At 35.5% G+C, this 57,671-nt stretch carries 44 protein-coding genes, 1 pseudogene and 1 CRISPR repeat array; of the genes and pseudogenes, 21 read left to right on the top strand and 24 right to left on the bottom strand.

Translation table 11 applies throughout. The annotated features are described in order from the left end of the window. Window positions 1-452 precede the first annotated feature (452 nt). The 4 genes from A9G28_RS09495 to A9G28_RS09480 all read left to right on the top strand — a co-directional run bounded on the left by A9G28_RS09495 (window position 453) and on the right by A9G28_RS09480 (window position 3,987). The gene (locus A9G28_RS09495; protein WP_141674732.1) at window positions 453-1,889 is read left to right on the top strand and encodes a hypothetical protein; all 1,437 of its coding nucleotides are present in this window, start codon (window positions 453-455) and stop codon (window positions 1,887-1,889) included. Window positions 1,890-2,232: 343 nt separating this feature from the next. Next, window positions 2,233-3,042 carry a pyrroline-5-carboxylate reductase gene (proC, locus tag A9G28_RS09490; RefSeq protein WP_065580509.1) on the top strand — a complete coding sequence of 270 codons (810 nt, stop codon included), beginning with the start codon at window positions 2,233-2,235 and terminating at the stop codon, window positions 3,040-3,042. A gap of 305 nt (window positions 3,043-3,347) precedes the next feature. Next, window positions 3,348-3,557, top strand: a complete 210-nt coding sequence (gene cspE / locus A9G28_RS09485; RefSeq protein WP_034909833.1) for a transcription antiterminator/RNA stability regulator CspE — start codon at window positions 3,348-3,350, stop codon at window positions 3,555-3,557. Between the two features lie 169 nt (window positions 3,558-3,726). Continuing rightward, window positions 3,727-3,987: a DUF5339 family protein gene (locus A9G28_RS09480; RefSeq protein WP_065580508.1), complete on the top strand. Its 261-nt coding sequence runs from the start codon at window positions 3,727-3,729 to the stop codon at window positions 3,985-3,987. 6 nt (window positions 3,988-3,993) lie between these two features. Here the strand turns inward: A9G28_RS09480 and A9G28_RS09475 are convergent, their stop codons facing one another. From A9G28_RS09475 to A9G28_RS09465, 3 genes are all read right to left on the bottom strand, one after another. Beyond that, window positions 3,994-4,518 carry a thermonuclease family protein gene (locus tag A9G28_RS09475; protein WP_255307564.1) on the bottom strand — a complete coding sequence of 175 codons (525 nt, stop codon included), beginning with the start codon at window positions 4,516-4,518 and terminating at the stop codon, window positions 3,994-3,996. Window positions 4,519-4,720: 202 nt separating this feature from the next. Beyond that, window positions 4,721-5,242, bottom strand: coding sequence for a bifunctional 3-hydroxydecanoyl-ACP dehydratase/trans-2-decenoyl-ACP isomerase (gene fabA / locus A9G28_RS09470; protein WP_065567471.1), 522 nt, complete (start codon window positions 5,240-5,242; stop codon window positions 4,721-4,723). A 116-nt stretch (window positions 5,243-5,358) separates the two neighbouring features. Next, on the bottom strand, window positions 5,359-7,131 hold the full coding sequence (locus A9G28_RS09465) for an AAA family ATPase (RefSeq protein WP_141673649.1): 1,773 nt from the start codon (window positions 7,129-7,131) through the stop codon (window positions 5,359-5,361). Between the two features lie 189 nt (window positions 7,132-7,320). Between A9G28_RS09465 and A9G28_RS09460 the strand changes: the two genes are divergently transcribed. Beyond that, window positions 7,321-9,093 carry a DUF3413 domain-containing protein gene (locus A9G28_RS09460; RefSeq protein WP_065580507.1) on the top strand — a complete coding sequence of 591 codons (1,773 nt, stop codon included), beginning with the start codon at window positions 7,321-7,323 and terminating at the stop codon, window positions 9,091-9,093. A 38-nt stretch (window positions 9,094-9,131) separates the two neighbouring features. On the opposite strand, the gene lipA is transcribed toward A9G28_RS09460, so the two are convergent. Together lipA and lipB are read right to left on the bottom strand one after the other, a co-directional pair. After that, complete coding sequence (lipA, locus tag A9G28_RS09455) at window positions 9,132-10,091, bottom strand: lipoyl synthase (protein ID WP_065567469.1); 960 nt, start codon at window positions 10,089-10,091, stop codon at window positions 9,132-9,134. Window positions 10,092-10,101: 10 nt separating this feature from the next. Beyond that, complete coding sequence (gene lipB / locus A9G28_RS09450) at window positions 10,102-10,722, bottom strand: lipoyl(octanoyl) transferase LipB (RefSeq protein ID WP_065567468.1); 621 nt, start codon at window positions 10,720-10,722, stop codon at window positions 10,102-10,104. Between the two features lie 373 nt (window positions 10,723-11,095). On the opposite strand from lipB, the gene aceE reads away from it, so the two are divergent. From aceE to glnE, 6 genes are all read left to right on the top strand, one after another. Then, window positions 11,096-13,762, top strand: a complete 2,667-nt coding sequence (aceE, locus tag A9G28_RS09445; protein ID WP_065567467.1) for a pyruvate dehydrogenase (acetyl-transferring), homodimeric type — start codon at window positions 11,096-11,098, stop codon at window positions 13,760-13,762. A 12-nt stretch (window positions 13,763-13,774) separates the two neighbouring features. Next, on the top strand, window positions 13,775-15,367 hold the full coding sequence (aceF, locus tag A9G28_RS09440; RefSeq protein ID WP_081301560.1) for a pyruvate dehydrogenase complex dihydrolipoyllysine-residue acetyltransferase: 1,593 nt from the start codon (window positions 13,775-13,777) through the stop codon (window positions 15,365-15,367). A gap of 16 nt (window positions 15,368-15,383) precedes the next feature. Then, entirely contained in the window at window positions 15,384-16,808 is a 1,425-nt protein-coding gene (gene lpdA, locus A9G28_RS09435) for a dihydrolipoyl dehydrogenase (RefSeq protein WP_065580506.1), read from the top strand. A gap of 372 nt (window positions 16,809-17,180) precedes the next feature. After that, the gene (locus tag A9G28_RS09430) at window positions 17,181-18,125 is read left to right on the top strand and encodes a CYTH domain-containing protein (RefSeq protein ID WP_065580505.1); all 945 of its coding nucleotides are present in this window, start codon (window positions 17,181-17,183) and stop codon (window positions 18,123-18,125) included. Between the two features lie 14 nt (window positions 18,126-18,139). Continuing rightward, window positions 18,140-19,132 carry a hypothetical protein gene (locus A9G28_RS13380; protein WP_141674731.1) on the top strand — a complete coding sequence of 331 codons (993 nt, stop codon included), beginning with the start codon at window positions 18,140-18,142 and terminating at the stop codon, window positions 19,130-19,132. A gap of 459 nt (window positions 19,133-19,591) precedes the next feature. After that, window positions 19,592-22,432 carry a bifunctional [glutamate--ammonia ligase]-adenylyl-L-tyrosine phosphorylase/[glutamate--ammonia-ligase] adenylyltransferase gene (glnE, locus tag A9G28_RS09420; RefSeq protein ID WP_065580503.1) on the top strand — a complete coding sequence of 947 codons (2,841 nt, stop codon included), beginning with the start codon at window positions 19,592-19,594 and terminating at the stop codon, window positions 22,430-22,432. Between the two features lie 590 nt (window positions 22,433-23,022). On the opposite strand, the gene ttcA is transcribed toward glnE, so the two are convergent. Then, on the bottom strand, window positions 23,023-23,916 hold the full coding sequence (gene ttcA, locus A9G28_RS09415) for a tRNA 2-thiocytidine(32) synthetase TtcA (protein WP_065580502.1): 894 nt from the start codon (window positions 23,914-23,916) through the stop codon (window positions 23,023-23,025). A 14-nt stretch (window positions 23,917-23,930) separates the two neighbouring features. Then, window positions 23,931-24,503: an elongation factor P-like protein EfpL gene (gene efpL, locus A9G28_RS09410; RefSeq protein ID WP_065580501.1), complete on the bottom strand. Its 573-nt coding sequence runs from the start codon at window positions 24,501-24,503 to the stop codon at window positions 23,931-23,933. A 117-nt stretch (window positions 24,504-24,620) separates the two neighbouring features. Between efpL and A9G28_RS09405 the strand changes: the two genes are divergently transcribed. Together A9G28_RS09405 and A9G28_RS09400 are read left to right on the top strand one after the other, a co-directional pair. Further along, window positions 24,621-24,887, top strand: a complete 267-nt coding sequence (locus A9G28_RS09405; protein WP_065580500.1) for a YkgJ family cysteine cluster protein — start codon at window positions 24,621-24,623, stop codon at window positions 24,885-24,887. A 205-nt stretch (window positions 24,888-25,092) separates the two neighbouring features. Next, a complete protein-coding gene (locus tag A9G28_RS09400; RefSeq protein WP_065580499.1) occupies window positions 25,093-26,535 on the top strand; it encodes an amino acid permease in 1,443 nt (480 codons plus the stop codon). 111 nt (window positions 26,536-26,646) lie between these two features. Here the strand turns inward: A9G28_RS09400 and infA are convergent, their stop codons facing one another. The 6 genes and pseudogenes from infA to bamD form a co-directional block, all read right to left on the bottom strand. Further along, entirely contained in the window at window positions 26,647-26,865 is a 219-nt protein-coding gene (infA, locus tag A9G28_RS09395; protein WP_025315083.1) for a translation initiation factor IF-1, read from the bottom strand. 221 nt (window positions 26,866-27,086) lie between these two features. Next, the gene (gene nadD, locus A9G28_RS09390) at window positions 27,087-27,740 is read right to left on the bottom strand and encodes a nicotinate-nucleotide adenylyltransferase (protein ID WP_065580498.1); all 654 of its coding nucleotides are present in this window, start codon (window positions 27,738-27,740) and stop codon (window positions 27,087-27,089) included. Beyond that, a complete protein-coding gene (holA, locus tag A9G28_RS09385) occupies window positions 27,734-28,738 on the bottom strand; it encodes a DNA polymerase III subunit delta (protein WP_065580497.1) in 1,005 nt (334 codons plus the stop codon). Before holA ends, nadD begins: the two co-directional genes overlap by 7 nt. 7 nt (window positions 28,739-28,745) lie before the next feature. Next, entirely contained in the window at window positions 28,746-29,240 is a 495-nt protein-coding gene (gene lptE, locus A9G28_RS09380; protein WP_065580496.1) for an LPS assembly lipoprotein LptE, read from the bottom strand. Between the two features lie 35 nt (window positions 29,241-29,275). Beyond that, window positions 29,276-31,858 carry a leucine--tRNA ligase gene (gene leuS / locus A9G28_RS09375; RefSeq protein ID WP_065580495.1) on the bottom strand — a complete coding sequence of 861 codons (2,583 nt, stop codon included), beginning with the start codon at window positions 31,856-31,858 and terminating at the stop codon, window positions 29,276-29,278. 385 nt (window positions 31,859-32,243) lie between these two features. Continuing rightward, window positions 32,244-32,966, bottom strand: a pseudogene (gene bamD, locus A9G28_RS09370) (outer membrane protein assembly factor BamD); the annotation flags it as partial. A 91-nt stretch (window positions 32,967-33,057) separates the two neighbouring features. Here bamD and rluD point away from each other — a divergent pair. The 3 genes from rluD (at window position 33,058) to A9G28_RS09355 (ending at window position 37,262) form a co-directional block, all read left to right on the top strand. Next, complete coding sequence (gene rluD / locus A9G28_RS09365) at window positions 33,058-34,032, top strand: 23S rRNA pseudouridine(1911/1915/1917) synthase RluD (RefSeq protein WP_065580494.1); 975 nt, start codon at window positions 33,058-33,060, stop codon at window positions 34,030-34,032. Window positions 34,033-34,040: 8 nt separating this feature from the next. Next, on the top strand, window positions 34,041-34,808 hold the full coding sequence (gene pgeF / locus A9G28_RS09360; RefSeq protein ID WP_065580521.1) for a peptidoglycan editing factor PgeF: 768 nt from the start codon (window positions 34,041-34,043) through the stop codon (window positions 34,806-34,808). Between the two features lie 1,233 nt (window positions 34,809-36,041). Then, complete coding sequence (locus A9G28_RS09355) at window positions 36,042-37,262, top strand: hypothetical protein (protein WP_065580493.1); 1,221 nt, start codon at window positions 36,042-36,044, stop codon at window positions 37,260-37,262. 247 nt (window positions 37,263-37,509) lie between these two features. On the opposite strand, the gene mmuM is transcribed toward A9G28_RS09355, so the two are convergent. The 5 genes from mmuM to mfd form a co-directional block, all read right to left on the bottom strand. Beyond that, a complete protein-coding gene (mmuM, locus tag A9G28_RS09350; protein ID WP_065580492.1) occupies window positions 37,510-38,451 on the bottom strand; it encodes a homocysteine S-methyltransferase in 942 nt (313 codons plus the stop codon). Further along, window positions 38,441-39,841, bottom strand: coding sequence for an S-methylmethionine permease (gene mmuP / locus A9G28_RS09345; protein ID WP_065580491.1), 1,401 nt, complete (start codon window positions 39,839-39,841; stop codon window positions 38,441-38,443). Before mmuP ends, mmuM begins: the two co-directional genes overlap by 11 nt. Before the next feature lie 89 nt (window positions 39,842-39,930). Next, window positions 39,931-41,448: a YdgA family protein gene (locus tag A9G28_RS09340; RefSeq protein ID WP_065580490.1), complete on the bottom strand. Its 1,518-nt coding sequence runs from the start codon at window positions 41,446-41,448 to the stop codon at window positions 39,931-39,933. A gap of 270 nt (window positions 41,449-41,718) precedes the next feature. Beyond that, entirely contained in the window at window positions 41,719-43,275 is a 1,557-nt protein-coding gene (locus A9G28_RS09335; protein ID WP_065580489.1) for a DUF945 family protein, read from the bottom strand. Window positions 43,276-43,310: 35 nt separating this feature from the next. Further along, the gene (gene mfd, locus A9G28_RS09330) at window positions 43,311-46,778 is read right to left on the bottom strand and encodes a transcription-repair coupling factor (protein WP_065580488.1); all 3,468 of its coding nucleotides are present in this window, start codon (window positions 46,776-46,778) and stop codon (window positions 43,311-43,313) included. A 159-nt stretch (window positions 46,779-46,937) separates the two neighbouring features. On the opposite strand from mfd, the gene lolC reads away from it, so the two are divergent. The 3 genes from lolC to lolE are packed head-to-tail and all read left to right on the top strand — an operon-like array spanning window position 46,938 to window position 50,092. Continuing rightward, on the top strand, window positions 46,938-48,140 hold the full coding sequence (gene lolC / locus A9G28_RS09325; RefSeq protein ID WP_065580520.1) for a lipoprotein-releasing ABC transporter permease subunit LolC: 1,203 nt from the start codon (window positions 46,938-46,940) through the stop codon (window positions 48,138-48,140). Continuing rightward, complete coding sequence (gene lolD / locus A9G28_RS09320; RefSeq protein WP_065580487.1) at window positions 48,133-48,849, top strand: lipoprotein-releasing ABC transporter ATP-binding protein LolD; 717 nt, start codon at window positions 48,133-48,135, stop codon at window positions 48,847-48,849. Before lolC ends, lolD begins: the two co-directional genes overlap by 8 nt. Window position 48,850: 1 nt before the next feature. Beyond that, a complete protein-coding gene (gene lolE / locus A9G28_RS09315; protein ID WP_065567041.1) occupies window positions 48,851-50,092 on the top strand; it encodes a lipoprotein-releasing ABC transporter permease subunit LolE in 1,242 nt (413 codons plus the stop codon). A 54-nt stretch (window positions 50,093-50,146) separates the two neighbouring features. Here the strand turns inward: lolE and A9G28_RS09310 are convergent, their stop codons facing one another. From A9G28_RS09310 to A9G28_RS09295, 4 genes are all read right to left on the bottom strand, one after another. Next, window positions 50,147-50,878 carry a rhomboid family intramembrane serine protease gene (locus A9G28_RS09310; protein WP_065567040.1) on the bottom strand — a complete coding sequence of 244 codons (732 nt, stop codon included), beginning with the start codon at window positions 50,876-50,878 and terminating at the stop codon, window positions 50,147-50,149. 76 nt (window positions 50,879-50,954) lie between these two features. Continuing rightward, window positions 50,955-51,449, bottom strand: a complete 495-nt coding sequence (locus A9G28_RS09305) for a GNAT family N-acetyltransferase (protein WP_065567039.1) — start codon at window positions 51,447-51,449, stop codon at window positions 50,955-50,957. A gap of 326 nt (window positions 51,450-51,775) precedes the next feature. Then, a CRISPR array of direct repeats spans window positions 51,776-52,343; the repeat unit is 28 nt; unit sequence GTTTACCGCCGTGTAGGCGGTTTAGAAA. Window positions 52,344-52,841: 498 nt separating this feature from the next. Continuing rightward, window positions 52,842-53,102, bottom strand: a complete 261-nt coding sequence (locus A9G28_RS09300; RefSeq protein ID WP_141674730.1) for an NINE protein — start codon at window positions 53,100-53,102, stop codon at window positions 52,842-52,844. Window positions 53,103-53,280: 178 nt separating this feature from the next. Continuing rightward, window positions 53,281-53,862, bottom strand: a complete 582-nt coding sequence (locus tag A9G28_RS09295; protein WP_065580486.1) for an IMPACT family protein — start codon at window positions 53,860-53,862, stop codon at window positions 53,281-53,283. Between the two features lie 53 nt (window positions 53,863-53,915). Between A9G28_RS09295 and nfi the strand changes: the two genes are divergently transcribed. Further along, window positions 53,916-54,587, top strand: coding sequence for a deoxyribonuclease V (gene nfi, locus A9G28_RS09290; protein ID WP_141674729.1), 672 nt, complete (start codon window positions 53,916-53,918; stop codon window positions 54,585-54,587). Further along, window positions 54,577-55,326, top strand: coding sequence for a tRNA1(Val) (adenine(37)-N6)-methyltransferase (locus tag A9G28_RS09285; RefSeq protein WP_065580485.1), 750 nt, complete (start codon window positions 54,577-54,579; stop codon window positions 55,324-55,326). Before nfi ends, A9G28_RS09285 begins: the two co-directional genes overlap by 11 nt. A gap of 26 nt (window positions 55,327-55,352) precedes the next feature. Here the strand turns inward: A9G28_RS09285 and A9G28_RS09280 are convergent, their stop codons facing one another. After that, on the bottom strand, window positions 55,353-56,762 hold the full coding sequence (locus tag A9G28_RS09280; protein WP_065580484.1) for a basic amino acid/polyamine antiporter: 1,410 nt from the start codon (window positions 56,760-56,762) through the stop codon (window positions 55,353-55,355). Window positions 56,763-56,808: 46 nt separating this feature from the next. Then, window positions 56,809-57,579 (bottom strand): dimethylargininase, encoded by a 771-nt coding sequence (ddaH, locus tag A9G28_RS09275; protein WP_065567536.1) that lies wholly within the window; start codon window positions 57,577-57,579, stop codon window positions 56,809-56,811. Window positions 57,580-57,671: the final 92 nt, after the last annotated feature.

The following is a 57,671-nucleotide window of genomic DNA, read 5'->3' as shown; positions in this document are numbered from 1 at the left end:
TTTTTTTTTATTTTTTAACTGTGTGCTTTTTAGTTATAATTGAGCGATTCTTATATATTCTATTTATGAAAGCGATTCACCTAGTCTAGGTATTATAAAATTAGCTAACAAATTAAATTTATTTAATAAATTTAATTTGTTAGGAAGCTGTAACTTGAAAAAATGGAAGGAAAATGATATAATGTTAGCACAGACACACAGACACACAGACACACAGACACACAGACACATTTGAACAATGCCGAAAGTTAACACTACCATTATGGATTTCATCCTTTTTTAAGGTTTTCCAGTGCTTTCCTTATCATAATACACACCTAATAATATTTTTAAATTTTGCACAACAAATAAAACCTGTATTTTTAATAAAAATAACTAAAGCAAAAGCATATGGTAATATTCTTGAGTTAATACATATTCTTTTAAATATTAGACATAATGTTTTCAAAATTATGATGGCGCTATTCGGTTTAATAATATCTAATAACGTGGCGTCAATTTTATCTGCTGTAACAACAAAAGAGATTTATGGTAGTGCGCCATACTTAACTTTTGATGGTGGACGTTCGCATGCTGATTCTGTTTCTCCATTATTGTCAATTATGCTACCTGATAATAAAGTTATTAATGCATTAGAAGATGAATCAAGTATGGAAAGTCCGATAATGTTAGATAAAAAATCTGTTACTTTTGCTGATATAAAAACGTTGGTACCATTTAAAAACTATCCAAATATATTAACCGATGAAGTTATTGATAATAATGGTTATTGGCAAGATGATGATGGCGATAACCTTAATCACACAAGCACAAGTAAATTAATTATTAACTGGCAAAATTTGGAAGGTCAAGATATAACTAGTTATGTAAAAAACAACTCAAATAGCGTATTGAATGGGTGTGATGCGCCTTATAAACTGACCTTAGAATTAGATGATATTGAAATAGTGACTCAATATGGTATACCATCAAAAAGTGGTAAATTTACAGGTGGGAAACATACCTATTATATTTACCCTAAAATTGATAAGCCTAAATTTTGTTATGCTAAACCGAATTTAGAATTTGATTTTCATTCAGGTAAAATCCCTTATGATGGAGCGATTTCTTCTATTAACGCAGGAAATGGCGAGTGGAATAAACATAGGGGGTTTTATGCTTATAATCCAGCTAATCCTGGCGCAAATTTTCCAACCACAGGCTCCCATAATTTGTTTTTTTATTTGAGTGTTGCAGGAATGAAAGCACAAGAATTTATTAATGCAAATGGTAATACAATTAGCAAAGGGGGAGTGACATTAAAATTAAATGCTGAAAATAATTCTCCTACTGGTTTAGTTAAAATGACTTTAATTGGTCCTAAAGAAAATAACCCTAGTGCTTTCCAGCCCTCGGTTTTTTCATTGCATGGTACCCACAATGAACCATTATATAGTTTTAAACTAGAGCGTTGGTATGTGGCTAAAAAAGGTGGTGCAGGGGGGTATCAAAATGCTGTAACGTTTTGTAATAGTTTTAATGGTGGTGGGTATCGTGTAATTAAAGTACTGGACTTTTCTAATTCAAATCGAGCAGGAAGTGTTGATTGGCAAAATGGTATAATAGACGAAACTTATTTACGAAAAATTAGTTATAAAGAAAATGGTTATTGGATGGGAGGATTACTTAGCGAATGGGGGCGTATGACTCAAATTTACTACAAAGACAGTGATTGGGAGTTTTTTCAAGTAGGTGATCCGGAGTGGAAGGATGCAACTAACCGTGCATATTATTGGACATCAGATCAAAAATACAAGGGCACTAATTTTGTTGTAGAGGCTAATAATGGGCTTGTTGGTGATAGAGGGCATTCAGATCAAGATTATAGAGTAGCCTGCGTTACTCCTTAATTTGTAGTTATCATCTAAAACAGATCTAATCATGATTATTTAGGCAAGTAAAGAACTCAATTTTTTGCCTAGATAATCAATAAAGTTCATACAGATGTAAACTAAGAACTAATCTGATTGCTAATTAGTTTTTAGACAATACGCCCGCAAATGCTACTTTTCTTATTTAAAAAGTAAAATGTTTAACAACTATTGATCACACACTTTAATAGAAATTAGTTTTAGATTTAAAAATACTTATGAATATAGTTAACAATAAACTATATTGTTAAAAAGTGAGTTTTGTATCAAAAAAATATTCTATAATTGTGAAAAAGCATTGATATTAAAAGGTGATAAATAAATGGAACAAAAAATTGGTTTTATTGGTTTAGGTAACATGGGAAATGCCATACTGCAAGGTATTTTGGGTAGTAATATTGTGCCAGGAACACAAATTTATGTTTATGATCATCATCCGGAAAAAGGTCAAGTTCTTAATCAAACTTATTCAGTAAATGATCTCGATTCAGCAAGAGATGTTGCTCGTGAGGCCGATATAGTTTTTATTGCGGTTAAACCTAATGTGATTATAGATGTTCTTACAGATATTCAGAAAGAATTAAAAAAGAATACAATTGTGATTTCAATTGCTGCTGGAGTTACTATTAGAGCAATTACAAAATGTATCGGCTATGAACAAAAAATAGTTAGAGTTATGCCAAATACACCCGCTTTAGTTAATGCGGCAATGTGTTCCATTACACCAAATACCGAAGTAACTGATGGAGAGCTAACTATTGTAGAAACGTTACTAAACTGTATCGGCAAAACTGAAGTTGTGCCAGAATATTTAATTGATGCTGTTGTTGGCGCTAGCGGCTCTTCTCCTGCATTTGTCTTTATGTTTATTGAAGCATTGGCTGATGGAGCCGTAAAAGGCGGATTATCAAGAAAGCAAGCTTATAAATTTGCAGCACAGGCTGTTTTTGGTTCAGCAAAAATGCTATTAGAAACAGGCAAACATCCTGGCGAATTAAAAGATATGGTTTGTTCTCCTGCAGGTACAACAATTGAAGGTGTACAGATGCTTGAAGCTAAAGGGTTTAGATCGGCTATTATTGATGCAGTAGAAGCAACGATAAAAAAATCTCAAGCAATGGGAAAAGATTAATATCATAAAATTTATCATGTTATACACCTAATATAACATGATAAATTGTTATAACTAATAATAAAATCAACAAATTTAAAAAGATTCCTTGCATTAATAAACTAATTATGAGTAAATAGTACCAAGCATATGACATGCGGATTTATTTTGTAACATTTCGATATATGTAGTTTGTAGTTTACTATGTCTTAAAGATTAGTTTTCTTCAGTATCTTCTTCTTAGTGTTAGTAAGTAATCGAAGTTTTATGTTTTTGTATATAGCCTACAGTGGCTAAGATTAATTTATTTATATAGGAAGATTATTATGTCTAAGAAAACTGGTCAAGTTAAATGGTTTAACGAAAGTAAAGGTTTTGGTTTTATTTCCCCTGCTGATGGCAGTAAAGATGTATTTGTACACTTTTCTGCAATTTCTGGCGATGGGTTTAAGACATTAGGTGAAGGTCAACAAGTAGAATTTTCAATTCAAGACAGCCCTCGTGGACCTGCAGCAGCGGATGTTACCATCATCTAAGATTCATATTTTATTTTTTAGTTTTGCTACCCTATCGGTAAATTGTTACTGATAGGGTATTTTCTTATAGACTTCCCACCTTAAATTCTTTACCATATTCTAGCTATTTCTAGTATTAATTATCATTTTTCATGATATTAGCAACAAACTTATAATATAAGGAAAGAAAATGAAAAGATTACTATTTATTGTGTTATTAGGCTTTTCTTCAATTTCTATGGCGGATTTAACTGAATCATGTAAAACCTATTTTGATAAACTTGACAGTTTTATGAAAGCAATTCCTAAACAACAATCTAATATTATTAAACAAAGCGTAGAACTGGCTAAACAACAAATTTCGTCACTGTCTGCAGATAATCAAGTTCCAGCTTGTAAACAAGGTATGGATTTTCTTCAACAAGCTGAAGAAAATTTATTTAAAAAATAATATAATTTATCGCATATTATGCCGAAAATCCCAAGGAGCTATTGGATGTTTATCTTTCCATAGTCCTTTTTTATTTTGGTTTGCTCTGGTCTCTAATTTTACCATCATTTTGTTATTAGCAACGCCTTTATAACGGTATGCCCAAGCATAACCACTTTCGACCATTTTGGCATTAATATTTATTTTATTTAAAAAAATAGTCCCTAAGCATCTTTTATAGATGTCTTTTTTGTTTTCCTTCACAAAAACATTTTTACTAGCAATGAGTGTGGCTAAATATTTTCGTGATGCATTACCATAGGCTTGTGTGCTTTCTGGGGCATCGATATCAAGTAAACGAACACGGACTTTTTGTTTTTTGACAGTTAAAATATCCACAGTGTCGCCATCAATCACTTTAATAACTTTGCCACTAAAATCAGCATATACTAACGTGTTCGATAAACAAAATAAAATAATACAAAAAAATAAACGAGCTAAATGGTTCATTGAAATAGTAAGAATAGTATAAAAGTTTTTAATATTATACATTGATTGTTAAAAATCACGAAGCTGCGGTGGTGTTTTGTTTAATTAATGGTTAAGCACTTATTTAATGATTGTCCATCCTCTAGGCCGTATTAATAAAAATATGGCTCAGAGGTTAAGTGTTGTTATTTTTGATTATTAGAAAAGTTAGTTATGCAGCCTTATCCATATTAGATAAGGCTGACGAAAGCAAGTGTTAAATTAATTAAAAAGCATTGGTATCTTGGAATAGACCTACTTTTAAATCAGATGCTTGGTAAATAAGCTTACCATCAACAAAAACTTCACCATCACCGATTCCCATGATTAATTTGCGGTTAATTACCCGTTTGAAATGGATTTTGTAGGTCACTTTTTTATTAGTTGGTAATACTTGTCCCGTGAATTTTACTTCACCAACACCTAAAGCTCGTCCTTTGCCTTTGCCGCCTATCCAGCCCAAATAAAAGCCAACTAGTTGCCACATAGCATCAAGACCCAAACAGCCTGGCATAACAGGATCATTTTTGAAATGACATTTAAAAAACCATAAATTAGGATTAATATCCAGTTCTGCCTCGACAAAACCTTTGCCAAAATTACCACCGTTTTCATTCATCTCGATAATACGATCCATCATTAACATTAAATCAGATGGTAATGGAGGCCCATCATGACCAAATAATTCATTATTTCCTGATTTTATTAAATCTGTTTTATCGTACGATGATTTACGTTCAAATGTCATAAAAAAACCTTTTATTTAATGTAAATTAAAATATGTTTTGAAAATTGAAAGTTATCGAGCTTTCTATTTCTACTTCATAATCAATAAAATTTTGGGCTAAAGTTTATTGGGTATTGTTAATTTTTGCAATATTTTTGCCATTTACTAAGCCAACTATCTTGTTTTTTGTCTTGTAATAGTGCTGTTTGCATACGAGCATGAATCAATTGGTAAAGATTAATGCTATTTTTATCTTTATAGGGGATACCAGTAAGTAGATAAAGTGCATCAGCAATATGATCAACAGTCCATATTGAAAATTTTTCTTGTTTGATTGCTTCAATAACTTCATCATTTAAACTTAAATGGCGTTGGTTGGTAGCAGGAATGATCACGCCTTGTTGACCAGTTAAACCTTGATGCTTACAAACAGCAAAAAAACCTTCAATTTTTTCATTCACACCACCAATCGATTGAACATGCCCAAACTGATCTACTGACCCGGTTACTGCCAACTGCTGATCGATAGGTTGTTGCGATAAAGCGCTAATTATTGCACACAGCCCAGCAAGCGAAGCACTATCACCATCAATTTCATTATAGGACTGTTCGAATACCAAAGAAGTTGAAAAAGGTAATTGGTGATTGATCGCAAATTCAGACATAATAAAAGCCTGCATTATCATCATCCCTTTTGAATGAATATTGCCTGCTAATTCTGTTTTGCGTTCAATGTCAATTAGCTCGCCATCGCCAAATTGGAGAAGGCAACTCAAACGCGTAGGCTCACCAATAACTTTTGGGTGCCCAGGATATTCAATGACTGATAAGCCATTTATTTGTCCAACAATTTGATTTTTAGTATTAATCATTATTTGATTGTTGAAAATATCATCATATAATCTTTCTTGCAAATAATCTTCATGCCATGATTTTTGCCTGATTGCAGTAGTGATTGCAGATTCATCAATTGAGCAATTTTGCATAAAGTGTGAAGCATTAGCTAATAGTGAATTAATCCAATCAACCGAAAGAGGGAGATAATATTGGTCACCAGTGTAGCGAGTGGCTTCTTTGTATATTGTAGAAATTGCCGAAGTATCAATATTCGGCAAGCCTTGTTTATTTGCAATAAAGTTTAGGTAATCAATCCATAACTCAAATTGCTCAAATGAAGTGATTTTCAATTCATTCTCAAACTCAGCATAAATTGAAGTTGAAAAAAATTCTGGCTCGAAATCTTGTAATTCTGCTAAACTCAATCTATCTCCAACTAAAATAACCCGCAAATCAAGTGGCATAGATGGAATTGATAAAGGTAAAGGATGGGAATCATCTGTAGAAACCCACTCAAATTCTTGTTTCATTACCATTTGTTTTAACTTTGCCCACAACAAAGGTTGGCTAAGTAATGAACGAAGTCCTAAAATTAAAACACCACCATTAACACGATGAACAATCCCAGGTTGTAATTTTATTGGGCTATTTTCAGGCTGTCTAACGCAGCCAAAAAGTTTTTCAGTATCAATAGAAGATGCAAATAGGCAATTATCTTGAGCTGCAAAATTATCTTGTTTGCTTTTTGCCTCAGTTAGTGTAATTTTATTTTCACTAAAAAAATAGCTGTAGCCTAATGATGAGAAAGATAAGTCTGATTTAATTGCTTGTCGAAGTAAACCAAAAAAAAGCTCACTTTCAGGCGCTTTAAGCAACATAAAACGTGGGTTATAACATTCTTTTTTATTGTTGCATAATCGTGACAAAGCGGAGGCAACACGAGGTTGCCACTTGAGTAAATGCTTCGATTTTTCTGGCGTTAATGCTGCTGAAAAATTAGTTTTGTTTTTAAGATCAGAAATATATGATAAATTAGGTTGGATCTGTTGTGTGTTGAGTTGTGTAATTGCCAAAATTATTGTCTTTTTGTTAGCTTATTTCATCTGCAAATTATAACAAGTATCCGTTGTATCGCCAACAGATTACCAAAATCTTTATGGTAACAAATAAAAAAATTACGGAAAGATTTTTCAAAATCAGGTAGACTAAGTCACAATTTATTGTTTATTTTGCATCACTATCATCATTATCAACGACTAAACATGCTCAGAATCAAAAATACCTATTTCAAAGATGAACGTTCCTCTCAAATTGTTAGTTGGGGACATTGGTTTACGTTGTTTAATATTTTTATCGTAATAATACTTGGTAGTCAATATCTAATTATTGCAGATTGGCCTCGCACTTTTATGGGGCGATTTTATGCAATAATTAGTGCGATTGGCCATTTTAGTTATTTGACTTTTATTGCTTACCTAGTTCTACTTTTTCCTTTAAGTTTTTTTATTCATTCATCTCGATGGCAAAGGATTATTGCAACAGTTTTTGCAACTGTTGGTATTTCATTATTACTTATTGATATTGAGGTTTTTTCGCATTTTAGAATGCATTTAAATTTGTCTATTTGGCAATTATTTTCATCACAAAAAGTTACTTATTTAAGTTCAATATTTATTATCATTCCGTTTATTTTATTAATTGAGATTCTATTTTCAGTTTGGAGCTGGAAAAAATTACGTAGTTTAAGTAAGCGTAAATGCTATGCAAAGCCTGTTGTGGTTGCCTTTATTATTTGCTTTGTTACTTCGCACTTGACTCATATTTGGGCTGATGCTAATTTTTATCGTCCAATTACTATGCAGCGCTCAAGCCTGCCGCTTTCTTATCCTTTAACCGCTCGTCATTTTCTTGAACGCTATGGATTTATGAAAGAAAATGGTTATCGTGATCGCGTGACTCAAGAGGGGAACCCTTTTGCAATAGCAATTGAGTATCCTTTAGGGCGTATTGTTTATGATGAACAACCAATAAAAAACAATGTTCTAATCATTACTATTGATGGATGGAATGTTGATTTATTAAGTAAATATATGCCAAAGCTTAATGAGTTTGCTCAAGATAACATCGCCTTTACTAATCATTATGTTGCAAGTAATCAACCTTATTTGAATAATTTTTCATTGTTTTATGGATTAGATCCTAATTACTATAATAGTATCCTTGTTGGGCATAAACCGTCGGTATTATTTGAGGCTGTTACTAAACGACAATATAATTTAGGCTTATTTTCGGTTGATGGATTTGCAGAGCCTTTATATCGTTCTGCATTGTTATCTAATTTTTCAATATCAGAGCCTAAAAAACAAACCAATAAACAAATAACCGAAAGCTGGATGGCGTGGCATAAAGAACAGAATAATATTGATAATCATGCGCCTTCATTTTCTATAATTCAATATTCGTTAGGTGATAAAAACAAAAAAATTGCTATATCTGGCCTTCAATTAGAAGCTAAAAAATTAGATCAGAATATTGCATCATTAATGACTTATTTAAAATTATCTAATGCCAGTGATGATACAGTTGTTATTGTTACAGGCTCGAATAATATTAAAATTGATGAAGCAAAAAAAATAGCTTTACGCAATACAGGTAGTGGCTTTAATCGTGACTTATTAAAAGTCCCTCTGATTATATCATGGCCAGGTAAAGAAAAATCACAAGTAACACAAGCGACCTCGCAAACCGATATTATGTGTACATTAATGCAAGATGTGTTTTATGTCACTACACCACCACGGCAGTATAGCCAAGGAAAAAGCCTATTTAGCCCTAAAACAAGGCAATGGTTAGTTGTGGGTGATGAGAATACTATTGCTGCGATTTATGATGATAAAACAGTAGTTTTAGACGCATCTGGCCGTTCTAAGATTTACGATTTAAATGGCAAGTTAAAAAAAGGTGAAAAAATTAGCTTGCCAATATTCTTACAGATAGTCACCGAAAATCGCCGTTTTATGGTGGTGGATAATTGATTTATTTGCTGATTTAAAAATAAAAAAGAGGGTGAAGATTACTTCACCTCTTTACCCATAGCTTGTAGATCTGCATGATAAGATGAGCGGACAAAAGGCCCACAAGCGGCATGTGTAAATCCCATATTTAATGCAGTTTGTTTCAGGACTTCAAATTCTTGCGGTGAAACATAGCGCTCAACTGGCAAGTGATATTTACTTGGCTGTAAATATTGACCCAATGTTAACATAGTAACGCCATGGCTGCGTAAATCTTTTAATACTTGAATTAACTCTTCGTTTGTTTCGCCGAGCCCAACCATTAATCCTGATTTTGTTGGAATTTCAGGGTGCTTTTCTTTAAAGGCTGATAATAACTTGAGCGATCCTTCATAATTAGCGCCAGGGCGTATCCTTTTATATAAACGAGGGATATTTTCCAAATTATGATTAAATACATCAGGTGGGTTTTCACTCAATATTTCAACGGCTTCATCAATACAACCACGAAAATCAGGCGTTAATGTTTCAACTTTTATATTTGGGCTTAAGGCGCGGATTTCTTGAGTACAAGATGCAAAATGGCTAGCACCTCCATCTTTTAAATCATCTCTATCTACAGAGGTAATAACAACATAACGCAGCTTCATTTCTTGAATTGTTTTAGCTAGCTTGATTGGTTCTTCTCGATCTGGGGGTAATGGCCTACCATGTGCTACATCACAAAATGGGCAACGGCGCGTACAAATATCACCTAAAATCATAAAAGTGGCTGTGCCATGGTTAAAACACTCCGCCAAATTAGGGCAAGATGCTTCTTCACAGACAGAGTGTAAACCATGTTTTCGCATGGTATTTTTTATATGCGCAATATTATCAGAGTGAGCGGATAATTTTATTCGCATCCATTCTGGTTTTTTTAGTGGTTTGGTGTCTTCTAATGTTATTGTTGGAATTAAACGTGTTTTGTCAGCATCTCGGTATTTTGAGCTTCTGATTGTTGTTTCATTATTTTGCATAATTGGTATCTTATCTTTGGGGTAACTGCTTAATAAAATTATCAGTTAATAACTGTTGTATTTCTTTGCGGTTAAATTTTGACACATAGTCCTTTAACTGCGTCATTTGTAATCCTGCGTAGCCACAAGGGTTAATGTTATTGAAAGGAGTAAGATCCATATCAATATTTAATGCTAGTCCATGTAGTGTACAACCTCGGTTTATATGCAAACCCAGCGAACAAATTTTTTTATGGTCAATATAAACTCCTGGAGCATCGGGTTTTGCATGGGCTATAATACCATAATGAGCTAATGTTTGAATGACACTATTTTCTAAATAACTAACTATATCACGAATACCAATCTTAAGACGTTTTAAGTCAAACAAAATATACATAATTTGTTGACCTGGTGCATGATAGGTAATTTGACCGCCACGGTCGCTTTGAATAACAGGGATATCAGTATGATTTAATAAATGCTCTGCCTTGCCTACTTTTCCTTGGGTAAATACGGGATCATGTTCAACTAGCCAGATTTCATCTGGAGTGTGCTCATTACGGTTTTTTGTAAAGTCATGCATCGCCTGATAAGTTTGTCCGTAAGATTGAATTTTTAAATCTTTGATAATGACATTATTTATGATCATGATGTTGCTTATTGCCATTGGTATTAGCTGATATTAACTTAAAATTTCCCATTATATAACAGATTTTACTATATTTTGACAACTTGTAGGTAATTCCGATATAGACATTTTGACTATTTTTTTGTATTTATTTATCAATAAAATTTGGTTTTTATCAAACAGCTAACATAACTTTCAATATTACCATTGAAATAGTTGATTAATTTGATAGGAATTAACGTTCTTTTATAAGCTATGGTTTGCTTTACTTTTTTTATGAAAATGGCAGACTTATGCTAATAAAGCTCCATAATGCAGAGTTGTAATTTATATAGTTATTTATAGCTAAGGATAGCAAATGCTGCATTTTTTTTAACAAAAAAGAGGTTTTTATATGTCGGATATGCAAGTGAATGATATCGATCCCATTGAAACACAAGATTGGCTCAAAAGCCTTGAGTCAATTATTCGCGAGGAAGGGATTGAACGTGCACAATATATTATTGAACAAATAGTTAATAAAGCAAGAGATGGTGGTGTTCCTTTACTTTTCGGATCTTCAACCAGTAACTATATTAATACAATTCCTGTGGAAGAAGAGCCCCCTTATCCGGGTGATTGGGATATCGAAAGACGTATTCGTTCAATTGTTCGTTGGAATGCAATTATGATGGTGCTTAGAGCTTCTAAAAAAGATTTAGAACTTGGTGGGCACATGGCATCGTTCCAATCCGCAGCCACTTTTTATGAAGTCTGTTTTAACCATTTTTTCCGTGCACGTAATGAAAAAGATGGCGGTGATTTAGTTTATTTCCAAGGACATATTTCACCAGGTGTTTATTCACGAGCATTTCTTGAAGGCCGTTTAACAGAAGAGCAACTTGATAATTTCCGCCAAGAAATACATGGTAAAGGATTACCTTCTTACCCACATCCTAAGTTATTACCTGAATTCTGGCAATTCCCTACAGTATCAATGGGGCTTGGACCTATTAGTGCAATTTATCAAGCACGATTCTTAAAATATTTAAATCACCGTGGACTTAAAGATACTTCTGAACAAACCGTCTATGCTTTCTTAGGTGATGGAGAGATGGATGAACCAGAATCAAAAGGTGCAATTACCGTTGCAACACGTGAAAAACTGGATAATTTGGTATTTGTTATCAACTGTAATTTACAACGTTTAGATGGTCCAGTAACAGGCAATGGTAAGATCATCAATGAATTAGAAGGTGTTTTTGCTGGTGCAGGTTGGAACGTGATTAAAGTTCTTTGGGGTGATCGTTGGGATAAACTTCTGCAAAAAGATAAGTCTGGTAAATTAATCCGACTTATGAATGAAACGCTTGATGGCGATTATCAAACATTAAAATCTAAAGATGGCGCTTATGTTCGCGAGCATTTCTTTGGTAAATATCCTGAAACAGCAGAGCTTGTTAAAGATATGACTGATGAAGAAATCTTCAGATTAAACCGTGGCGGTCAAGATCCAGCTAAAATGTTTGCAGCATTCCAACGAGCAAAAGAGACTAAAGATCGTCCAACAGTCATTCTTGCTCACACCATTAAAGGTTATGGTATGGGTGATGCAGCAGAAGCTAAAAATATTGCCCACCAAGTGAAAAAAATGAATATGGATGGAGTTCGCCATGTTCGTGACTTCTTTAATATTCCTGTGACAGATGAAGCACTCGAAAAATTACCTTATATTAAATTTGAAGAACATACTCCAGAATATAAATATATTCATGAGCGCCGTAATGCCTTACATGGTTACGTTCCATCAAGATTAACAAAATTCTCTGGCAGTGTTTCAATTCCAGCATTAAGCGAATTTTCATCATTACTTGAAGCACAATCAAAAGAAATATCAACCACAATTGGCTTTGTTCGTGCACTTAATATCATGCTTAAGGATAAAGAATTAGCGCCACGCTTAGTACCAATTTTGGCTGATGAAGCGCGTACTTTTGGTATGGAAGGTTTGTTCCGTCAAATTGGCATCTATAATCCTCATGGTCAACAATATACACCGCAAGATAGGGAACAAGTTGCTTATTATCGTGAAGATGAAAAAGGGCAAATTCTACAAGAAGGGATCAATGAATGTGGTGCAACTGCTTCATGGTTAGCGGCTGCAACATCATACAGCACTAATGATTACCCAATGATTCCATTCTACATTTACTATTCTATGTTTGGTTTCCAACGTATTGGTGATTTAATGTGGGCGGCTGGCGATCAACAAGCACGTGGATTTATGATCGGTGGCACATCTGGTCGTACAACATTAAACGGTGAAGGCCTACAACATCAAGATGGTCATAGCCATATTCAATCATTAACTATTCCAAATTGTATCTCTTATGATCCTGCTTATGTGTATGAAGTGGCTGTGATTATGCAAGACGGTTTACGTCGTATGTATGGCGAACAAGAAAACGTGTATTACTACATCACCACCCTTAACGAAAACTATGCACAACCTGCAATGCCAGCAGGTGCAGAAGAGGGGATTTGTCGTGGTATTTATAAACTTGATACCGTTGAAGGTCAAAAAGGCAAACCAACTGTGCAGCTATTAGGTTCAGGTTCAATTTTACGACATGTACGTGAAGCTGCTGATATTCTGGCTAAAAATTATGGTATTAGCTCAGATGTTTATAGCGTAACATCATTTACTGAACTTGCTCGTGATGGTCAAGATTGTGAACGTTATAATATGTTACATCCAAGCGAAACACCAAAAGTTCCTTATGTTGCTCAAATTATGAATAACAATCCTGCGGTTGTTTCCACTGATTATATGAAACTTTTTGCTGAACAAATTCGTGGATTTGTACCAGCTGAAAGTTATCGAGTACTGGGTACTGATGGTTTTGGACGCAGTGATAGCCGTGAAAATTTACGCCATCACTTTGAAGTTGATGCATCTTATGTTGTAGTTGCAGCATTGGGTGAACTTGCTAAACGTGGTGATATTGAGGTTAGCGTTGTTGAAGAAGCAATTAAAAAATTCGAAATCAATGCAGATAAACTTAATCCACGTATTGCATAAGAGGTAAAAAGAATGAGTATTGAAATTAAGTTACCTGACATTGGTAGTGATGAAGTTGAAGTGACTGAAATTCTGGTTAATGTTGGTGACAAAGTTGACGCTGATCAGTCAATTATGACCGTTGAAGGCGATAAAGCTTCAATGGAAATTCCTGCTCCACAAGCAGGCATTGTTAAATCAATTATTGTGAAAGTTGGTGATAAAGTCAAAACTGGTGTTGACATCATGGTATTTGATGCAGATGGTGCAAGTGCACCAGCTGCTGCAAAAGAAGAGCCGAAAGTCGCAGCTTCTGCGCAAGCGGCTGCGCCAGCAGCAAGCCAAGTTGTTGATGTCAATGTACCAGACATTGGTGGCGATGAAGTTGAAGTAACAGAGATTTTGGTTAAAGTTGGTGACACTATTGCTGTTGATGATTCATTAATTACTGTTGAAGGTGATAAAGCTTCAATGGAAGTACCAGCAACCATTGCTGGCGTAGTTAAAAATATCCTAGTAAAAATTGGCGATAAAGTGAAAACAGGTTCCAAAATCATGGAATTTGAAAGCGCTACTGGTGTAGCTTCTGCTACTACAGCAAATCAAGCCTCTTCGGCTCCTGTTGCTGAAAAAGTTGCGCCAACGCCAGCAGCGCCTGTTGTGGCAAAATCAGCTCCTGCATCATCAGGTAATGATTTCGTTGAAAATGATGCTTATGCCCATGCAACCCCATCTGTACGTCGTTTAGCGCGTGAATTTGGTGTGAACCTTGCAAAAGTGCAAGCGACAGGCCCTAAAAATCGTATTTTACGTGAAGATATTCAAGCTTACGTTAAAAATGCGGTTAAACAAGTTGAAAGCGGGGCTACTGGTGGTGCATTGCCTGGTTTATTACCATGGCCAAAAGTTGATTTCAGTAAATTTGGTGAAGTTGAATCGCTACCATTAACGAAAATTCAAAAAGTATCGGGTGCTAATTTACACCGTAACTGGGTAATGATTCCACATGTTACTGAATTCGACGAGTCAGATATTACTGATTTGGAGGCTTTCCGTAAACAACAAAATGCCGAAGCTGATAAAAAGAAACTTGATCTTAAAATAACGCCACTTGTGTTTATCATGAAAGCAGTAGCTAGTGCGTTAACGGCATACCCGCGCTTTAATAGCTCGTTATCTGAAGATGCGCAAACCTTAATTATCAAAAAATACATTAACATTGGTGTAGCTGTGGATACGCCTAATGGTTTAGTTGTTCCTGTATTTAAAGATGTCAATAAAAAAGGCATTATTGAGCTTTCTCGTGAACTTGCTGAAATTTCCAAAAAAGCACGTGAAGGTAAATTAACTGGCAGTGATATGCAAGGTGGATGTTTTACCATTTCTAGCCTTGGTGGCATTGGTACGACCTCATTTACACCAATTGTTAATGCGCCAGAAGTTGGCATTTTAGGCGTGTCACGTTCTAGCATGAAACCAGTTTGGAACGGTAAAGAGTTTACACCACGTTTAATGTTGCCTTTATCATTATCATTCGATCATCGTGTTATTGATGGTGCTGATGGTGCGCGCTTCTTAAGCCATATTGTTAACGTATTATCCGACTTACGTCGTTTAGTGATGTAGTGGAGGAAAACAGATTATGAGTCAAGAAGTAAAAACACAGGTTGTTGTTTTAGGTGCTGGACCAGCGGGCTATTCCGCTGCGTTCCGCGCGGCTGACCTTGGACTAGATGTTACCCTTGTTGAACGTTATTCAACACTTGGTGGTGTTTGTTTAAATGTAGGCTGTATTCCATCAAAAGCATTACTTCATGTTGCTAAAGTAATGGATGAAGCAAAATCATTAACTGAACATGGCATCCATTTTGGTACGCCGAGACTTGAATTAGACAAAGTACGTGGTTGGAAAGAAAAGGTCATTAGTCAACTCACTAATGGGCTTGCTGGTATGGCAAAAATGCGCAAAGTCAATGTGATTCAAGGTGAAGCACAATTTACGGGTAGTCATACCATGGATGTGACATCTTCAAAAGGTATCACTAAAATTACTTTTGATAATGCGATTATTGCAGCGGGTTCTCGCCCAATTAAATTACCGTTTATTCCGCATGATGATCCGCGTATTTGGGATTCTACAGATGCATTGGCTTTAACAACGATTCCGAAAAAACTATTATTAATGGGTGGCGGAATCATTGGTCTTGAAATGGGTACTGTCTACCATGCATTAGGTTCAGAAGTAGACGTGGTTGAAATGTTTGACCAAGTGATCCCAGCAGCTGATAAAGATGTTATTAAAGTCTTTACTAAGCAGATCCAGAAGAAATTCACTTTACGTTTAGAAACCAAAGTGACTACTGTTGAAGCAAAGCATGATGCAATTTATGTCACCATGGAAAAGAAAGATGGCACCACTGAAACCCACACTTATGATGCGGTACTTGTGGCAATTGGTCGTACACCGAATGGTAAGCTAATTAGTGCTGAAAAAGCAGGTGTTAACGTGACTGATCGTGGTTTTATTGAAGTCGATAAGCAAATGCGTACCAATGTACCACACATCTATGCTATTGGTGATATCGTTGGTCAGCCAATGCTTGCGCACAAAGGCGTACACGAAGGTCATGTTGCAGCCGAAGTGATTGCAGGTAAAAAACACTTCTTTGATCCAAAAACCATTCCTTCTATCGCTTATACTGAGCCAGAAGTAGCTTGGGTTGGTTTAACTGAAAAAGAAGCGAAAGAAAAAGGCATTGATTATGAAGTGTCAATCTTCCCATGGGCAGCATCAGGACGTGCTATTGCATCTGATTGTTCCGAGGGGATGACAAAACTCATCTTCAATAAAGCAGATAATCGCTTGTTAGGTGGTGCGGTAGTTGGCGCTAATGGTGGTGAATTACTGGGTGAAATCACCTTAGCGGTTGAAATGGGTTGTGATGCAGAAGATATCGCATTAACCATTCACGCGCACCCAACATTGCATGAATCAATTGGCTTAGCCTCGGAAATTTATGAAGGCTCTGTCACTGATTTACCCAATGCTAAAGCGAAGAAGAAATAGTTAATAAGTCATTTATATACTTAATAAAATGCCGTTAGCTCAAACTAACGGCATTTTTATTTGTCTTAAAATAAATTTGTTTGTCAAAACGCTTCCGAAAATAAAGTGTTTTAATAAAATAAAACTGAATTAAATATACTTAGTATGGATCTTAATAAAATTGAATGAAAGAGTAGGCCATCTATTTATCATGATAGTTTGCGTAATTGCTAATATTTTTCATTTAAATTTAATCATCTTAATTTTAGTGTTTTTTTCACAATTTTGGGATTTAACTCAACTCCAAGATTCAATTTTTTAATTAATGATTAAGTATATTTCTTTAACTGTTCAATATATCATATAGCAAAATAACTAAGATAAAACAGAATAATGAGTAACGAAATCGAATTAAAATTTGAAATCAATGACAACGATATTGCTAATTTAAAATGTTTTTTGGAACAATGGGCTGATAGTGACGAAGCCGAATTTTCGGCAATATCATCAGTCAAACGACGTTCTACAAAATTCAACTTGACTAATACTTATTATGACACAAACGATCATTATTTACGTAATAACCATTGTGGTCTGCGAGTAAGAGGATGTGAAGAAAATCACCAAAAAAAGTTTGAAATTACCTTAAAGCGAGATAGAAAATCAGTGGCTGGTTTACATGAACGAATAGAATTTAATGTCAACTTACCTAACTCAGAACCTGATTTAACACTATTACCACATGCGGCATTACCTGATAATTGTAATATTGCCCAGTTACAACAAAATTTATTGCCATTGTTTAGTACTGATTTCAAACGTCAAACTTGGTTGATTTCGTTTGCAAGTAGTGAAATTGAAGTCGCTTTAGATCAAGGAGAGATTAAGTCAAACCAAAAGGTTAAAATTATTCAAGAAGTCGAACTTGAACTCGAACAGGGTAATAAACAAGATTTGCTCAATTTTGCGCTTGAATTAAGTCGATTTCATTTACATCTTTTTTCACAAAGTAAAGCCGCTAGAGGTTATTTGTTGCTTAAAAATTCACCATTGAAAAGCTGTCAGTTTGATATTAAAATGAATCAAAATTTAACGCAACTGCTCAATTTTTGGCAACAAAATGAAGAATATGCGTTAGAAACTAACAACTTAAATTTTTATCAACAAACTTTAAAGCAGATTAGTAATGTATTAGCTGATAAAAACTTATCTCTTGAACCTGAATTTACTCAATGGCAAGAGGCATTATTGTCTTTTAACTCAATAGAAAAGTTTGCTTTTAGTGAACTGAACACAAGGTTAAAACTGGCATTGATTGCGAATCTGACTCTTAATTAATGGACTAAAAATAGATGAAATTCTCTTTTTTTAAATTACCGTTCTTTTTTGTACTCTTTTATTGGATTCTTGATAGCATCTTTACGATTGGATGTTTGCTTTTTGTTAATAGTGATTTTCACAGCGATGAAGTATTGGCTTTATTTAGTTCAAATAGTTATAGTATATCATTATTAAATACCCTAATTTTAACTAATACTTTTAATCAATTAGCGAATCTGGTTCTAGTTTTTATTACTTCAGCAATAGTATTAAACCAATATTTTATTTATCGAGTCAACGCAAATAATCTTTTATATGCATTTACAATAGTACTTTTGATAATCATTGGTTTATATGCTTATCAAATTATATTTGCCCAGCAGACAGGCGTGTTTTTGAATAGTTACTTGTTGGAATCATACTTCTTTTATACCTATAGGTTTTATATAGGAATATTGCGGTTTGTTAGTTATATTTGGATATTCATGGGGATTTGTTTAGGGATAAAACTATTGCGTTCGGTTTTTGTAACGGAACTGGAAATGATTGCATTGCCTACAAAGTATAGTCAAAAAATTCATTTATCTTTATTTATCTTGTTATTTAATTTTTATTATTTGGTTATTGTCTTATTCTTTTTGAATTACTTTTTACTTCCTGATTTTCTTTTCGAATCAGATATTTTTGCGATGAGTTTTCATTCAATTTTTTTACTAATATGTAATACCGTTGGCTACATTGCTTTACGCAAACAATTTACTTCTGTCGGGTCTAAACTTCAACTAAAAAATTTAGCTTTTAGTTCTGCTATTGCTTTTAGTGTAACCTTGCTACTATCTATAATTGTTTTTTTTATCAATACCTATTTTATGAATTTAGGATGGCTTGACAAGATGGTTAAGCCATTGAATGATAAACAAATTTTAGCTATTGCATTCTCTTATATTATAGCATTTTTTGTAGTGTTATGTTTGATTGGTTGGCTCGTTGTTCGCAAAGTAGTAAAGGTATTTTTTAGCAAATAAGATCATCATTCTATCGTATTGAACATTGATACGATAGAATTTTAAGATTTTTCTTTTAGTAAATAAGCTCCATTGATGTAGCTCATCTTGCAAAATAGTATACCCAAAAATAGTGAATAAATTACCTGATGATTAGCTATCTATTAATTATGAGGTATTCCCTATTTTGTAAAAAAACATTCAATATGTCTATACCGTTTAAATGGTAAAAATAATTACCTGCCTTAAATCAAAATTAACAACTTGAAGTAAATAACGAATCTTAAATAAGATATTCAATATATAGTGAATTATCTTTAAGATCTTTTGATAAAATAACAACAAAAAGCATACGCCACTATTTTTCTACAAACTTTTATTTTTTATATAAATACTATATCAATGAAAAAAGTTATTTATAATAGAGGCTTATTTTGGTGATTTTACTTTTAGTAACAATATTTCTAAGAGAGTTTGCCCATGTCGGAATTTAATCTACCACTTTGCCTTTTGCTTGAACAACAAAAGCAAAAAGTTATCTCGCAACTTAAACAATGCCAGCCAGATGAAGTGCAAGCTAATCTTGATATTTTAGTACAAAGTGATTTTTTGGTGGATGCTTTTTATCGATTCCCACAGTGGCTCTCTGAGATAGCAAACAATCCACTGAAAGCCGACGAACGACAATATTACCAAAATTGGTTAACTAAAAAATTAACCTTAGTTTCGGATGAAACTGAATTGATGAAAGAATTACGGCAATTTAGGCGTTATATTTTAGTTCGATTAGCATGGTCTCAATTAACCCACATCAGTTGTGATGAGCAAATTTTATTACAATTAAGCGAGTTGGCAGAAGTGATTATTGTTACGGCTCGTGATTGGCTTTATGAACTGAGTTGTAAAGAGTGGGGCACTCCTTGTAATGCACAAGGTAAATTACAACCCTTGCTAATTTTAGGGATGGGTAAACTGGGCGGTGGAGAACTTAATTTTTCGTCTGATATTGATTTGATTTTTACTTACCCAGAGCATGGGCAAACGCAAGGTGGGCGACGAGAGCTTGATAATAGTGTATTCTTCACTCGATTAGGGCAGCGCTTAATTAAAGCTCTTGATCAAATTACCGAAGATGGTTTTGTTTATCGTGTTGATATGCGCTTGCGCCCGCTAGGCGATGGCGGACCTTTGGTGTTAAGTTTTTCATCTATGGAAGACTACTACCAAGAGCAAGGTCGTGATTGGGAGCGTTATGCAATGGTTAAAGCTAAAATACTTGGAGATCAGCAATCGCCTTATGTTAATGAACTTTACCAAATGCTAAAACCCTTTGTGTATCGCCGTTATATCGACTTTAGCGTCTTACAGTCATTACGTAATATGAAAAGCATGATTGAACGTGAAGTACGTCGTCGCAGTTTAAAAAATAATATTAAGCTTGGTGCTGGGGGAATTCGGGAAGTTGAGTTTATTGTGCAAGTCTTTCAGCTTATACGTGGTGGGCGAGTAGTGGGGTTACAAACACGTTCACTGCTCACGGCTTTACAGGTTATTGAACAAGAATCATTGCTCAACACTGATGAAGTAACCGCATTACGTGAAAACTATCTTTTTTTACGCCGTTGTGAAAATTTACTGCAAGCTATTAACGATGAACAAACTCAAACCTTGCCAGATGATGAACTTGATCAGCTACGCCTAGCCAGCGGTATGGGATTGGCTAACTGGGCTGATTTTCAACGTGACTTAACTCAGCGCATGCAAGCTAACCGCCAAATATTTAATCAGCTTATTGGTGAGCATGAATCGACATCATCCACGGCAAAACAATACAATGATCAGTTCGATGATCTTTGGGTACCCGATCTACAAATAAATGATGTAAAAGCAATACTGCCATCTTATTCAGATGATGATGTAAATCAACTTTGGCAAATGCTTGTACAATTTCGTGATGATATCGGTAAACGTACTATTGGTGTACGGGGGCGTGAAATACTCGATCAATTGATGCCTAGATTATTAGAATCCATTTGTAGTGAAAAACAAGCAATAGTCATTTTATCGAGAATTTTTCCTTTGCTAGTTAATATTGTTAGTCGTACCACCTATTTAGAGTTATTACTAGAATACCCAATCGCATTAAAACAGGTGATTCGCTTATGCAGTGCATCACCAATGATCAGTGATCAACTCGCTCATTACCCCATATTGCTTGATGAACTTATTGATGTTAATTCGCTACACCAAACGATTGCACCACACGAATATAAAAGCCAACTTTATCAATATTTACTTCGTATTCAAGTGGATGATGAAGAACAACAACTGGAAGCATTACGACAATTTAAGCAAATGCAATTACTCCATATTGCTACCGCAGATGTTGAACATGTATTAACCACCATGAAAGTCAGTGATCACCTAACCTATGTGGCCGAAGCATTACTCGATTTTGTTATACAAATGGCGTGGAATCAAATAACCGCCCGTTATGGTCAGCCAGAACATTTATCTGCTAATGACAAAGGATTAGTTGTTGTTGCTTATGGCAAATTAGGTGGCTGGGAGCTAGGTTATGGTTCCGATCTTGATTTAGTCTTTTTACACGATTGCCCAGTAAACAGCATGACCAAAGGCGAAAAACAGATCGACAGTCGTCAATTTTATTTGCGTTTAGTACAACGAATTATTCACCTATTTAATGTACGTACTAGCTTTGGTATTTTATATGAAGTCGATGTAAGGCTCCGCCCTCAGGGAAATGCTGGGTTACTTGCGTGTAGCTTAAATTCATTTGAGGATTACCAGATGAATGAAGCTTGGACTTGGGAACATCAAGCATTAGTACGAGCCAGAGCCGTATATGGCGAAAGCGAATTAATAAAACGTTTTAACCAAATTCGTCATAATGTACTTTGTAAAAAGCGAGATCAAAATACCTTAAAAAAAGAAGTTCGGCAAATGCGCGAAAAAATGAGAGCCCACCTTAGCACATCACACACGCATTTGTTTAATTTAAAAATTGATGAAGGGGGGATTGGTGATATTGAATTTTTATCGCAATATCTTGTACTTAATTATGCTTATCAATACCCAAAAATGACAACATGGAGCGACAACGTTCGTATTTTAGAACTCGCAACAAATTACCAAATTATGGATAGCAACGAAGCCCAGCAACTAACACAAGCTTATATTGACATGCGCAATAAAATTCATCAATTGGCATTACAAGCTTTACCAAGTACTGTTGATGATTCGCAATTCAGTCAAGTAAAAAATATTGTTAATCAAAGCTGGCGTAAGTGGTTAATGTAGTGAGTAAAATATTATTATTTTGTTACTTTCAACGATGAGACGAGGCTCGTAGTCAAAAGCGGAGAAAAGCTTTAAGTCATTTATCATGATAGCCTCGCAACGGCTAGAATGAGAAAACTCATCATGGGGGATGAATTGTTTACCTTTGAACCGCGATACTTGGTTAGGTAATATTTTATAGTAATGAAAATAAAGAAGCTTGTTATTTTCGATTATTTCGCCATGAAATAAAGCAATAATAAAATACTAAAGGAGGGGGATTTTGCAAGCATTTGTGAAAAATGTTGTTTTAATATTATTAATGGCTGAAAATTTTAGCTGCCAGTAATGGATAGATTAAATAATTGTTTTTAAAAAGGCTTAATTTCAAATAATCCAATAAACTTTTTAAAACTATTACTTTGTACAGAGCAACTGAATTTGTAAAATTTTTTACTCAATCGCATGTATTATCTACGTATATATTCACTAAAATTTCTTCACAACGGTAAAGTTTTAAAACATGTTGAGTGATATTAATAAAAATAAATGCCACATTAGTGGCATTCATGAGGAAGCGATGTGAGTCTACAATATTAAGTATTAAGCCACTATTTTGCTTCTTTCCACAAAATCAGATCCTGATCTTCAAGATCTGAAGCATCAAAGCTGATTGGTGCGATATCTTCGCGGTCAAAAGCGATGTCACCACCATTAATAGCACTATCACCTTTTTGGATCCCTTTAAAATCAAATAAATTAGTATCACACAAATGGGATAGGGTGATATTTTGCGTGGCTCGAAACATGGTTTCTATCCGGCCAGGAAACTTCCTATCCCACTCATTTAGCATTTCTTTAATGACTTGTCTTTGTAAGTTGGGTTGTGAACCACAAAGATTACAAGGAATAATCGGGAATTGCTTAATTTGCGCATATTTAACAATATCTTTTTCTTTACAGTAAGCCAGCGGTCGGATAATGATATGTTCACCCGAATCATTCATTAACTTAGGGGGCATTGCTTTAAGTTTGCCACCATAGAACATATTTAAAAACAGTGTTTCTAATATATCATCACGATGATGCCCAAGCGCAATTTTAGTTGCGCCAAGCTCGGTCGCAGTGCGATATAAAATTCCCCGACGAAGGCGTGAGCATAAAGAACAAGTTGTTTTGCCTTCAGGGATTTTTTCTTTAACAATGCCATAGGTATTTTCTTGGACGATTTTATACTCAATACCAAGCGAATTTAAATACTCTGGTAAAACGTGTTCGGGAAAACCAGGTTGTTTCTGATCTAAATTAACCGCAATTAATTCGAAATTTATTGGGGCACTGATTTTTAAATTAATAAGAATATCAAGCAAAGTATAACTATCTTTACCACCTGATAGGCAAACCATAATACGATCGCCTTGTTCAATCATATTAAAATCAGCGATTGCTTCGCCCGTTAGGCGACGCAATCTTTTATGTAGTTTATTTTGATTATATGTATTCATCACAATCTTATTAGTTATTCCGCTCGGCTCATATAGCGACGCTCAGCGATGTGAATTTTGACTTTTTCATTATTATCAATATACTCAGGAACTTGAATAACAAGACCCGTTGATAGTGTTGCAGGTTTAGTTCGTGCGCTTGCTGAAGCACCTTTAATACTTGGCGAAGTTTCAACAATTTCTAAATCGACAGTTTGTGGTAGCTCTAATGCGATGACTTCGTCGTCCGCCATTAATACTTGAATTCCATCCATTCCGCCCTCAGGAATAAATAAAAGCTCATCTTCAATTTGTTCTTTTTTGAAAATAAATGATGTGTAATCTTCATTATCCATAAACACATATTCATCCCCATCAATATAAGAAAAACTAACAGGACGGCGAGACAGTTCAATGGTTTCGAGGATATCATCTCCTTTAAATCGTTCTTCGACTTTGCCGCCATTTTTGACGTCAGTAAAACGCATTTTATAAAGCGTACTGGCACCACGAGCACTAGGGCTTTGAACATCAATATCTTTAACGAGTAATAATTTGCCATTATAGGTAACTGCATCGCCACGTTTTATTTCATTTGCTTTAGCCATAATATTTTCTTCGCGATTATTAAAAATAGAGTTAAAAAATTAACTCGCTATTTTAACGCTAACTTGTTATTGTCACCAACTAAATTTATTAATAAGCTTTAAATTAAAGGAAAAATGATGGCAAATTTATTTCAATGTCGAGAAAATTGTGGTGCTTGTTGTATTGCACCATCAATTTCTTCTCATATTCCTGGTATGCCTAATGGTAAAATAGCTGGTATTGCTTGTATTCATTTAGGTGAAGATTTTAAATGCCAGCTATTCGGGCTTGCATCAAGGCCATCGGTTTGTGAGCGGTTACAACCCTGTTACGAGATGTGCGGTGATAATCGTGAGCAAGCATTGGATTATTTAACTCAATTAGAACAACTTACACGTGGGTAAGTATTGCTTCTATTTAACAAATGAGATTTATTATTAAAATTATTTATCTCGTCATGCTTTTTTTTTGATACACTTCTGCGCATTTTATTTTATCTGTAATGATTAATATAAATTTTGAGCTGCCAGTTGACAGCTAAGAATGTAACGTGCTGAAAATACGTATACGCTATAAAATTGACTCTCTTTAATAAAGAAGAATATTGCTATGAAAAATAAATTAAAACGAGATTTAAAGGCTCGTCATTTAACCATGATTGCCATTGGTGGTTCCATTGGTACAGGATTATTTGTTGCATCTGGTGCAACAGTTGCGCAGGCAGGCCCAGGAGGGGCACTACTTTCTTATGCCATTATCGGCTTAATGGTTTACTTTTTAATGACAAGTTTGGGTGAATTGGCTGCTTACCTTCCCGTTTCAGGAACATTTGCAACTTATGGATCACGTTATGTCGATGAGGCATTTGGTTTTGCTATTGGCTGGAATTATTGGTACAACTGGGCAATTACTGTTGCGGTTGACTTAGTTGCAGCGCAATTGGTGATCTCATATTGGATAGATTTAGGCAGTTATAGTTGGCTTTGGAGCTTTCTATTTTTAAGCATTATCTTTTGCCTTAACTATATTTCGGTTAAAGGCTTTGGTGAAGCAGAATTTTGGTTTTCACTAATTAAAGTTGTCACTGTTGTTATTTTTATTGCTGTTGGGTTGCTCATGATTGTCGGTATTTTGGGTGGAGCACAAGGTGCAGGTTGGCACAATTGGCAAGTAGGTGACGCTCCGTTTGTTGGTGGATTTTCATCAATGATTGGCGTAGCTATGGTGGTTGGGTTTTCGTTCCAAGGCACAGAGCTAATAGGTATTGCTGCGGGTGAATCAAGCTCTCCAGAAAAAAACATTCCTAAAGCAATGAAACAAGTATTTTGGCGAATCTTGTTATTTTATATCTTTGCAATCTTAGTCATTAGTTTAATTATTCCATATACTGATCCTAATTTGTTGCGCAATAATGAAACCGACATTAGTGTAAGCCCATTTACTTTAGTATTCCAAAATGCAGGGTTACTGTCAGCTGCGGCATTAATGAATGCTGTTATTTTGACATCAGTTCTTTCTGCTGGTAATTCAGGATTGTATGCGTCAACTCGAATGCTTTATGCCTTAGCTAAAGAAGGTAAGGCTCCGAAAATTTTTGGAAAATTATCGTCATCAGGGGTGCCTAGAGTGGCGCTACTAGTCACGACATTTGTCGCTATGCTTTGTTTCTTAACCTCTATGTACAAAGATCAAGAAGTTTATCTGTGGTTGCTGAACATGTCGGGTATGACGGGCTTTATTGCTTGGCTTGGTATCGCCATTAGCCATTATCGTTTTAGAAAAGGTTATATGGCTCAAGGTCATGATCTTAATAAATTACCATATCGCTCAAACTTATTCCCATTGGGGCCTATTTTTGCTTTTGTACTATGTTTGATTATTACTTTAGGTCAGAATTACGAAGCATTCTTACAAGACACCATTGACTGGAATGGCGTGATTGCAACCTATATTGGTTTACCGCTATTTTTAGTGATTTATTTTAGTTACAAAATAGTCAAAAAGACAAAATGGGTTAAATACGATCAGATGAACTTTTCTAAAGAAGATTAAATCGCTCGTTTAAATTTATCACTCATCCGTCGACAAAGGTCGACGGATTTTTTATTAAAAAAGAGATAAATAAACCGTTATATTTTTAATTAGGTTATTTAGATAACGATATTAGCGACTACGGAAGATGATACGTGCTTTAGATAGATCGTAAGGCGTCATTTCAACAGTAACTTTATCGCCAGTGAGAATACGAATATAATTTTTTCGCATCTTACCAGAAATATGTGCAGTAACGACATGACCATTTTCAAGTTCAACACGAAACATCGTGTTTGGAAGTGTATCAAGTATGGTACCTTGCATTTCAATGTTATCTTCTTTTGCCATTGGGGCCTCTTAATAATAAATACAAATTAAATATACTTAACTGATTTGCCATGTAAAGTACTTAATGACAAAACAATAATGTTACACTTTCATCTTACCTTATTGATATTTGATGAGAAGCTTAACAAGCAAAGTATAAACACAAAAAAACTGAGTTTAGAATATATAAATACAGCGGCGAAATAATGCCGAAAAAACTGTCAGATGTAAAGCCCTTTCTACTATTTCTTTACGTTATAAAGTCTTTGTTGATGAATATAGTGCCATACTTGAGGTGGCAATAACTTTTCACAACGTGCTTGGTTGTTAATATTTCGCCTAATTTCCGTTGCTGAAATATCTTCAAGTGGTGTATGCGCAAAAAAGATATAACCATGAGGAGAGTCATGTAATTGTTGAACTTTGGTTGTGCTATGTTCATCAATCCATTGTTGTAGCTCAATGCTATTGGTATTTTGTGCATAACCTGGCCTACGGCAAATTAACAAATGGCAGTAATCGAGCAGTGTTTTCCATTTGTTCCAAGTTGGCAAGCTCAATAATGAATCTTGCCCCATAATAAACGCCAGTCCATTACTATTTCCATTTTCTTCTCGCCACGCTTGAAGTGTTTCAATAGTGTAAGAAGGGCGTTTTGATGCTTTAGGAACGATCTCTCTTACATCTAACGCAAATAAAGGCAAATCTTCGATAGCTAATTTTAACATTGCTAAACGCTGTTCAGTATTGGCCTCGGGTTGAGGTTTATGAGGTGGAATATGATTAGGCAATAAACTAATTTGCTTTAACCCCACTTCGTTTGCTAATGAAATAGCAGGGCGAAGATGTCCATAATGGATTGGATCAAAAGTCCCTCCTAGTAATGCGCTCAACATCTATCTAACCCCATAAATTGCATCGATAAATTAAATATTTCGTCCCATATTTGAATTTGATTATTATGTTTTAGACTGATTTCAATTTCAGTCAGTTTGGCTAGTAAATTAAACACGCTTTTAATATCGCAACGATTTAAATAATTGGTATAAATCGCTCTTTTATTTTGCCAAATTTTATATTCATCAAAAACCTGTTTTAAAGTTTTTTGCTGTAATCCTTTTTTTAAATTAATGATCAGTATTAGCTCACGTTGAATAATCCGCAACAAGATTAATGGCTCAAATTCATTCATCTTTAATTGCTGTAAAATATGCATAGCCCTTTTTGTTTTATTAGCCATTAATGCATCAGTCCAATGATAGGGCGTAAATATTGCTGAATCATTAATATTGCTTTCGACTTCGTCATAAGAAATGATGTGATCGGGATACAACAATTTTAGCTGTGCAATAATTTGCGTTAATGCAAGCAAATTGCCCTCATAATAATAGCAAAGTAGATCTATTGCTTTAGGCTCAATAGCAATTTGTTGTTGCTGTAAATGATTTTTAACCCATTGTGGTAGTTGTAAGGTATCGGGTGTGGCACAATTGACAACGACTAATTTATCCGATAAAGCTTTATACCAAATTGCATTTTCTTGGGCTTTAGTCATTTTATTGAGCGTGATTATCAGTGCAATATCAGGCGTTAAAACCTCGCTGAGCGTATTAAGTTTAGCGGTAATGCCTGCATTTAATGAATTCTCACCAAAATCAAGTAGAAGCAAAGTGTTGCTTGAAAATAAATTCATTGCTTGACAGCAATCAAAAATGGCTATCCAATCAGTTTGATTATCAATAACAAACGTAAGCTGTTCATCAAAGCCAGCAAGTTTAAAAGCGTTTCGTAACTCAGTTTGCGTATAATGCTGTAAATAAGGATCACTACCTAAAATCAAATAATAAGGTGATCCTAATTTATGGCTAATTTGATCGGCACTAATTTTAATCATGATAACGTTAATTTACCGCATCAATTGATTTTAATTTACGAATAATTTGTTTAGCAGCCTGTTTAAACATCTCCTTTTCAATTAAATCTTGCTCGACCGTTTTTGCTAGTGCTTCAGATGGATTATCAAAGAACGTTCTAAATACACGAACACTAATTGGGTATGTCTGTTGACCAGCAATAACAACTTGTGCTTCAACAGCTAAGACTAATTGATATTCGGCAGCTTTACCATCCTGATAAATCGAAATGGTATTGCGACTTAGATTTTCGCTTATCATTCTTAGCGATGGCAATGGCTCTGAAGCATTATTATTGGCTAGAGTCACTTGGTTATCGTGCAATAACTCTTTAATATCGCGAGACAGGCGGCCATAAGGATCATAACTTACATAAGACATCGTTTTGAAACGTTCAGGTACTTCTGGCTCATGCTGCAGATGAAATCCACATCCTGTTAAGGATATTGTTAATAACATAATGAATGCTAAATATTTTCTCATACTTATAACCGCCTAAATTGAGTTAACAAACAATATTAACCAACAACAAGGTTTAACAATTTACCCGGTACGTAAATCACCTTACGGATAGCAACATCGATCAAATATTTTTGGATGTTAGGCTCTTGTTTTGCTTGTGCCATAACAAAATCTTGATCGGCATTAGCTGGCACAGTAAATTTACCGCGAACTTTACCATTAATTTGCACAACAATGAGCTTTTCATCTTCAACCATTGCCGATTCATCAGCGATAGGCCATGTAGTGTTATCGATCGATTCGCTATGGCCTAAAGCTTGCCACATAACAAAACAGGCGTGAGGCATCATAGGGTAAAGTAATCGAACAATTGCATTTAATGCCTCACCCATTAGAGCTCGATCTTGCTCGGTTTCTTGTGGCGCTTTTTGTAAGCGATTCATAAACTCCATCACAGCAGCAATAGCCGTATTAAAGGTTTGTCTACGGCCAATATCATCACTCACTTTCGCAATGGTTTTATGTAATTCACGACGTAATGTTTTTTGTTCGCTATTTAAACTTGCAATATCAAGTTTAGCTGTTTGTCCCTTTTGGGCATGTTCGTAAACTAAACGCCAGACACGTTTAATAAATCGGTTAGCCCCTTCAACGCCAGACTCTTGCCATTCCAGTGTCATATCAGCAGGCGAAGCAAACATCATAAACAACCGAACGGTATCCGCACCGTATTTTTCAACCATTTCTTGTGGATCGATACCATTATTTTTCGATTTTGACATCTTCGTCATGCCAGCATGAACAAGCTCATTACCTTTACTGTCAATGGCTTTAGCAATGCGTCCTTTCTCATCACGTTCAATGGTGACTTCAGTTGGTGACACCCAAATACGTTCATTCGTTGGACTCGTGTAGTAAAATGCATCTGCTAATACCATGCCTTGGCATAGCAAGCGTTTTGCTGGTTCGTCTGATGATACCAAACCAAAATCGCGCATTAATTTATGGAAGAATCTAAAATAAAGTAAATGCATAATAGCATGTTCAATGCCGCCGACATACTGATCAACAGGTAACCAATAGTTTGCCGCGTTTTCATCTAACATGCCTTTGTCATAGTGTGGGCAAGTATAACGAGCATAATACCAAGATGATTCCATAAAAGTATCAAAAGTATCAGTTTCACGCAGTGCGTTTTGTCCGTTTACAGTTGTTTTTGCCCAGTTAGGATCGGCCTTAATCGGGCTGGTAATGCCATTCATTTCGACATCTTCAGGTAAAATAACTGGTAATTGATCTGCTGGAGTAGGTATAGTTGTACCATCTTCAAGTGTCACCATAGGAATTGGCGCTCCCCAATAGCGTTGGCGTGAAACACCCCAGTCGCGTAAACGGTAGTTAACTTTACGTTGACCAATACCCAATTCTATCAGTTTATCAGCAATGGCATTGAATGCTTGTTCAAAATTAAGACCATCAAACTCACCAGAACTAAATAGGATCCCATGCTCAGTATAGGCTTGCTCAGATACATCAGGTGCATTGCCGTCTTGGTTTAAAATAACGGAGTTAATTGGCAAGTTATATTTAGAAGCAAACTCATAATCACGCTCGTCATGGGCAGGAACCGCCATTACTGCGCCTGTGCCATATTCAATTAACACAAAATTGGCAATCCAAACAGGGACTTTTTTACTTGTTAAAGGGTGAATAGCATAAAAACCAGTAGCAATACCTTTCTTTTCCATGGTTGCCATATCGGCTTCGGCTGTTTTAGTGTTTTTACATTCAGCGACAAACTCAGCAATTTTAGGATCGTTTTTGGCTGCTAATTGAGCAAGCGGATGCTCTGCGGCAACGGAGACAAAGCTAACGCCCATTAACGTATCAGGGCGTGTTGTGTAGACGCGTAACTTATCAGCGTAATTTTCAACAGCAAAATCAAATTCGACCCCTTCAGAACGACCAATCCAATTGCGTTGCATGGTTTTAACTTGCTCTGGCCAACTTTCTAGCGTGTCTAGATCATTAAGTAATTCTTCGGCATAAGCAGTAATTTTAATAAACCATTGCGGAATCTCTTTACGCTCAACAGGGGTGTTACAACGCCAGCAGCAACCTTCAACCACTTGCTCATTAGCAAGAACCGTTTGATCGTTAGGGCACCAGTTAACTGCTGAGGTTTTTTTATAAACTAAGCCTTTTTCAAATAGTTTAGTGAAGAACCATTGTTCCCATTTATAGTATTCGGGACGACAAGTGGTCACTTCACGATCCCAATCATAACCAAAGCCTAAAAGCTGTAATTGCTTTTTCATATAGGCAATATTTTCATAAGTCCATTTTGCAGGAGCAGTATTATTTTTAACAGCAGCACCTTCAGCAGGCAAACCAAACGCATCCCAACCGATAGGTTGTAGTACATTTTTACCGTTTAAGCGCTGATAACGTGAAATGGTATCACCAATGGTATAGTTACGAACATGGCCAAGATGCAAGCGCCCAGAAGGGTAAGGGAGCATTGATAAGCAGTAGTACTTCTCTTTTGATGGATCTTCAGTAACGTGAAAGGTTTTATTTTCTTGCCAGTGTTTTTGTACAGTGGCTTCAATTTCATCAGGGCGATATTGTTCTTGCATGACGAGTTAATGTCCTATCTATTATTGCTAATAAAAATATGTCGCTAATTGTATTGGTTATTGATTCGTTTTACAAATGATATATGAATTGGTGCATTGATTTTTGTCATGATGAATTTAAATCACTACAATCAATTTAGAATAATAAGTGATAAGTTAAAGAAGATATTTTTGCTGAGATCTAATTAATAAGCTATAGTCATTTAAGCTGATTGGTTATAACCAGAAAAAACAATTGCTATTTAATAAAATGTAAATAGCAATTAATATTAGGTAAAATTATCAATTGGTGGGCTGTCAAATTCAAAACAGCCTAACCGCCATTAAAAATGCTAGTAAAATATGATAAGAATGAACGTTGTTCTTCTTTCGGCATGTTGTGAAGATTTGCTTGGATCAGTGTATCAACTTTTTGGGTTTCGTTTACTAAGCCTAGTTCATTATAAGCATTACGCATTAATAGCAATGCTTTTTTAGTCGAATCGGTATCAGGGAACATCGTTAACATATCTGTCACACGATTAATTACCGCTACATAAGCACCGCGTTTAGTATAGAACTGCGCTATTTTCAACTGATAGCGGGCTAATCTGTTTTTCAAAAATACAAGGCGTTTTTGTGCATCGGCAGTATAGGGGCTGTTTGGAAAACTAGATACTAAGTAATTAAAGTCTTTAAATGCAGCAGCTGCATAATCTGCATCGCGGTCTGAGCGATCAACATTAAACCAGCCTTGAATCATATTATCGTCTTGTGCCATATTTGAAATGCCACGCATATAAATAATCCAATCTACATTAGGGTGCGTTGGATTTAATTTTAAAAATCGGTCGATTGAGGCAATCGCTAACGGAAAATCGGCAGACTTGTAGTAAGCATAAATTAAATCAAGTTGTACTTGTTGAGAATAAGGACCAAATGGATAATTTTTGTCCATAGCCTCTAATATAGCAATACTGGATTTAATATTACCATTTTCAAGATCTGATTTCGCTTTATTATGAAGCTCAATTTCAGGCACATTTTCAACATCAGGTTTAGATGATGTACATCCAATTAACATGCCACTTAAAGCGATAGCTAACAAAGAGTGTAAACGCAATTTCATTCAGTTTTAATCCAAATATAATTAAACATTAAAAGCTATGATTGGTATATAATACTCTAAAACAAAACAGCTTAAAATAGATAAATTACACATGCACGAGTTAAAATTATCAATTGAAATAGAACAAAACCAGCTAGGAATGCGTTTAGATCAAGCATTATCAGCACTTTTCCCTGATTACTCACGATCTAGAATAAAAGATTGGATTGTCAATAATAAAGTCACTGTCAACAATGTGATCGTCAATAAACCCAAAGAAAGAGTACTGGGTGGTGAAAAAATAATAATCAATGCCGAAATTGAAGAAGAAACCCATCACCAACCTGAAAATATAAAACTCGATGTAGTTTATGAAGATGACGATATTTTAGTGCTCAACAAACCTCGAGATTTAGTGGTACATCCTGGCGCAGGTAACCCTAATGGTACAGTGCTCAATGCCTTGCTCTACCATTATCCAGAAATATCCCGAGTGCCGCGCGCAGGGATAGTGCATCGGCTCGATAAAGATACCACAGGCTTAATGGTTGTTGCTAAAACTATTACTGCTCAAACGCACTTAGTTGAAGCGCTCCAACTACGCGAAATCACGCGCGAATACGAAGCTGTTGCTATGGGTATTATAACCGCAGGTGGCACAGTGGATCAGCCTATCACACGTCATCCAACTAAACGAACTCACATGGCTGTTTTTCCAACTGGCAAACCCGCTGTTACACATTATCGAGTGATGGAAAAATATCGCTTGCACACACGCTTACGCTTAAGACTAGAAACAGGGCGAACTCATCAAATCCGAGTTCATATGGCCCATATTGCGCACCCACTAATTGGCGATCCTCTTTATGGTGGGCGCCCTAGACCGCCAAAAGGTGCTAGCGACTCATTTATTCAAATGCTTCGTGATTTTGATAGGCAAGCACTACATGCTACCATGTTGCGATTATTCCACCCAATTACAGGTGAACTGATGGAATGGCATGCGCCTATTCCTGATGATATGCAAAAATTGATTCAAGCATTGCAACAAGATACTGAACAACATAAAGATGAACTTGATTGGTGATAAATATGATTAAATCGATTTACCCATATTGGACGGCGCCAAAAAATATTCGTGCCTTTACTACAACACGTAGTGGCGGTGTTAGCTTAGCATCATTTGCAAGTTTAAATATGGGTGATCGAACGGGGGATAACGTAGAAGATGTTGCGGAAAACCGCCGTCGCATTATGCAAGCGGAACAAATACCTAGCGAACCGCATTGGCTAATACAAACCCACAGCACCACAGTGCTTGATATCTCACAAATGCCATTACAACCGCCAACAGCTAACATCGTTTTGAATCAAACACTTGAAGCCGATGCGTCATATACTAATCAACCCAAACAAGTTAGTGTAGTACTAACCGCAGACTGTATGCCTGTATTATTTTGCACAACAAATGGTGACGAAGTCGCCGCAACCCATGCAGGTTGGCGAGGATTATGTAATGGCATATTAGAAGAAACGGTTAAGAAATTTGCCAGCTCGCCAGCAAATATCATTGCTTGGTTAGGCCCTACTATCAGTGCCAAAAAGTTTGAAGTCGGTATTGAAGTCAAACAGCAATTTGAAAAAGTCGATAAAAAAGCACAATTTGCGTTCAAATTAATCAATCCTACAGAACAAAAGTACCTAGCCGACCTTTATTTAATTGCTAAACAGCGCTTACAAATGATGGGAATAACGCAAATTTTTGGTGGCGATTATTGCACTTATATTGAGCAAGATAAATTCTTTTCGTACCGTCGTGAAAACAGAACTGGCAGAATGGCATCAATGATTTGGTTTGAGTAAAAAGCAATCAAAGCAGCTCTTATACTGTCGATGACATGTTTTGATGCCGAATAGGGCACGGCATGAACCTTTGTAGGCAAAAGCTGTTGATTTTTATAAAAATAAAAACTTCAATAAAATCAATTGGTTTTCTGAATGATTTTTTAAGGATAAAAAGACTTTTTTGGGGTGGAGTTTGGTTTCGGATGTTTTAAGATTTGAGGATATAATAAGCAACTGATGATGACGTTTAGCAAGGCATTTTATGCGAAATCCTCCAGTACTCACACATGGTGCAAAATGTGGTCTACTTATAGTTACTCGTATCATCCATGATGCTTGGCTTTTCAAGGTCATTTTCGTTACCCTCAGATGTTCAACTTTTTTTGGGAGAATTTAGACCACCGTTGCCACTTGAGTTAACGCACCAGCCCTGATTTATTTCTGACAAAATTATTCCCAATCAAGTAATCCTCGCCAAACATCCTTGTTTAGCGTGCTAAACTCGCTTTGCTGGTAGCACATTCTGATACCGAATAAGGCAGGGCGTTAGCCTTTGTCGATAAAAAACGTTGATTTTTATAAAAAAATAAAATAAAAACTTCAATAAAATCAATGAGTTTTCTGACCGTTTTTTAAGGGGGAAAATGTTTATTTTGAGGGGATTTTCGGGCGTTTTCATCAATAGCAAGAAGAACAAGTTTTATTGGCAAATGTAAAATGCTCTCAAAATAATGATAATAGAATACTTCATCCCAAGAATTTGTCGATGCAATCAAAACACAAAACACTAGCGTTTTAACCTTTCTAAAATTTGTGCTGTTTTTGTAAAGAAAGTTTGCAAAAAATAATCGAAAAATACACAAAAAAGTAGCGAAAAAAATTTTAGCAATTATAATTTATTTGATCAAAAAACGGATCGAACAAGCGATATTATACGCAGAATAAGTGATTAATATAAAATAAAACAAAATATTATGTAATAGGAAAAACGTAATGCAGTGTTCTTTTAGTCCTCAGTATTGGCTGTTCTTGGTCTTCAATCTTTTAGCTAGTCTCAAAAATTACTTTTATATATGCAATTTAATTAAACCCACAACATTAAACTTTCCGTTAAGGCAAAAATGGTTATTGTTACCGTGGCTGTTGTTATGTTCATTGACTGCACAGGCACTATCGGCACAAAGCACGAACATTATAGAGGGTAGTGCGCCGTATTTGACATTCGACGGTGGTCGGACAAAGGCCACAAATATGGATATGTTGTTAAGTATCAAGTTATCAGACGATCGAGTTTTTACTCCTCAAACAAATACTTCAAGTGCCACGAATCCTATCAGGTTACCTAATGTTGGTGAGAGTTTTGCTAACATTGACATGTTTGTGCCAGTTAATACCAATTCAATCGCTTTAAACTCACTTATCGGCCCGCCTAATAATTATTGGCGTGATGATGATGGTGACGGTCAAGGCGTTAATGAGGTTAGTGCGACTGGAGCGCTAACCGTTTCAATTACGGATAAAAATAACCAATTAGTAGCGCGTAATAAGGTATTAACAGCACATGATGCTCCTTATAAAGTAACATTAGCCAATACTAGCGGCACTTTAAGTACACGCTACGGTGTTCCTAATAGTAGTCCCTTTAACGCTAGTAGCGCAACCTATTATATTAGCCCAAAGGTATCACCGCAGGTGAGCTTTGTACGTCCTTATTTAAAATATGGTAATGGAGAGAATGCGGGGCCGCCATCCATATGGAATCCTGATAAGGGTTTTCTCGTCCAGTCTACTAACCCATCATCTTATGATTTAAACTTTCCTACTACTGGGGCACATTATTTGTTCTTTGATTTAGATATTGTTGGTAGTGAACCGTTATCATGGGATTCTGTCACCCATAGTGGCATTACTGCAATAATGACGCCTGATCTATCAGGTACAAGCGTACGCGTCACTTTAATTGGCCCTCACGCTACTTCAACGGAGTGGAATTCAAGTTCTCCAGGTAATATACTTCGCCCGTCTTTACCTGCAACATTCGAGTTAGTCGGCCGAGATAGTGGTGGTAACGCCGTTATCAAGTATGGATTTGTATTAAAGCAGTGGTTCGTCAACCGTGGAAGTAAATATGATTCGGCTTCTAATCAAGAAGCTTGGTGTAATAGCATAGGTTATAGTCTGCCTAGGGTAAGAGATTTAACTAATGCGAGTGATTTGTATGGTGATGGCTTCATTGGTGCTACTCCTTCTTCTTCAGATAATTATTACCAGCGCCACATTAATGCTGGCTTTTTCACCGAGTGGGGTAGCATGGGCTCTTACCCGAGTGCTCGTTTTACCTACTACGGTTGCTGGACTAGTGACACGGCAGGTAGCTCTCAGTTCGGTGTGTTATCGAACATTGGTGAAGTCAGCAAGGGCGAACCGAAAAGCAATCGTTTTGTTGTTTGCGCCTCTTCCCTTAGACCTTAGTCCTTATTTTTTAATCCTTGGACGTGAGGAGATAGCGCAAATAGGGTTAAGTCGCTAGTGAATAATTGCATTGTCAAAAGTAAACTCCGAACTTACGAAGCGGGCGGGTAAACTAAACTAAAGCATTTGGTTGCGTAAGCAACCAAATTGCTCAAAACCACACTATCTCTCAAAATAAAATCTTTTTACTCTTAAAAAATCAGTCAGAAAACGTATTGATTTTATTAGCTTTTTATTTTTATAAAAATCAATCTCCCTTTAATAACGCTACAATTTGCTTAATATCACTCGGTGTTGTTTGACAACAACCACCAATTAATTTAGCCCCTAATTTAATCCAAGCCGGTAATTGATTGCTAAACGTACAATTATGTTGATGGTTTTTATGCCATTGTTTGGTAGTTGGATCGTATTGTTCGCCTGAATTTGGGTAGACTATTAGCGGCTTAGTGGTAAGTTTATTTAGTACCTCTAATGCTGGGGTGACGTTTTCTAATGCAATACAGTTAATGCCAATACTGACAATTTGCTCGATATTGTTTAAATAGTTGATAACTTGTGATAATGGTGTGCCATCACTAAGGTGCTTTGAGTCTTTTAGCGTTAATGAAAACCAACATGCCATTGTCGGGAATTGTGCGATAAGTGTAGTTAATGCTTTGATTTCTGCAAATGAAGGTAGGGTTTCACAAGCAAGAATATCAACTTTCGCTTCAATCAATGCTTGAATTCTGTCTTGATGAAAAGCAATAAAAGCCTCTTTATCAAGATGATAATCGCCTGTGTATTCTGAACCATTGGCAAGATATGCGCCGTAAGGCCCCACTGATCCGGCTATTAATAAAAGTTTGTTTTGTTTAGTATCCGTTAAATACTGTTGTTTAGCTTGTTTTGCAAGTTCAACGCTGGTTTTAATTAGTTTGATAGATTCATCAAACGCAATGCCTTTTTGGGAAAACCCTAATGGTGTAGCTTGGTAGCTGGCGGTGATGGCGCAATTCGCACCAGCTTTAAAATAATCATAATGGACTTGGCGGATTAATTCTGGTTTTTCAATTAATATTTTTGCCGACCATAAACTATCGTTAAGATCGCATCCGCGGCGTTGTAGTTCACTAGCCAGCGCGCCATCAATAATAATGTGTTTTTTTTGCTTTAAGAGCGAGTGAATTAAATTATTATTGGTCATATTTTGTCACTCGCTTTTGGTAGGTTTGGGTAAAGTGGTGGGCAATAAAGCAAACAATCACAAATGGAATACCACAATAAAGCGCTATGCGTTGTTGAGGATCGAAAGCTAAGCCAATGCAGGCAATCAAACATAAAATAAAACCTAAAATTGGCACAAGTGGATAAAATGGTGCTTTATATTTTAGTGTGTTTTGTTCGGTTGTAGATAATTGCTTTCTAAAAAAGTAATGTGAAGCGCAAATGCTTAACCAAACAGCGACAACGGCAAAGCCTGAAATAGCTGTTAATGCCACAAATACGGTATTAGGAGCGATAACGCTTGTGAGCAATGCAAGTAATCCGCCTAACATACTCATTGTGATAGCAAATGCGGGAATACCATCTTTGGTCAGTTTGCTAAAGCATTTGGGTAATGTTCCTTGATTGGATAGCGACCATAGCATACGTCCTGATGCATAAAGGCCTGAATTAGCAGCAGATAAAATTGCAGTTAAAATCACAAAGTTAAGCATATCAGCAGCATAAGGCAGGCCAATGTTTTCAAAAACAGTGACAAAAGGGCTTTTTATCACGCCTGCTTGTTCCATTGGTAAAAGAGCCGCAAGAACAAAAATTGTGCCAATAAAGAATATAATAAGCCGTAAAATAGTGGTTTTGATAGCTAATGGGATGGTTTTTTCTGGTTGTTGGGTTTCGCCTGCTGCAATGCCTATTAATTCAGTACCTGAAAAGGCAAAATTGACTGATACCATCGTCATAATAATCGGAGTGATGCCGTTAGGAAACCAACCATTATCGGTAATATTGTGCAAAAATGGGGCTGGCATGTTGTCTTTCATTGGGATAATGCCAAAAATGGCTGCTGCACCAGCAATAATAAAAATGACAATAGTAAGCACTTTGATAATTGAAAACCAAAATTCACTTTCAGCAAAAAATTGTGCAGTTATAATGTTTAATTTAAAGATCACAATGCAAAATATTAAACACCAAATCCAGACTGAAACAGAAGGGAACCAGTATTGCATACATAAGCCTGCTGCAGTTAGGCTTGAGCCCAGTGCAACTGTCCAAGTTAGCCAATATAGCCACGCAACAGTATAACCTGTGCCAGGGCTAATAAAACGTGATGCATAAGTGTGAAAAGCGCCTGTTTCGGGCATGGCAACCGCTAGCTCTCCAAGGCATAACATAACTAAATAAACCACTAGAGCGCCAATTAAATAAGCAATAATTGTGCCGATAGCACCAGCGGTTGCAATAATATATCCAGTATTAAAAAATAAACCAGTACCAATCACACCACCGAGTGATAGCATAATTAAATGCCTAGTTTTCATGGTTCGTTTGAACTGGTTTTTATTTGATGCGTTGACCTGAGTGTTCATAAGAATGTTTTATTCGGTTAGTTTAAATCACATTCCGCCAATAAAACTGGCGGAATAATTAGGAAGTTAATTGAATTTATATTGATAATTTACTGAAGACTATTTAAAAATGCTTTTTTAGTCATTGTCTTATCATTTACCTTGACGTTGTCAAGGGCACGAGAATATTCAATGTCGGTGAATATACCTTGTTTACCGTCTTTACTGAAATTAACTATTGGTGAATTATATAAAAACATTTTGCTCATCATGACTAGATTCGAGCTTGCTTTATTAATTTGTTCTGGTGTGACGTTATCGGTATTTGGATGTTCTATTTGTGCTGAAATACGTCCTAATACATCAAATGGTGCGCTAAGCTGTAGTTTTAGGCGATCTATTTTATCAACATTATTATTATTTTCTAATGCATCTTTGCCTATATCTTTTACATCCATCACAAAATTGAAATTGATATCTCCAGCCGCGTTGTGCCAATTAAATTTGTTTAGTGAAAATTTTGTATGAACTGGGCGACTGCTATCAATAATTTCATCAAAGTCTTCAAGGCTAAATTGATCAGAAAATAGATCTTTATCGGCACCTTGGAAATTAAAGTCTAATGATACTTTTCCTAGATTTTGTTGTCCCCACAGAATTGAATCTATGCTACTAAATAATGAACCATCTACGGTATTAGCATTATTTAATGTGCTTTTTTGGTTTACAATCATGTTATTGATTACTACCGATTGAACTTTTGAAAATGAAGCGGTAGCAAAGGTGAATGCTAATTTATCGACGCTACTTTGTGTATCACCATTTTGGTTTTTGTAGTTAAAATTACCTTTTGATTGGAAATTATCAATATTAACCGTACTTTTTGTTATGCCATCTAGCGTGTATTTAGCATGTCCAATATTAAATTGGTATTCAAAGTCTTCTAGTGTATTAAGTGGTTTTAGCGATACATTAACATCTTTCAAACTATAATTGTTATCATCTGAAATGTAATCTAATTTATCCAATTGCACTTTAGCTTTTACGTCGGTAGCATCCGCATAGCCACTGAAGGTATAACTCCCATTACTTACATTGAGTAAGCCATTATCGATGGTGGGTATTTCGCTTTGTGTGACTTGAATTGCTTTATTGGCTAATTTAAGCGTGATATATTCGCCATAGCTTATTCCTATATGCCCAGTAATAAATGGTTGATTACCAGCAAGTTTCCAAAGTGTTGGATTGCTTTGTTCTGTCATTTCGTATTCTAGCCAAGCTTTTTGTGGGGCTAATGTCCCTTTAGCAAGCGCTGCAATAGGGAAAGGACCATGGTGGATGGTTATATCATCGTCAAATAAGGTTTTAGGCTTAGCATTTTCATCTAAGGTATTTTGAGGTGATACTGTTACAGTTAAATGTAATTTAGTTGAAAATATATTTTTTTCATAATTGCTTTTCATTACTGACACTGTAAAATCATCTTGAAATTCGTTAATTTTGGCTGTTATTTGTGCTAATTGATTATCGATATTATTTTCAATGATATTACCTGTTTGCCATGCTATGCCTACGTAGGCAACGCCTAATACAGCAACGATTCCTATTGCAAGTGTTGTTTTTTTCATTATGAGTCTCTTAGTTATTTTTGCTAAATTTAATATGTTATTTTGATAATTTTAATCGATTTATACCTTATAGGCGATATTTTTTTAATATATTGAAAAATATTTATTTCTATATTTATTTCTATTTAGTTTACATGCCTTGTTTATATACGAATGTAAAGTGCCTAAATAGGCATGATTAAATTTGCATTTAAATATCGATACAATCAGTCAATGCAATCACGTTAGCAATTTAATTTATTCATTATTATTGTGTTTTAAAAAAATAAATTATAAAAAATTTTCAAAAAAATCTCTTTTATCTAATAGATGTCCATTTACGGTCACGTTCTGATCTCCTTTAGTGTATTTGATATCAGAATAATAACCTTCATTTTGATCTTTATTAAACGTAAACATTTTTGATTTACCAAATAGCTTTTTTGCATTCGTTTTTAATGTCGCAAAGGCGTTGGTTAGCTGTTCTTGGGTAATTTTGTTTGCATTGGGGGTTTTTATTTGCGCTAAATAATAGGCTAATACATTAAATGGCACATCAATTTTTAACTTTAAACTATCAATGTTATCAATACCTAGCATGAGTTGTTGTAGTTCTGCCCATTCACCAGATATGTTACAGAAAAAATTCGCATTAATATCACCGGCTGGGTTTTGCCAATGTAGTTTATTTAATGCCAATTTGATGTTGGCTGGTGCTTGTTGGTTAACATCGGCTTCATAAAGGTCTATATCAAAATTGTTTAATATCATGGCAATATTAATACCTTGGTAGCTAAGATCTAAAGAACCATTACCTAAATGTTGTTGCCCAAACAATACTGATTGGGCGTCTACTTTTAACCAACCATCTATCGTATTAACCGTGCTTAAGGTATTTTCTTCTGCAATGGTGAGTTTTTCAATCATGATTGATGAGTCATTAAACTGGTTAATGTCAGGCTCAAATGTTATTTTATCTATTGTGACATGCGCATTAGGAGCTTGATATTTATTATTTAAACTCCCTTGGTATTTTAGGTGATCAAGTGTAAGGCGTGATGCTGAATATTCATCGATCAGAAAGGCTATTTTATTAGCGTTTATGGTGTAATTAACGCCTTTTTTTTCTGGTCTAGGCTCAGCTAATAAGTTGAATTTATTTAAAGTAATTATTGGTTCTTTAGGATTGTCATAATAATTAAATTTATCAATATTGGCTTTGGCAACGATACTTGAAAAATCTTCATTGCTTTCAATTATAACATTGCCATCAGAGATATCTAAACCACCATGAATAAAATAATTAGCATCAAAATGTGAAGTGAATGCTGAATCAGTCAGTTTAAGCGCTTTATTAGTCAGTTTAATGGTGAGATATTCGTGATAACTTATCCCCATATTGGCGGTGATAAACGATTGGTTACCCGCTAATTTCCAAAGCTCGGGCGCTGATTTTTCAGGCATTGCATAGTTGATCCATGCTATTTGTGGTGTAAATTTTCCTTCAGCTAGTGCCATCATAGGAAATGGCCCATGATGAATTGTAATTTCATCATTAAAAATAGTTGTTTCTGCTTGCTTTTTGTCTTGTTCAAGTTGCAAATCGGTATCTTTGGGCACTAATTTAATGGTAAGGTGAAGTTGCGTTGAAAAAATAGCTTTTTGGTAATCGCTATATTCAATCACCACGTTAAACAAATTTTGATAATTATCAACTTGTTTTGTGATTTGTTGTATTTTATTGTCGATATTAGCTTCAATCATATTGCCAGTGTGCCAAGATGCGCCTATGTATCCTGAACCTAATACAGCAATAATTGCTGTGGTAATAATGCTTTTTTTTATCATGATTTTCCGCTTATTTGGTTTAATTAATATTTGTTTTATTGAGCTGGTTCTTGATGCTCAGAAAACGCTTTTAATAAAGTTTTAATGTAGTCTATTCGTTCTGTTGATTGTAATTGTGAACGAAGTAATTTTAATCTATTGGCGCTTTCCAAACGGTAATTTTTCGGTTCTTTTTGAATGATTTCAATTAAATAATCAACCGATACCTTATTATTGCTACCAAATTCAATATAGCCACCTTTTTCACCAAATTCGATTTTTGTGATGCCTAATTGATTGGCGTGATAACGAATTTTGGTGGTTTCCAATAAAAATAGTACCGCATCGGGTAATTGACCAAAGCGATCTCGCATTTCGATTTGAATTTCTGTTAGCTCATCAAGGCTATTAATACTTGCAATACGTTTATAAAGCGATAATCGTGTATTTACATCAGGAATAAAATCATCAGGGATGAGTGACGGTAAACGTAACTCGATTTCGGTTTGTTGGTTGTTGAGTAATGATTCAAGGGTTGGCTCTTTGCCTTCTTTGAGTGATTTAACGGCGTCTTCAAGCAATTCGATATAAAGATTAAAACCAATGGTTTCAATTTGTCCACTTTGATCGCTACCTAATAGTTCGCCTGCACCACGAATTTCAAGATCATGTGTCGCTAGGGCAAATCCTGCACCTAAATCTTCAAGCGAGGCAATGGCTTCAAGGCGCTTTTTAGCATCTTTGCTGAGCAATTTAGGGTGAGGTGTTAATAAGTATGCATAAGCTTGATGATAAGAACGACCAACACGCCCACGCAATTGGTGCAACTGAGCTAAACCAAATTTATCGGCTCGATCAATAATAATGGTATTAGCGTTAGGAATATCAATACCTGTTTCAACAATTGTTGTGCAAACTAGTACATTATAGCGTTGATGATGAAAGTCATTCATGACGCGCTCTAAGTCACGTTCATGCATTTGTCCATGACCAATGGTAATGCGTGCTTCGGGAACCAATTTTGCTAATTCTTCGCTGACTTTTTCGATATCTGATACATCATTATGTAAATAATAGATTTGACCACCACGCAAAATCTCACGCAAAATGGCTTCTCTAATCACAAGATCATCATATTCTCGAACAAAGGTTTTTACCGCTAACCTGCGAGCTGGTGGTGTTGCAATAATAGAAAGATCTCGCATACCCGTCATTGCCATGTTGAGCGTTCTTGGAATTGGGGTGGCTGTTAGGGTTAAAATATCGATGTTTGCTCGCATTGCTTTGATGCGTTCTTTTTGACGTACGCCAAAACGATGTTCTTCATCAACAATTAATAAACCTAAATCTTTCCATTTGATATCTTCTTGTAATAATTTATGTGTACCAATGACGATATCAATTTTTCCCTCTCCAAGTGCTTCAATAATAGCTTTTTGCTGTTTGGCGGTCTTAAAGCGAGATAGGCTTTCGATGCGAATTGGCCAGTTGGCGAAACGATCGCAAAAGCTTTCATAGTGTTGTTCTGCAAGGAGTGTTGTGGGAACTAAAACAGCGGTTTGTTTATGATTAATTACCGCTAAAAAAGCAGCACGAATTGCTACTTCTGTTTTACCAAATCCAACATCACCACAGACTAATCTGTCCATGGCATAAGGCGAACACATATCGCCAATGACTGCACCAATAGCATTTTGTTGATCGTCGGTTTCTTGATAAGGGAATCCTTGGCAAAATAACTCATAGTGTTCTCGATCTTGTTTAAACTCGAAACCTGGTTTGCTTTCACGTTCAGCATAAATATCCAGTAGTTCAGCTGCGACATCTCGCACTTTTTCGGCCGCTTTTTGCCGTGCTTTACTCCATGTATCGGTGCCTAATTTATTTAGTGGCGCATTTTCTTCATCTCCACCAGAATAGCGGCTAATTAAATTTAATGACGCAACAGGGACATAAAGTTTGGTATCGTTAGCATAGAGTAATATAAGGTATTCAGCTGTAATGCCACCTGTTTCTAATGTGGTGAGTCCTGCATATCGACCTACACCATGTTCCAAATGAACAACAGGTTTACCCGGTGTTAGCTCAGCTAAACTGCGAATAAGTGAGTCAGTATTAATGGCTTGTTTGTGTTCTTTTTTACGACGAATAATACGTCTGCCTAGTAGCTCATTTTCGGTAATAAATGCAAAATTATCTTGCTGATTAATAAAACCTTGTTCACTAGCACCAATCATTAGGTAAAAACGATTGTTGTTGCTTTGTTGCCCGTCAAGTTGATTGAGGGGCGTTGGGTGAATTCTAATTCGTCCTAAAATTTCTTGTAATGCTTCTTTACGTCCTTCTGATTCAACCGAAAATATGATTTTTCCTGTAAAATCTGCAATAAATTTTTCAAACTGTAAATAAGGATCTTTTTGCTGACTTTGAATGGCTATTTCTGGTAAAGCACAATAAGGTAGATTGATGTTTCTATTTGACTCAATAATTGGCTCGTGGGTTAAAACCATGCGTGGATATTGTTTGAAATAAGCAAATATTTCATCAGTTTTAGACCAGATCAAGTTAGGTTCTAAAAGTGGCCTCATTGGATCAACACCACGGCTATCAAAACGTTGACGAATATCATGCCAATATTTATTAGCGTATTGTTCAATATTTGCGGTATTGATGATGAGTGTCTTATCAAGAAAATAAGAACAAAGCGAGGTTAATGGCTCACTGAAAAACAGAGCTTGCCAATACTCAATACCTGTTGGCAAAATATTTTTACTCACTTGCTGGTAAATACTTTCTGGCTCTAATCTGACTTCAAACTTTTCGCGCCATTGGCTTCGAAATAGCTCAATAGCTGCTTTATCAAAGGGAAACTCATGAGCAGGTAGCAATTGGATTTGTTCTATTTCATCAAGTGTTCGTTGAGTTTCGGCATTAAAAGTGCGAATGCTGTCAATCTCATCATCAAAAAAATCAATTCGATAAGGGTGATCACTTCCCATCGGGTAGATATCAAATAGGGCACCGCGAGTGGCGTATTCACCATGTTCCATAACTTGGCTTACTGAACGATATCCTGCATTTTCAAGTTGTAAACGTAGGTTCTCTCGACTAATTTGTAAGCCTTGTTTCATTATAAACACATGCCCATTTAAATAGCTTTTAGGGCAGACTTTTTGCATTAATGTATTGATGGGTAAAATTAAAGCCCCTTTTTTTAGATGAGCTAAATGATACAAGCAAGACAAACGCTCAGAGATGATGTCTTGGTGTGGCGAAAAGCTATCATAAGGTAATGTTTCCCAATCGGGAAAAGAGATCGAAGGGAAAGTTGAGAACTGTTTTAGCTCTTCATCAATACGCGAGGCTTGTTGCATATCATCAGTAATAATCACAACTAAGCCATCATGCACATTTACGATTTGTGCACAAAGTTGTGATAAAGATGAGCCAACAAGTTGCCCAATGTGTTTTACTTCACCTGATTTTTTAGGTATTAACGTTGAAATATTTTGTGTTTTAGGCATGATGAATTCGTTGAAATTGCTACAAGATTATAGGTTAGATTATAACGTAAGTACGTGGTTGTTTTCTATAACTGTTTAATCCTGTATGATAAGCACCTTGCATTTAACTCGTAAAACTTTGTCAAAAAGTTTCAGGTAATATATACGTTTATGTCAAAAATATTTCGCCCATTAGTGTTTTATATCGGTTTGCGTTATGTATATGGGCAAAAAACCGATGGTTTTGGTCGTTTTGTATCATGGTTATCAATGATTGGAATTATGCTGGGTTCTATTGGTCTAATCGTTGTACTATCTGTGATGAATGGATTAGAAGATCAAATGCAAAACAGTATTTTAAAGTTTTTTCCTCAAGCTCAAATTACCTCTAATCAAGGAAGAATTGATCCCAATGTCATTTTAAGTTCGCCTTTTGAAAAGATTACAGGTGTTAATCGCATTACGCCTTTAGTCACTAGTGATGTAGTATTACAAAGCGAACAAAGTATTACTGTCAGTACTTTAATGGGGGTAAAACCGAAAGATGAAGACCCAATAAGTGATTATATTTACATGGGTTCAATTTCGGATCTACAAGCAGGACAATATAATGTTATTTTAGGGCAAACGCTTGCCAATCAGTTAGGTGTTACAATAGGTGATAAAATTCGATTAATGGTGACAGATGCAAGCCAAATAACTCCAGTTGGGCGCATTCCTTCGCAACGTTTGTTTAATGTGGTTGGACTGTTTTCAGTTAATCATGATATTAATCAATCTCTTATTTATGTTAATCAATCTGATGCAAGAAATTTGTTACGTTATCCCGCCAATATGATCACTAGCTGGCGCTTATTCTTAGACAAACCCCTTGATATTGCATCAGTTACTAATACTGCATTACCAGAAGGGTTAGTGTTTAATGATTGGCGTGCGAAACGTGGCGAATTGTTTCAAGCCATTAAAATGGAAAAAAATGTCATGGGATTATTGATTAGTTTAATTGTTATTGTTGCCGCTTTTAATATTATTACTTCATTAAGTTTACTGGTAATGGAAAAGCAAGGTGAAGTGGCTATTTTGAAAACGCAAGGTCTATCACGATTTAAAATTATGTTCATTTTTATTATTCAAGGTGCAAGCTCCGGCATAATTGGCACGCTCTTAGGGAGTGTTTTAGGATTGTTACTTGCAGTCAACTTAAATGAAATCATGCAAGCGTTGGGCTTATCTTTAGCGGGTATTTTGCTACCGTCGCTCGTTGAGCCATCGCAAATTATTTTAATTATTATTGGATTGCTTATGTTATCGTTCATTTCAACTATTTATCCTGCATACCGTGCAGCCAATATTCAACCTGCTGAGGCTTTACGTTATGAATAATTCTGAAAAATTACTATCAGCAAACAATCTTTATAAAACTTATAAAGAAGGCAAAATGGTAACGGAAGTTTTAAAAGATGTTTCATTTGATATTTACCCAAAGTCGCTACTTGCTATTATTGGTAGCTCAGGCTCAGGTAAAAGTACATTATTACATTTACTTGGTGGGCTTGATAAACCTACTTCAGGTGATATCATTTTTAAATCACAGCAGTTAAATCAATTATCTGAACAAGAAAAAGCGCGATTACGCAATCAAGAAATTGGCTTTGTTTATCAATTCCATCATCTATTACCTGATTTTACGGCATTAGAAAATGTAGCTATGCCACTGTTAATTGGTGGTGTTTCGCCAAATGAAGCAAAACAACGTGCTAGGGCAATGTTAGAATCCGTTAACTTAGTAAAACGAGCTAACCACCGTCCTTCTGAACTGTCTGGTGGTGAACGCCAACGTGTAGCAATAGGGCGAGCATTAATTAATAATCCCGCTTTAGTTATGGCTGATGAACCGACGGGTAATCTTGATAAATCAACGGCAGATTCTATCTTTGAGCTATTGATTAAATTAAATCGTGAACATGGCACTGCATTTTTAGTTGTTACGCATGATCTAGAGTTAGCCAGTAAACTTGATAAACAGTTGGTGATGAGAGATGGCAAACTATCTGATAGCGTATCATCAGATAAAAAGCTAATGGATAACTAATATGAATTTATCTTTAATTACCGCCATCAAATTTCGAAAAGGGCGCCGTAAAAGTGGCATGGTGTCATTAATATCTATCATTTCAACATTAAGTATTGCTATTGGTATAGCGGCATTAATCATTGGGTTAAGTGCCATGAACGGCTTTGAGCGAGAACTACATAACCGCGTATTATCTGTTGTGCCTCATGGTCAATTGTATCTTGATTCTGGCAATTTAGAGAATTGGCGCCATGTACAGCAAGAGCTTACAGAAAATAAAAATATTGTATCAGCCGTTCCATTTGTTAGTTTTACTGGGCTTATTGAAAACGGTAGTAAACTTGGTGCTGTTGAAGTACAAGGGCTTGATCCTGAGCAAGAACAGCAAATTAGTGCATTACCTAACTATGTGCTCAATCATAAATGGCAAGAATTTAAGGCAGATAATCAACAAGTTATTATTGGTTCTGGTTTAGCAAAATCTTTAGCGGTAAAAGAGGGGGCTTGGGTTTCTTTATTAATTCCTGTATCAGCAAGTGGATCAACTCAACTCAAACCACCTAAGCGAGTTCGCTTACAGGTTATTGGTATTTTGGATTTAAGTGGTAGTTTAAGTAATAACGTTGCTCTATTGCCTTTAGTTGATGCGCAAAAACTACTCAATATAGGTGACAGTGTCACTGGGATAATGATTAATGTCAATGATGTATACCGAGCTAATCAAATTATAGGTCAAGCTGCATTGAGCTTAGATGACACCTTATCATTTAATAGCTGGGAAAATTCATTTGGTTTTATGTATCGCGATATTCAGATGATACGACAAATTATGTATCTGGCAATGATTGTGGTCATCGGTGTTGCTTGTTTTAATATTGTATCAACGTTAGTTATTGCTGTTAAAGACAAACAACGTGACATCGCCATATTGAAAACACTAGGTGCAACTAATCGATTAATCAAACATATTTTTATTTGGTATGGGGTAATTTCTGGATTAATTGGTAGTTTAATTGGTGTTATTTTAGGTGTGATATTGTCATGGCAACTTTCCAACATCATGGGGTTCCTTGAATCATTAATGGGGCATAAAATTTTAAACAGTAATATCTATTTTATCGATTTTTTACCATCTGAAATTAACTTCTTTGATGTGGCGATAGTGTTTATAACTGCCATGTTACTTAGCTTAATTGCTAGCTACTATCCTGCTAAACGAGCTTGTAAAATTGAGCCAGCTCGAATCTTAAATAGCTTTTAACAGTTAGCTTAAATAAAACGCTGTTTGATTGGTTATCATCAGCGTTTTTTATTATTAATTATAGATATAATAGCCATTAGGTAAGGCATAATGCATATATACTGTATATATTGCCAATGCAGTAGTCATCAATAATAGGCTAATAATAAGTAACGCTAGCTTACTTGGATATTTAAAAATTTTAAGACACAATGAAATTAGCCCACCAAGAACAAATCCAGTACAAGCACCACCGATATGTGCCATATTATCAATTGAAGGCAATAATCCTAATCCAGCGGTTAAAATTAAACTTAGTAGCATTGCCTTAACTGGCATTTCTTGTATATTGGTTTTAAACACTAAGCTATAGGCTAATAATGCAGTAATAACACCTAAAATAGCACCTGATGCACCACAACTAATTACATTATGGTGAATTGTGGCAATATCGCTTGATAAGCTTCCTACTAAACCAGAGAAAAAATAAATACCAATAAAAGCAATGCGAGGTATACGCTGTTCTAAAATCGGTCCAATACTCCATAATGCCAGCATGTTCATGGCTAAGTGAGTAAAACCCACGTGCATAAATAAATTGGTAAACATACGCCAATATTGACCAGAAAAAGTCAGTTCTGCCACATCGGCTCCCCAATCAATTAAAAAATGATTTTCATACAAGGTTGAAAAACCTCGGCTATCAAGCAATCTAAATGCAAAAAAGCAAAAAATGTTTACAACAACCAAGGTTGAAGTGATTTTAGATTGATTTGCGTAATATTTAAGGTCATTTAAAGCGCTCATCAAAAAATCCTTTTAAATCGTTTTGTATCATTAAATGGTATATTAATAATAAATGGCATATTAACAATGTGCAGGCTTAATTTAGTCGTTTACCTAATATCAGCAAATCACACTGAACATTATCAAGTTCAGCAATTTTGGGAAGAAAGCCCCATTGTTCATATTGCATTTTTTTAAATAAATTAACGCTAGGTAAATTATGCCCAAAAACGTAGCTAAAAATTGCCTCAATTCCAGTTTTTTGGGCAAATTTTTCAATTTCAGCTACCATAAATTGGCCAATTTTTTTACCACGAAAATCTTGATGAAGATATAAGCTAATCTCAACAGTTTTATAAAATGCAGGACGACCATAAAACGAAGATAAACTAATCCAACCACAAGGTTGATCTTGGTATTTTATTAGCCAAATTGGACGATTATGTGGATTATGTTGGTGAAACCAGTCTAATCGACTCTCAACAGAAACCGGCTCCGTGTCGGCAGTGACTTGCCTACCGGCAATTGTTGAATTATAAACATCAACAATAAAAGGCAAATCGGTTAATGTGGCATCTTGATAAGTAATCATAGCTTTTGTTATAAGTGATTAAAGTAATTTTATTGTAGTTTTATTATTTGTTTTAGGCAATAAAAGATATTTTTTCAACAAAGAAGATAAAAGCCTATCGTTTGTTATTTTATCAAATAATATTAGGATAATATTGTTTAATAATACTGGATGCTGACCAAATGGGTTGTTATCATCCTACCAAAATCCTTGCCAACCCTTTTTTTTAACAATAAATTAAAGTAAATAAAAACAAATAGTTAAAATGATGCCTAATAAAAGGGTTTTTGAAGATAAAAATCTTATTTGCCTTTTATTAAACAACGTTTATAGTATATTCGATTCTAGTTTACCGCCGTGTAGGCGGTTTAGAAAGAATGGCACAAAATCAGCGAGTAGCTGTAATTGTTTACCGCCGTGTAGGCGGTTTAGAAACTTTATTCTTATTCGCCCGATAGAAAACAATTGTTTACCGCCGTGTAGGCGGTTTAGAAATGGGCAAGTTGGTAAAGATGCACTTGCCGTGCGTTTACCGCCGTGTAGGCGGTTTAGAAAGCTGAAAAAAGCGCAAGCGAACATCGAGAAAAGTTTACCGCCGTGTAGGCGGTTTAGAAAAAACTGGCTATTTGACGCATTGGAAAAAAAGAGTTTACCGCCGTGTAGGCGGTTTAGAAAGATGTCTCGGCGGTGCTACAAGCCATACCTTGGTTTACCGCCGTGTAGGCGGTTTAGAAATATGGGTAACATGGAACCCTGAAACCGAGGGTGTTTACCGCCGTGTAGGCGGTTTAGAAATTTCTCATCTAGCAAAACCGTGACTTGAGCGCGTTTACCGCCGTGTAGGCGGTTTAGAAAAATGGTGCACCGTTTCGTTGAGCGGTACTGCTGTTTACCGCCGTGTAGGCGGTTTAAATATTTTTCTTTATTGTTATATAGATCATGTCTGCCTGCTAATATATAACCGTATTTCGCTAATTAAAAAATCAAATAAAATCAATGGTTTTTCTGAACGATTTTTATGTGTAAAATGGACTAATTTTTATATTTATTTTTGTCAGTTAACTCACATTATTTTTAAGTCAATTCATCTTCTCTTTAAATTAGAAAACATAAAATATTGTAATGTTAAATAAATATGTTAATGTGCCTTATGTTGCTTTTTATCTATAAAAGCAATATTTTTTTGTTAAAAATTTTATACAGAAAGTTAAAATAGTCAGTAGAAAGTTATTACGTATTTTTGAAAAAAGCTTTTAATTAAATTTGATGATAGAGGTGAAATTTTTATTAGTATGATTTTATACCATTAAAACAACATAAAGTCGATTTTATACAATATGTTATGCTGTTTTAATGGGACATATTTAATATAATGCGTAAAAATAGCAATTTTGAGTGGCTTAATTACCTATATTATTTATCACTATTGATGAATGCATTTACTGTAACATTTTGTGATTTATTGAATTTAGAATTATCAATTAAATTAGCATAATCAACCATACCACTAGTTAGGAAAAGATCTAAAAACCAACCAATTCCAAAAAACCCATAAGTAAATAACCAAACAAAACCTGTTATCCACTTACCACAATACATACGATGGATACCCATAAAACCAAAAAGAACTACAATAAATAAGCAATACCTTTGTTTCGCATAACTTCTCTCCATTAAAAAAACAAACTGTATACGATAATAAATCGAATAACAATATATTATTCATATAGTAACCTTAATAAGAGGGTGTTGGATAAATTCAATAATAGCTCAATAACGTTAATGAAAAATGGCGTTTTTTCGATGATACCTATATGTATAGGTAGAAAGGGTGAGCTAGTTTTTCTCTTTTTTATAACTCGATAATAACGCGCCCACGGGTGATATCACAGAGAGTTTTTTGTAATAATTGGGACTTGTCTTGTGTTATTCCTATAGCTACTTTGACACCTTCGGCATCAAAATCTTGTTGTTCAATCAAGGCCCCAAGTTCTTTTAGGCGATTTTCAATAATTGGCCATTCGCTATAATAACAGTGAAATTGAAGCGTAATACGGGCAATGAGTTCAATAAGTTCGCCTTGTTGTAAGCAGTGACTGGCTGCACCGCCATAGGCTCGCATTAACCCACCAGTACCTAGTTTTATTCCGCCAAAGTAGCGAGTTACAACAACCACAATTTGATCGCAATCTTGTCCTTTAATAGCTGAAAGGATAGGGCGCCCAGCGGTGCTTGTCGGTTCACCATCATCATTAAAACGGTATTGCTGCCCAATTTTCCAAGCCCAACAGTTATGTGTTGCATTGAGATCGCTTATTTGATTAATAAAATCGGTTGCTTGCTCGGCCGAGGTAACTGGTGCAGCATTAACAATAAAACGGCTTTTTTTGATTTCTTCTGTTAAGTTGATTGGATTTACTAATGTATATGGCATATTAATTTGTTACAATTGGTTCATTGCGGTTAATCATACTCAGCAGATTTAAAATGTCTATCAATTTACAACAATTAAAACAAATTCAACAGACGTTAGCCAAACAAATTAAATTAACAGATGCGTTTAATCAATCCGTTAAATTTATTGGTGGAACCGATGTGGGCTTTGAAAATGGTGGTGATATTACCCGAGCGGCTATTGTTATTCTTACTTATCCAGATTTTAATGTTGTGGAACATCATATCGCTCGAATAAAGACGCAATTTCCTTATATTCCTGGTTATTTATCTTTTCGTGAATATCCTGCGCTTATTGAGGCATGGCAACAAATAACACAGAAACCGGATTTATTGTTAGTTGATGGACAGGGTTTTGCTCATCCTCGACGTTTAGGTATTGCAAGTCATTTAGGTTTATTACTAGATATGCCAACAATTGGTGTAGCTAAAAAAAGATTATGTGGCCAGTTTGAGCCATTGTCAAAACGGGCTGGTAGTGTAACACCATTGCAAGATCAGCAAGAACAAATTGGCTGGGTATTGTGTAGTAAAGATAATTGTAATCCTTTATTTATTTCGGCTGGTCATCGAATAAGTCAAGATAGTGCATTAAAATGGGTAAATTTATGTTTACGAGGTTATCGATTACCTGAACCTACTCGTTGGGCTGATGCGATTGCATCAAATAAACCACTGTTTAAGAAATTTAACCATGATAGCTAGCCACCAAACACCTTTGAGAAAAGACGGTTTTACCTTTAAACGTTTTTTTGTTGCACACAATAAAAGCCCTATGAAAGTTACAACTGACAGTTGTTTATTAGGGGCATGGGTTCCCATTGATGTTATTCCACAAAAAGTGTTAGATATTGGTACGGGGTGTGGTGTAATTGCATTGATGTTAGCTCAACGGTTAGAAAATACGCATTGCAAGATTGACGCAATTGATATTGATCATCATGCTATTGCACAATGTAATGAAAATAGCAAACAAGCCTCATTTTATTCTATTTGTGCCAAGCACGCAGATATTAATCAATTTCGACTTAATCAACCGGCTTGTTATGATTTAATTGTAAGCAATCCACCTTATTTTGAATCGGCTGTAGATTGCCGAGATATACAAAGGCAATTAGCTCGTTATACCGAGAGTTTGAACTATCAGCAATTGATTAATGCTGTTAAACGATTATTAACACCAAAAGGGCAATTTTGCTTAGTTTTGCCTTATCATCTATCAAATCATTTTAGATTTTTGTGTGAATCAAATTTTTTATATTTAACTCAGGTGATGAATGTTAGGTATTCGAGTAAAAAAGATTTTTCGTTGGCGTTGATGGCTTTTTCATTAAGCCGAGCTGATTTGATCATTGAGGATCAACTTTGTATGCGAGATGATGATGGGTGCTATTCGCAATCATTTAGGCAGTTGTTAGCTGATTTCTACCTATTTCGAAAATAGCACCCAGAGGCCATCTCCATGACCATTTAATTTGGTAATATATAAAAATAGACAATGGCAATTAGCGCAAGTGTGATGATAAAAAAGGCATACACTTTGTCGTGAAAGTAACTAAATACGGGTAAAGAGCGTTGCTTTCTAGCATAGAGGTAAAAAAGTAGTCCTATACTATAAAGTATCATCGACAGTAATAAGTAAGATATACCGCCAGCATAAATTAGCCATACCCCATAAGTCGATCCAAATGCACCTATTATGATTAAATAGACTTTACGCCTTTGTATAGCTAATTTGAAAACAAAAAGTGCTGCAAGTAAATAAGGGATGAGCACCATTGAGGTTGATAGCTGGATTAAGGTATTATAGCCCGATTGGTAAAAGTGAGAAAGAATCAGCAAAATTGTTATGAAGCTCGTTGTTAACCATAATGCGTTAGCAGGCGTGCCGGTTTTATTAAGCTTGCCAAAGCATTTTGGCACGGTGTGCTGGTTGCCCTGACCACTTAAAAATAGCATTTCAGCTGCTAGCATTAACCACGATAATAATCCACCACTAACCGATACAATTAAACCAATATTAATTAGGGTTGCTCCCCAGCTACCAATGACACGTTCAATCACTAAAGCCATTGATGGGTTTTTCATTTGGGCAAGTTCTTGTTGTGGCACAATACCAAGAGATAATACTGATACGCAAACAAGCAATAGGCTAGTAATGGCAAAGCCAAAAAAGGTTGCACGGCTAATACTGATGATATTTTTGGCTCTTGCCGCATAAACCGTTGCGCTTTCAATGCCCAAATAAACCCATACGGTGTAGAGCATGGTGTTTTCAACTTGTTTTATCATTGAGCCTAACTGAGGTGTTCCCCAAAAGTCCATTTTGAATGTCGAAATTTTAAATGCAAGGCTAATACAAACGATAAATAAACTGATGGGGACAATTTTAGCCAGTGTAACAAGGCAGTTTAATAAAAAAGCTCGATATATTCCTTTTAGTACAAAATAATGTACTATCCATAATAATAAAATAGCAGTAAAAACAGCTGGCAACGTAGTGCCGTGACCAAAGAAGCTTAAGCAATCAAAAGATCCTAATGCACTAAATAAAATAACTAAGTAACTGGTGCACGACATCCATGCTGATATCCAATAACCCCATGCGGCGTTAAAACCGATATAGTCACCAAAGCCTTCTCGCACATAGCCGTATAAACCATCGTTGATTTTGTAAAATCGAATCGATAAATACTGGAATATGCGTGTTAACATTAGCATGCCAAATAGGGTTATTATCCATGCGATTAAAATAGCTCCAGTCCCAGCCCCTTCGGCCATATTTTGTGGTAGGCTAAAAATCCCACTTCCTACAATGCTACCCACCACCAACAGTGTAAGGGGGAGGGTGCCTAGTTTTTTTCTTGCTGGTGTATTCATCTTGTCGTCTTATTATGTGGTTTTAGGTTTGATTAATATCGATAGATTAGAATCGTAACGACATGCAACTTACCCCTCCATCAATTTTTTGATATTCCGAGGTATCCACTTCAATAACCTGATAACCAAGTTGCTCAATTTTAGCTTTAGTTATTCGATAGCCAGCAGGCATAATTACCCGATCATTTACCCAGATGCAGTTAGCGGCATAACTTTCTTGTTCTGGGATCTCAATAATATTAAATTTCTGAAATTCAGGTTTAGTGATAAATTCGCCTGCTGCTAGTAAGTTATTATTTTCTAAATAAGCTAAACCTGTTTTTAGATGGAGCACTTTTTCGAGTTCAACAACCGAGCCGGTTAATCCGTATTTTTCTAAAATAGCGATCATTTGATTAGCGCCAACTTGATTGGTTCTTGCTGATAAACCAATGTAATAGTGGTCTTCCACCATCATAATATCACCTGCTTCAACGGTACCTGGTGCGGTAATTTGTTCAACTTTATTAGGATAAAACCGCTCAATTGTACTTGATATGATTTCAGTTTCTGCTCGGCGACTTTCAGCACCTGGTCTTGTAATAATGGCACAATATGGTGTGCAAAGCACTGTATCTTCAACAAATACCGAATCAGGAAAGCGCTCATCGGGAGGCAAAATGGTAATATCAACATCACAATGCTGTAGTGCACGAATATAATTGTTATGCTGCTCTAGAGCTTTTTGATAATCAGGCTTACCTAAATTTGATGAGGTTAAACCATTAATAAGAGATTTGGCAGGTGTTCTTGCAATAATATGGTTAAATTTTTTCATTTCATCCCTCTTTAAATCAATTGATTAATTATGCTTTATTATTGAATAATAATTCACTTTTAAAACCTTATCAAGTAGAAAAGTGTATTTAT

The sequence above is a fragment of the Gilliamella sp. Fer1-1 genome, from assembly GCF_001690825.1.
Classification (GTDB): Bacteria; Pseudomonadota; Gammaproteobacteria; order Enterobacterales; family Orbaceae; genus Gilliamella; species Gilliamella apicola_C.
Note: the sequence above shows the minus strand (reverse complement) of the source record. Positions and strands in the feature narration are given on the sequence as shown.

Excerpts from the sequence above, each read along its gene's own strand:
- ttcA (WP_065580502.1), bottom strand. The coding sequence starts at position 23,916 with ATGAATACATATAATCAAAATAAACTACATAAAAGATTGCGTCGCCTA.
- A9G28_RS09355 (WP_065580493.1), top strand. The coding sequence starts at position 36,042 with ATGGATATGTTGTTAAGTATCAAGTTATCAGACGATCGAGTTTTTACT.
- mfd (WP_065580488.1), bottom strand. The coding sequence starts at position 46,778 with ATGCCTAAAACACAAAATATTTCAACGTTAATACCTAAAAAATCAGGT.
- mmuM (WP_065580492.1), bottom strand. The coding sequence starts at position 38,451 with ATGACCAATAATAATTTAATTCACTCGCTCTTAAAGCAAAAAAAACAC.
- glnE (WP_065580503.1), top strand. The coding sequence starts at position 19,592 with ATGTCGGAATTTAATCTACCACTTTGCCTTTTGCTTGAACAACAAAAG.
- lipB (WP_065567468.1), bottom strand. The coding sequence starts at position 10,722 with ATGATCATAAATAATGTCATTATCAAAGATTTAAAAATTCAATCTTAC.
- A9G28_RS09430 (WP_065580505.1), top strand. The coding sequence starts at position 17,181 with ATGAGTAACGAAATCGAATTAAAATTTGAAATCAATGACAACGATATT.
- efpL (WP_065580501.1), bottom strand. The coding sequence starts at position 24,503 with ATGGCTAAAGCAAATGAAATAAAACGTGGCGATGCAGTTACCTATAAT.
- proC (WP_065580509.1), top strand. The coding sequence starts at position 2,233 with ATGGAACAAAAAATTGGTTTTATTGGTTTAGGTAACATGGGAAATGCC.
- A9G28_RS09335 (WP_065580489.1), bottom strand. The coding sequence starts at position 43,275 with ATGATAAAAAAAAGCATTATTACCACAGCAATTATTGCTGTATTAGGT.
- aceE (WP_065567467.1), top strand. The coding sequence starts at position 11,096 with ATGTCGGATATGCAAGTGAATGATATCGATCCCATTGAAACACAAGAT.
- fabA (WP_065567471.1), bottom strand. The coding sequence starts at position 5,242 with ATGACATTTGAACGTAAATCATCGTACGATAAAACAGATTTAATAAAA.
- A9G28_RS09460 (WP_065580507.1), top strand. The coding sequence starts at position 7,321 with ATGCTCAGAATCAAAAATACCTATTTCAAAGATGAACGTTCCTCTCAA.
- A9G28_RS09405 (WP_065580500.1), top strand. The coding sequence starts at position 24,621 with ATGGCAAATTTATTTCAATGTCGAGAAAATTGTGGTGCTTGTTGTATT.
- mmuP (WP_065580491.1), bottom strand. The coding sequence starts at position 39,841 with ATGAACACTCAGGTCAACGCATCAAATAAAAACCAGTTCAAACGAACC.
- rluD (WP_065580494.1), top strand. The coding sequence starts at position 33,058 with ATGCACGAGTTAAAATTATCAATTGAAATAGAACAAAACCAGCTAGGA.
- A9G28_RS09400 (WP_065580499.1), top strand. The coding sequence starts at position 25,093 with ATGAAAAATAAATTAAAACGAGATTTAAAGGCTCGTCATTTAACCATG.
- infA (WP_025315083.1), bottom strand. The coding sequence starts at position 26,865 with ATGGCAAAAGAAGATAACATTGAAATGCAAGGTACCATACTTGATACA.
- leuS (WP_065580495.1), bottom strand. The coding sequence starts at position 31,858 with ATGCAAGAACAATATCGCCCTGATGAAATTGAAGCCACTGTACAAAAA.
- holA (WP_065580497.1), bottom strand. The coding sequence starts at position 28,738 with ATGATTAAAATTAGTGCCGATCAAATTAGCCATAAATTAGGATCACCT.
- A9G28_RS09495 (WP_141674732.1), top strand. The coding sequence starts at position 453 with ATGATGGCGCTATTCGGTTTAATAATATCTAATAACGTGGCGTCAATT.
- A9G28_RS09310 (WP_065567040.1), bottom strand. The coding sequence starts at position 50,878 with ATGAGCGCTTTAAATGACCTTAAATATTACGCAAATCAATCTAAAATC.
- nfi (WP_141674729.1), top strand. The coding sequence starts at position 53,916 with ATGTCTATCAATTTACAACAATTAAAACAAATTCAACAGACGTTAGCC.
- lolD (WP_065580487.1), top strand. The coding sequence starts at position 48,133 with ATGAATAATTCTGAAAAATTACTATCAGCAAACAATCTTTATAAAACT.
- nadD (WP_065580498.1), bottom strand. The coding sequence starts at position 27,740 with ATGTTGAGCGCATTACTAGGAGGGACTTTTGATCCAATCCATTATGGA.
- A9G28_RS09300 (WP_141674730.1), bottom strand. The coding sequence starts at position 53,102 with ATGGAGAGAAGTTATGCGAAACAAAGGTATTGCTTATTTATTGTAGTT.
- A9G28_RS09285 (WP_065580485.1), top strand. The coding sequence starts at position 54,577 with ATGATAGCTAGCCACCAAACACCTTTGAGAAAAGACGGTTTTACCTTT.
- ddaH (WP_065567536.1), bottom strand. The coding sequence starts at position 57,579 with ATGAAAAAATTTAACCATATTATTGCAAGAACACCTGCCAAATCTCTT.
- aceF (WP_081301560.1), top strand. The coding sequence starts at position 13,775 with ATGAGTATTGAAATTAAGTTACCTGACATTGGTAGTGATGAAGTTGAA.
- lpdA (WP_065580506.1), top strand. The coding sequence starts at position 15,384 with ATGAGTCAAGAAGTAAAAACACAGGTTGTTGTTTTAGGTGCTGGACCA.
- lolE (WP_065567041.1), top strand. The coding sequence starts at position 48,851 with ATGAATTTATCTTTAATTACCGCCATCAAATTTCGAAAAGGGCGCCGT.
- A9G28_RS09480 (WP_065580508.1), top strand. The coding sequence starts at position 3,727 with ATGAAAAGATTACTATTTATTGTGTTATTAGGCTTTTCTTCAATTTCT.
- A9G28_RS13380 (WP_141674731.1), top strand. The coding sequence starts at position 18,140 with ATGAAATTCTCTTTTTTTAAATTACCGTTCTTTTTTGTACTCTTTTAT.
- A9G28_RS09475 (WP_255307564.1), bottom strand. The coding sequence starts at position 4,518 with ATGTATAATATTAAAAACTTTTATACTATTCTTACTATTTCAATGAAC.
- lipA (WP_065567469.1), bottom strand. The coding sequence starts at position 10,091 with ATGCAAAATAATGAAACAACAATCAGAAGCTCAAAATACCGAGATGCT.
- cspE (WP_034909833.1), top strand. The coding sequence starts at position 3,348 with ATGTCTAAGAAAACTGGTCAAGTTAAATGGTTTAACGAAAGTAAAGGT.
- A9G28_RS09340 (WP_065580490.1), bottom strand. The coding sequence starts at position 41,448 with ATGAAAAAAACAACACTTGCAATAGGAATCGTTGCTGTATTAGGCGTT.
- A9G28_RS09280 (WP_065580484.1), bottom strand. The coding sequence starts at position 56,762 with ATGAATACACCAGCAAGAAAAAAACTAGGCACCCTCCCCCTTACACTG.
- A9G28_RS09295 (WP_065580486.1), bottom strand. The coding sequence starts at position 53,862 with ATGCCATATACATTAGTAAATCCAATCAACTTAACAGAAGAAATCAAA.
- lptE (WP_065580496.1), bottom strand. The coding sequence starts at position 29,240 with ATGAGAAAATATTTAGCATTCATTATGTTATTAACAATATCCTTAACA.
- A9G28_RS09305 (WP_065567039.1), bottom strand. The coding sequence starts at position 51,449 with ATGATTACTTATCAAGATGCCACATTAACCGATTTGCCTTTTATTGTT.